This window comes from Pseudomonas sp. MDV22-iso1 (genome assembly GCF_058145095.1).
Genome location: NZ_JBYVMF010000025.1, coordinates 5,206 through 61,695 on the forward strand (window position 1 = coordinate 5,206; position 56,490 = coordinate 61,695).

The following is a 56,490-nucleotide window of genomic DNA, read 5'->3' on the forward strand; positions in this document are numbered from 1 at the left end:
GGTCAGGCGATGATGATGTTGGCTGAACGGACGCCATCGCTAGCAGGCTAGCTCCCACAGTTGTTTTGGGTTGGCTGTGATAGTTGGGAGCGCCACAAACCCTGTGGGAGCTGGCTTGCCAGCGATGGCGGTGGGTCAGGCGATGATGATGTTGGCTGAACGGACGCTATCGCTAGCAGGCTAGCTCCTACAGTTGATTTGTGTTGGCTGTGATAGTTGGGAGCGCCACAAACCCTGTGGGAGCTGGCTTGCCAGCTCCCACAGGGTTTCACTGTTTTTTGGACGGTGTTTATGGCCCCCAACCTGCGCCACTGACCGCTTCTTGCGCCAGTGGGTGCATGTCTGCCCCGTGGTGCTCTGTTTGCCAGGCCAGCAATTCCTTGCGCATGCCCGGCGTCCAGAACATTTGCAGATGATTGCGCACGCCGAGTACGGCCGCGTGCTGGTCCGGTTCGCTGGAGAAGTACTGGGCGATCTGGTTGACCATCTTGATCAGGTTGTCCGTGCTCATCGGCGTACCTCCGCTTTCGCGCCACGGGCCTGACGGCGATCCTTGAGCAGGCGGGCCTGTTCTTCGCTGAAGGCCTGGAAGCGTTTTTGCCACTCGGAAGGGTGGTACACGCGGCTGACTTCCACGGCGGTGACCTTGTATTCCGGACAGTTGGTCGCCCAGTCGGAGTTGTCGGTGGTGATGACGTTGGCCCCCGATTCCGGGAAGTGGAAGGTGGTGTACACCACACCCGGCGCGACCCGTTCAGTGACCCGCGCCCGCAACACGGTCTGCCCGGCGCGGCTGCCGATACCGACCCAGTCACCTTCATTGATGCCACGGCTTTCGGCATCGGTCGGGTGGATTTCCAGGCGGTCTTCGTCATGCCAGGCGACGTTGTCGGTGCGCCGTGTCTGGGCGCCGACGTTGTACTGGCTGAGGATGCGCCCGGTGGTCAGCAGCAACGGATAACGGCCGTTGACCTTCTCCTCGGTGGGCACATACCCGGTGAGCATGAAGCGCCCCTTGCCGCGCACGAACTGCTCGATGTGCATGGTCGGCGTGCCGTCCGGTGCCGCGGCGTTGCACGGCCATTGCAAGCTGCCGTGACGATCCAGTTCGGCGTAGCTGACGTTGGTGAAGGTCGGCGTCAGGCTGGCGATTTCATCCATGATGTCCGATGGATGTGAGTAGTTCATCGGATAGCCCAAGGCGTTGGCCAACGCCACGGTGCCTTCCCAGTCGGCCTTGCCGCCCAGCGGTTCCATGACCTTGCGCACTCGCGAAATGCGTCGCTCGGCGTTGGTGAAGGTGCCGTCCTTTTCCAGGAACGAACAGCCCGGCAGGAACACGTGGGCGAACTTGGCGGTTTCGTTGAGGAAGATGTCCTGCACCACGATGCACTCCATCGCCGACAGCGCTGCCGTCACGTGCTGTGTATTCGGATCACTCTGGGCGATGTCTTCACCCTGGCAATACAAGCCCTTGAACGTGCCGCCCAGCGCAGCCTCAAACATGTTGGGAATACGCAGGCCCGGGTCAGGTTGCAGGGTGACGTTCCACGCCTGTTCAAACTCCGCGCGTACCACCTCGTTGGAGATGTGCCGGTAACCGGGCAACTCGTGGGGGAACGAGCCCATGTCGCAGGAGCCCTGAACGTTGTTCTGCCCCCGCAGCGGGTTCACGCCCACGCCTTCACGACCGATGTTGCCGGTGGCCATGGCCAGGTTGGCAATGCCCATGACCGCAGTGCTGCCCTGGCTGTGTTCGGTAACGCCAAGGCCGTAGTAGATCGCCGCGTTGCCGGCGCTGGCAAACAGGCGGGCGGCGGCGCGGATGTCGGCAGGCGCCACGCCGCAAATCTCGCCAAGGACTTCAGGCGAGTTTTCAGCACGACTGACGAACTCGCTCCAGCGAGCAAAATCGCTGCCCTCGCAACGGGCGTCGATAAACGCCTGATCGAGCAAACCTTCAGTGACGATCACATGGGCCAGGGCGTTGAGCATGGCCACGTTAGTGCCCGGACGCAGGGCCAGGTGCAGTTCGGCACGGGCATGAACCGAGTCCACCAGATCGATACGCCGCGGGTCGATGACGATCAGCCGTGCGCCTTCACGCAGGCGGCGTTTGAGTTGCGATGCGAACACCGGGTGGGCATCGCTGGGGTTGGCGCCCATCACCAGGATCACGTCGGCCTTCATCACCGAATCGAAACTCTGAGTGCCGGCGGACTCGCCCAGGGTTTGCTTCAGGCCATAGCCGGTTGGCGAGTGGCAGACCCGCGCACAGGTGTCGACGTTGTTATTGCCGAACGCCGCGCGAACCAGTTTCTGCACCAGGTAGGTTTCTTCGTTGGTGCAGCGACTGGAGGTGATACCACCAATGGAATCGCGGCCGTATTTCTGCTGCAACCGACGGAATTCGCTGGCGGCATAGGTCACCGCTTCCTCCCAGCTGACTTCCTGCCACGGGTCGTTGATGTGCTGGCGGATCATCGGTTTGGTGATGCGATCCGGGTGGGTGGCGTAACCCCAGGCGAAGCGCCCTTTGACGCAAGAGTGGCCGTGGTTGGCCTGGCCGTTTTTATCCGGAACCATGCGCACCAGCTTGTCGCCTTTCATCTCGGCACGGAACGAGCAGCCCACGCCGCAATAGGCACAGGTGGTGATCACGCTGCGTTCGGGTTGACCCAGTTCGACCACGCTTTTTTCCATCAGGGTCGCGGTCGGGCAGGCTTGCACACAGGCGCCGCAGGACACGCATTCGGAGTCGAGGAAGTTGTCACCCCCAGCGGCGGCCACCCGGGATTCAAAACCGCGCCCGGTGATGGTCAGGGCAAAGGTGCCCTGGGTTTCTTCGCACGCGCGCACGCAGCGGTTGCAGACGATGCACTTGCTCGGGTCGAAATCGAAATAGGGGTTGGAGGTGTCCTTCACATCGTCCAGATGGTTATCACCTTCATAGCCGTAACGCACTTCCCGCAGACCGACCTGGCCGGCCACGGTTTGCAATTCGCAGTTGCCGTTGGCCGAGCAGGTCAGGCAGTCCAGCGGGTGATCGGAGATGTACAACTCCATGACGTTGCGCCGCAGGGTTGCGAGCTTCGGCGTCTGGGTGTGCACGCTCATGCCTTCGGTGACCGGCGTGGTGCAGGAGGCCGGATAGCCGCGCATCCCGTCGATTTCCACCAGGCACATGCGGCAGGAACCAAAGGCTTCCAGGCTGTCGGTGGCACAGAGTTTTGGAATGGTGGTGCCCAGCAGTGCAGCGGCGCGCATTACCGAGGTGCCTTCGGGCACGCTGATGCTGCGACCGTCGATGTTCAGGGTGATTTGCACCTGGCTGTCGCGGGCAGGCGTGCCCAGATCGATGTCGGTTTTCGGGTCGAAGAGAGTGATCATTGCTCGGCCTCCGAAGGCTGCAGACCGAAGTCGGCGGGGAAGTACTTGAGAGCGCTGGCCACCGGAAACGGGGCCATGCCGCCCAACGCACAAAGCGAACCGTATTGCATCGTGTCGCACAGGTCCTTGAGGATAATGGCCTGCGCATCTCGACCGTTCTGGTCCGGTGCGGCCAGCAGGCGGTCGATCACCTCCACGCCACGGGTCGACCCGATTCGGCAGGGCGTGCATTTGCCACAGGATTCCTCGGCGCAGAACTGCATCGCAAAACGCGCCATTTGGGACATGTCCAGCGTGTCATCCGCCACCACCACACCACCGTGCCCGAGCATCGCGCCCATGGCGGCAAACGCTTCGTAATCCAGCGGCGTATCGAACTGCGACGGCGGCACCCACGTTCCGAGCGGACCGCCCACTTGCACAGCCTTCAATGGTCGGCCACTGGCGGTACCCCCGCCGTAGCCTTCCACCAGTTCGCGCAAGGTCAGGCCAAACGCCCGTTCCACCAGACCGCCGTGACGAACATTGCCCGCCAATTGGAAAGGCATGGTGCCCAGGGAACGGCCCATGCCGTAATCACGATAAAACTGCGCGCCCTTGGCCAGAATCAGCGGCACCGAGGCCAGGGTCAGCACGTTGTGCACCAGGGTCGGTTCGCCGAACAAACCTTTCAAGGCGGGGATGGGCGGCTTGGCGCGAACGATCCCGCGCTTGCCTTCGAGGGAGTCCAGCAGCGCGGTTTCCTCACCGCAGATGTAGGCACCGGCACCGACGCGCACTTCCATGTCGAAGGCCTGACCGCTGCCGCCGACATTCGCGCCCAGGTAGCCGGCGGAACGGGCGATGTTCAGCGCTGCACGTAACGTGGCCACGGCGTCGGGGTATTCCGAGCGCACATAGATGTAGCCATAAGTGGCGCCGACGCAAAGACCGGCAATGGCCATGCCTTCGATCAGCAGGAAAGGGTCGCCTTCCATCAGCATACGGTCGGCAAAGGTGCCGGAGTCGCCTTCGTCGGCGTTGCACACAATGTACTTTTGCGCCGCCTCGGTAGCGCGCACCGTGCGCCATTTGATCCCGGCTGGAAACGCTGCGCCGCCACGGCCACGCAGGCCTGAATCGAACACTTCAGTCGCAGTGTGCTCGCCGCCTATTTTGACGGCCCTGTGCAAACCCTCGAATCCGCCGTGGGCCCGGTAATTGTCCAGGGACAGCGGCCGAGTGATGCCGGCGCGGGCGAACAGCAGGCGTTGTTGCGTCTTCAGATACGGTAATTCTTCTACCAGCCCCAAGGCCAGTGGATGCGCGGATGGTTCGCCTTGCAGCGCGTCGAGCACGGACGGCACATCGGCAGCGGTCAGTGGGCCGAAACCGATCCGGCCTTGCGGGCTGTCCACTTCCAGCAGCGGTTCCAGCCAGTACAAGCCGCGCGAACTGGTGCGCTGCAACTCCAGCGGCAGATTGCGTTCCCGGGCCTGGGTAATCAGAGCGACGGACACCTCATCAGCGCCCACGGCACGGGCCAGCGAATCAGCAGGCAAATAAAGAGGCATCACGCGTCCTCCCGGCAAGCATCGAGCAAGGCATCCAGACGCTCGGCACTCAGTCGCGCATGCACCCGGCCATCCAGCTCCAGAGCAGGCGAACAGGCGCAGGCGCCGAGGCAATACACCGGACGCAAACTGATGCTGCCGTCGGCGCTGCTGCCGTGGTCATCGAGCTGCAGACGATCGCGCAACTGCGCCGCCAACTGCTCGGCGCCGCGACTCTTGCAGGACTCGGCGCGGCACAGACGCAGGATATGCCGCGCTGGAGGTGCAGTACGGAAGTCATGGTAGAAGCTGATCACGCCACGAATCTCGGCCTGACTCTGGTTCAGGGCGTGGGCAATCTCGGGGACGGCGGCGTCGGGGATGTAGCCGATGCGTTCCTGAATATCATGAAGAATGGGCAACAGCGCACCCGGGGAGCCCTTATGGCGCTCCAGCAGACTGTTGACCACTGGCAGGTGCAGCATCTCATCAGGCATTCAGCAATCCTCACGGTCACGGACGAACCAGAAGGTCGTCGGTCGTCCGAAAGTGTCGGCTGCGGCATTCACACCACGTCACGGTATCGTGGATTTTCAGGCCGTTGGCCAGGGCACCCTGAACGGGCATCTTGTTGTGCCCGGTACGGTCTTCGCCGTACCTCTACTGGGCATAAAGAGCAGCTTGCCACGCGGCTATTGATCGAACGGCACCAAAGCGACGTGTTCGGTTCTGCCTACGACTCTCCATTGAGTCTAGATGACTGCCGCAACAGGCGTTTACTCACCGGCCTGATTCCCTCAGGGCCGGTCGATGGTGCATGTATAGCAAGCATTGTGGGTAGGAAACAGCGTCAGATCCGTGGGTATTTCGAGGAGCAGATGCATTGAGCCACTCCACAAAACCCCCGTGAGAGCCAGCCTGCTGGCGATAGCGCCAGCCCAGCCCTGCTGCAAACTTATCCAGATGAGTCCACCTTCCCAAACGCCAGAAACACAAAAGCCCGGCGAACCGGGCTTTTTCGAGCCGAGCGCTGCTTAGTTAGCCGTTTTCAGCTTGATCACATCGCCGGAGACGGTGGTGGTGTAGCCGTTCAGGACCCAGGCCCAGAACCACTTTTCCTGCACTTGAGTATTGATCAGTGCATCGCCACCCTTGGCCTGGATTGCAGCATCCTGCGCGCGAACAAAACGGGAGTTCTGACGAATCGGGATCAGACCGAACAGCATCAGGCCTGTAGCGCTGGCCTCACTGTGGCCAACCACGGTGTACTGATTGCTTTCGTAATGCGGGGACTTCATAGCGGTGCCGGTGCAGCCCGCAAGAACCAAACCACATACTGCAGAAGCGATGATTTTACCGAAGGACTTCAAGGTGTTACTCCATGGAAAAGCGCCCGGATCCAATTACCGGGGAGCGGCACTGTACCGGAAGAGCTCGCGCTTTAGGCATTTTCGACACCTATGCCCCCTCTTGTTAGCGCTGACGTCTATTGATCGTGATGACCCAAGGCGAAACATCAGGGGTTTGTTTTCAAAGCGTCGGCATGCGCCAGTAACCAGTGCTGGAAACTGCGAACGGCAGGCAGCGGGTTGCGGTGGTGCGGTTGCATCAGGTACAGGCGGCCACGGCTGCGCATGCTGTGGGGTAATGCCATCTGCAGGCGGCCCGACGCCAGCTCGCCTTCAAGCAGGCTTTTCCAGCCCAGGGAAACCCCTTGGCCCATGACCGCCGACTGCATCAGCAATTGGTAGCTGTTGGTGCGCAAGGCGTGCCTCGGGCTGTGGTAGCTGGCGCCGGCATCGGAGAACCAGTCGGCCCAGGTCAGCCAGTCGTGGTAATGGTCTTCCACGATCAGCAGGGTGTGGCCTTCGAGCAGATGCGTCGCGTCCCGAATCTCGCCGCGGCGCTGCAGATAACCGGGGCTGCAGACGGCGATCACCTCCTCGGTTTCAAACACCGGTGACAGCTCCAGACCATGGGGCGCGGGCAATTCATCGAGGTGATAGAACAAGCCCAGGTCGTATTCGCTGACGTCCAGATGGCTCGGACTTTCGCTGCACAGAATGCGGATGTCCAGGTCCGGGTGCTGGCTCTGGAAGTGCGGCAACAGCGCTGCCAGCCAGATCGAACTGATGGTCGGCGTGCTGGCCAGGGTGAGTTGCCGATCCGCGCCACGGCGGCGCAGTTCGGCGGATTCGCGGTCCAGCTCGCGCAACAGCCGCTGGATGGTGCGGAAGTAACGCTCACCGGCCGGCGTCAGGCTGATGCCCAGCGTCAGACGGTGGAACAGCGGGCGCGCCAGGTCTTCTTCCAGACGCTTGATCTGTCGGCTGACCGCGCTTTGGGTCAGGTTCAACTCGTGGGCCGCCTGGGTAAAACTCAAATGACGGGCGGCGGCCTCAAAGGTCTGCAGACAGTTGAGCGGTGGGAGATCGACGTTTCGGCGCGACATGAAGTATCCACTGGCAAGAGGTAACCCCAGCGAACTGGGGTCGACCGGTAATCAGATTCCGGAACATCCTGCCATTCCCGGACTCACAGTGCGACTCGGGCGACGCGTTTGCTCCATTGGCGGTGATGCACCTGCTTGCCGTTCTCCCGGGCCACCTGCTCGGCGTCCACGTAGAACCATTGATCATCCGCGCGCAAATGCAGGCTGCTGTCGACCTCGACTGACCACTGCTCGCGCCCGACGCGGTACTGCCATTGAATATCGGCACGCGTCGACAACGGGTCCCACGGCAAGGTGCGGTATTCCTCGGTGCAACGCTGATCGACCCACAAGCCATGGTCGAGAAAGCGCACCGCACCCAGGTCGTCTTCGATGCGTACGCACACTTCACCGCTGCTGACATCTTCGATCAAGGTACGCTTGGGCGCGGCGGCGCGCAGGACTTCCAGGGCCACCGGTGGCGCACTTTGCGGCGCTTCGAACGGGCATTCCACTGCCTCGCCGGTGAACACCGGGAGTTGCACGCTTTGCAGGCCGGGCAACAACGTCAGGGTGGTCAGTTCGCGGCTCGGCCACAGCAGCGGGAAACTGGCGGTACTGAGCGCCAGGCGCAAACGATAACCGGTCGGCAGTCGGACACCCACCTGATCCAGGCTCAACGTGACGTCCATTGGCTCGCCCGGCACAGGCGGCGTCAGCTGGGCGAAGTCGTCGCGCAGGTTGAGGTTCAGCACGCCATAGGTGAGCTGGCTGACCTGACCATCCGGTGCGACGGCGTTGAGTCGGGCGACCAGTTGCCCACAGGCGGTGTCGCTGCTCAGGCGCAACTTCAGGCGCACATCCCCCAGCAACGCCAGCGGCTCGGTCAGCGGTTGGGAGTCGAAGCACAGGGACTGCGCATCGTCGCGGCGCTGGTCGGTTGGGCCATCGGGGCCGAACCAGATCGCGCAGTATTCGCCCTGATGCAGGCCGGTGGTCAGCGGTGAACAGATGCTGCGTGAAGCGCTCAACGACTGTTGGCCCTGGCTCAAACCTTGTTCGTCGAGGCTGAAGTCCGTCCATTGAACCTGCGGGTCCGGCCAGCCGGTGGTCTGGACCCAGATGCCCGGGCGCTCGGCGTAGCTGCCCTTAGGAGGCAGTACATCTTGCAGATAGAAGGTGCACGTGGCCTCGTCCATCACGCCATTGTCGATACCCTTGAGCCAGTGATCCCACCAGCGCTTGGCTTCCTGCAGGAAACCGATGGCCGGGTTGGGCACCGCAAAGTGCGGGTACTTGTGAATCCACGGCCCGATCATGGCTTTTTTCGGGCACTGGAGATTTTCCATCAGGCGCGGTACGGCATTCTTGTACGCATCGCCCCAACCGCCCACGGCGTAGACCGCCGCCTTGATCGCCGAATAATCCTCACACACCGAACCATGGCGCCAGTAGTCGTCGCGCGTCTGGTGTTGCAGCCAGGTCTCGGCCAGCAACGGCATGGCGTCCAGACGCTCCTGCCACAGGCCTTTCCAGCTATCGCCCACCAGCAATGGATCGGGCACCGCTGCGCTGAAGTTGAGCATGGTCGCCGCCCAGCCGAAGTTCTCCATCAGCAAGTTGCCGCCCTTGTAATGGATGTCATCGGCATAACGGTCATCGGTGGAGCACAACGTGATGATCGCCTTCAAGGCTTCAGGTTGACGCGCCGCCACCTGCAAGCCGTTGAAGCCGCCCCACGAGATGCCCATCATGCCGACGTTGCCGTCGCACCAGGATTGCTGGCACAGCCACTCGATCACTTCCAGCGCGTCATTCTGTTCCTGGAGCAAGTACTCGTCGGCCATCAAGCCTTGGGACTCGCCGTTGCCGCGCATGTCCACACGAATGCACACGTACCCCTGACCGGCCATCCACGGGTGGGTCAGCGCATCACGTACGGCCGTGCCGTCACGCTTGCGATAAGGCAGGTACTCGAGGATCGCCGGGAACGCCTGCTCACCCGCCGTTTCGGGCAGCCAGATGCGCGCCGCCAGTTGAGTGCCATCGCGCAACGGGATCAGGCAATGCTCGATTTCACGAACCGTGTGGGCAAACTCGGTGATGATGTCCATCGGAGACTCCAAAGCAATATTCAAATGTTGATCGCGAGCCAATGCCTCCCCCAAACATCGGGGAGGCAGGCGCTTGCTGAAACGGGAAGGGGTCAGGCCAGAGGCGGTTTTATCGCGAGAGCTCCGGTGTTGGGGTGGCGCCGACGGGCATCTCCCGGGCTCGGGTGGCCTGGTTGACTGGAACGGTTTTCACGTCCAGCAGCGCCGGATTCCTCAGCCAGTAAATCAGCGAGGTACTGGCCAGCAGCACCAGAATCATTCCCGGCAGCCCGCCCAGGTTGGACAGCATCTTCACCCCGTCGATGCCGACGAAGGCCACCATCACCCACGACACCGTCCCGATGATCACGCCCCACACCACTTTGAGCATCGGGTTACCGTCCAGATCCGAATCCGCGGTGACGCCCTTGCTGCACAGGTTGGAGATCACGTCGGTGCTGGAGTCCGCTGCCGTGACGAAAGAAATGAACGCAATGAACAACAGGAAGGCGACCATCAGGCCACTGGCCGGCAACTGCTGGAACATCTGGTACAGCACGTGCTCGACGCCTTGCTCGTTGAGCACACGGTTCAAGCTGCCATCGCCCAGCGCGTCGAAGTACAGGCTGCAACCGGAGAAAATACAGATCCACAGCGCGGTGAACAGCGCCGGGTAGAGCATGTTGATATGGATGAACTCGCGGACGGTATAGCCACGACCGATCTTGCCGAGAAACAAGGCACTGACCGGGGCCCAGGCGAACCAGACCGACCAGTAGAAAATCGTCCAGCTTTGCGGCCAGCTGTCACCACTGGCGGCGCCGGTGAAGAGGCTGCGGCTGAAGAAAGTGTCCAGGTAAACGCCCAGGGACTCGACGCCCAGGCTGATCATGAACAGCGTCGGGCCGCACAGCAGCACGAACAACCCCAGCGCCAGCATGATCCAGGTATTGAATGACGACAGCATCACGATGCCACGCTGCAAACCGCTGGCAGCCGAGGCGACGAAAGTGATGACGATCACGCCAATGATGATCGCCAAGCGCAGCGGCGTGGTGTCTCCGCCGATGTACTGACTCAGACCGCCGGCCAGGGTCAACGCGCCGGTGCCCAGAGAGGACGCCATACCCGCAACCAGTGCAAACATCGCCAGGGTGTCGATCAGCCCCGCATAGCGTTTGACCCGTGCGGCACCCAGCAACGGTTGCAGCATCGAGCCAATGGAAAAGTTGGCGCGCAGGTTGTAGAACACCAGCGCAAACACCAGCGAAGGCACCAGATAAATCGCGTAAGGGGTGATGGTCCAGTGCAGGAACATCGTCGACATCGCGAATGTCTTCGCCGCCGCCGAACCCGCCTCGATCGCCATGCTGGAAGGTGGGGAATACAGGTGATACAGCGGCTCGGCCGTGGTCCAGAACAGCACACCGACGGCAAGCGTGGTGCACAACGCGACCATGAACCAGCGCCACTTGCTGAGCAACGGCTGGGCCTGCTCACCGCCGATGCGCACCTTGCCCAACGGCGAGAAGTACACGATTGCCGTGAGGACCACCATCGCGAAAGAGCCCGCGCTGAACAGCCAGGAGAAATTCCTGAGGATCATCGTGTTGAGCTGTTTGCTCACCGCGAGGAACGCATTCAGGTCGACGTAACTTGCAATCACCGCTGCCAGCAAGATCAGAAACGTTGGCCAAAAAACCAACGGCCGCAATGGATACTTCATATCGTGCGATTCCCCAGACTGATTATTCTTATCGCCTTTAAAGGCATTTTTTAGGTGCGAACCGGGCAGGGTGTTGCTGCGGGTGGTTCGCTTTGCGTCTTCGCTGGGGCTTAGATAACCGTTTATTCGATAGCGGGTGCAATCGATGAATGGGTATGGGGGTATTCCCGGAAGTCATGGGGTAGCGGGGTCAGGTCATGGGGGATGGCGTGCGGTTCAAATGTCATATCGCTCGGACAGGGAGATCAAGCGTTGCGAGTTTTGGATGCTGCTACATCCATGTTATCCACAGGCGAAAAAAAGGCCCTGCAATGCAAGGCCTTCTAAATTTTGGCGGGCAATTCGAACCCCCAGTGCTTCAGAAAAACGGGATCAAGGTAAAGGGGCGCGAGTAGTTATCAGCTTCAAACCGAAAGCCAAATCACCCAAAGCCGAACAGTAAAAAATACCCGAAAAATCGAGGCCGACCCCGAATGCCAGCCCCACACACACAACCCCTGTAGGAGCCAGCCTGCTGGCGATAGCGCCCACCCAAACAACAAAAATCCCAAAGCTGAACCAAAAACCCACTCACATCAAACAGCCCAACAATGCCCGCCAGCCCACCAAAATCCTGTGGTAGCCAGCCTGCTGGCAATAGCGCCAACCCAAACTACAAAAATACCAAAGCTGAACCTAAAACCCACTCACATCAAATAGCCAAACACTACCCGCCAACCCACCACAATCCCTGTGGGAGCCAGCCTGCTGGCGATAGCGCCAGCCCAAACAACAAAAATCCCAAAGCTGAACCTAAAACCCACTCACATCAAACAGCCAAACAATGCCCGCCAGCCCACCACAATCCCTGTGGGAGCCGGGCTTGCCCGCGATAGCGCCAGCCCAGCCAACATCAATGCTGAACCAGCTACCACCATCACAAGCAATCCACACCAAACAGGCCTCAGCGCAACCAAATGTCAGCCGTCACCCTCAGTCCGCTTAGAGGCCGGCCCGCAAGCCTGATCCCGCTCCAGCACCTTCCGCACATCATCAACCACCGCCATACCCATCGCCGTCAGGTAATGCGCAGCGCACGCGTGGTAGTTCGTGTCGCTTGGGTACGCCGCATCCTTGGTGAGTGCTTTCGCGAGGAAGAGGAAATCGGAAGCCATGATTAATGCATCGCCGAGGGGGACGTTGCAGGTGACGTGGAACAGGGCTTGATCGCCGCAGTAGATGGCGGGGGTCAGGCCGATGGTAGTTAGCGTTGGTTGGTCGGTCATTGGGCATCTCCGGGGATGGAGAGGCAATGGGGGAGGGCGGTATGCGATTGGTAACTGCGTAAAGGGGGAAGCCAAATTTCGTACGGTTTGATTCTGCGCATTGTGAAGCTCCTTAATTTGAAGAGCTGCCGCATTCGTTACCAAGCGAATGGGTGGCAGCTGTGCGCAGGTTGGTAAACCGGGAAATCAAGGAAACCGGCACGTCCGAAGACGTCCCACGCACAGCCGCCATAACGCAGATCGCAGGCGAAAAAAAAGCGCCTGCGGACGCATAGCACTGTTGCGCAGTGATTTTCCTCGGGTTACCAAGCCCGGTCGCTGAATTGGCAGCGACGGTGAGAGGGTATCGCCCAGATACTTTTCCTGCAACCTTCGAAGGCGTCGAACCCAAGCCAACCGAGAAGAAAAATGCGTCGTACAGCTTTTCCGGAATGGTCAACCACGACGATCAAAGTTGGTTATCGGCCAAGAGCGGAATGTCGCAATTGGTCGAAAAGCAGTCCCTCCGCCCATTTTCGTGTCATTCGTCTTCCGAACTACAACACCAAGGACGGTGCTGGGCGGAGAGATGGCCCATCTCAGCGACATCGGCGGGCATCGAAATAGAAAGCTTCCATCGTGAAGCGGTCAAGGTTACTAGCGTTGGCGCTTCGGCAATCTTGGGGTTATTCAGTCCTAGAGCTGAGCCTTCGTTAAGCTGGACAACTATGCACCTTCGCGCTTCTAATCGATGATGGCATTTTAATTTTAGAACACTGACCAAACCAGGGAGGATAGAAAGTTGCCGACAAAAACCGCCGAAGATTTTCTCGCCGCGCTAGCGGACGAGCTTGCAATCAGTGAATCACGATACGAGCAGGCGCGCCGTAGCTATGCGTCACTTGGTGAATGGCTCCACCGCTCGGAATCCACCGTCGTCAAGTACGATCCGCAGGTTTACGTGCAGGGGTCCTTTCGGCTGGGTACTGCAATTCGTCCTTTGAATGATAAGGAGGAGTACGACGTCGATTCTGTTTGTTTGCTTCGCAATCTTGGTACGACGGATCTTACTCAGAGCAAACTGAAAGCGTTAGTCGGCGATGAGATAGAGGCCTATCGTAATGCTCAGAGCATGATTAAGCCCATGCGCGAAGGGCGCCGTTGCTGGGTCCTGGACTATGCGGATGGTGCTCAGTTCCATATGGATATCGTTCCCTCTGTCCCCAGCGCAGCCCGTCAGCGCTTGTTGCTTGAAACTCGCGGATTGGACTTGAAATGGTCTGAGACAGCAATGGTTATCACCGACATCGAGTCGCCTGTTTATAACGTGATCTCGGAAGACTGGCAGCGTTCGAACCCTAAAGGATATGCCGAGTGGTTCAGACAACGGATGGGAGAACTATTCGAACGGCGTAGGCGGGCGCTGGCTGAATCTATCAAAGCTAGCGTGGAGGATATTCCGGACTATAGAGTTCGGACGCCTCTCCAGTCTGCCATTATGATTTTGAAGCGTCACCGTGACGGTATGTTTGAAGGACGGTATGAGGAGCGTCCCATTTCGATCATCATCACCACGCTTGCCGCTCATGCTTACGACAATGAAGAACAGATTGCAGACGCTCTATATTCGATCCTTTCGCGAATGGACCAGTTCATCGAGCATGATGGGCAGCATTGCATCATTCGCAACCCTTCCGACCCTCTCGAAAATTTTGCAGATAAGTGGCCTGAGCATCCTGAACGGGAAGCAGCGTTCTTTGAATGGTTGCGGCAGGCCCGTCAGGACTTCGAAACACTTGCGGGCCAGGTCGAGAAGCGTCGCTTGATCGAAAGCATCCAGCCTCGGATGGGAGCAGTGGCTGACAGGGCTGCCATGCGTCTCGAACCACCTCCCGGAACCATGCTACGTCCCGCCACAGCCGCGGCCGGAGTCGGTGCTGCCGCAGCTAGTGCTCCGGTTTTTCCGAACACTCGACGGGAGCCAACTTTGCCTAGGGGGTTCGCTTGATTTGGTGGGCGGAGGAACCCGGTCGTGCACAGTCCGAGCGTGCTGCTGTCTCGGACTTGGCAGATCAGAACTCCTGGATCAGGACCGTAACGTGGCGGCTAGCGCCTGACTTGCGGATTGCTGCTGACTTCGATTTGCAAGTGGGTGAGCGGATTATTCCGCTGACACTTATTTATCCTGAATTTTTTCCAGATACAGCACCTTCGGTTGTTCCGCGGGATGGGATTCGGTTGTCGGGGCATCAATACGGTGCAGCCGGTGAGCTCTGTTTGCAGTACCGTCCCGACAATTGGACGCCAGAAATCACGGGCTCCATGATGATTGATAGTGCTTATCGCTTGCTGTCATCTGAACAGATAACTGGTGAACCCGCACTATCAGAGCACCGAACCCTTCCGGCTCAGCGAGCGAGAAATGCAGTGTTTCGCTTCCTTTACTCGCGGAACGTATGGGCCGGCTTGTTAATGGTCGAAGAGGGGAATGCGGTAGACGCTGAAGTTCAGGAGCACTCTTATTCCGGCGTTTATGCGGCGCAGCTTGCACGTATCGGTTCTGCGGACGTTACTATCTGGAGCGAGCCTAAGAGGCGCGGTTACGGGGCTAGCTCGTTAGCGGGTAAGGTGGTCCGTTTGCCTGAGGGCGGGGCTGTCGGATGTCGGACGCTTGATGATGTGATTGTGATCCTAGAGCGCCATGGCTTCCAATCTTTGGTCGCCGAGCTACTGCAAGCGTCTGGACTCATGATGGTAATTATCTTCGACGGCGCTACCATTTTGGTCTCAATGGTCTTCGGCGACGTTGGATCCCGGAAGCTTATCAACTACGACCAAGTCTTTGCCGAGCTTGATGGCGTGCGCCTCGATCCTGAGTACTTTCGGCTCAAAGCTTCGAAAGTCGCAGTAGTCGGCTGCGGTTCCGTAGGATCTAAAGTAGCTATGCACCTTGCCCGATCAGGAGTTGAACGGTTTGTACTCGTAGATGGGGATGTGCTTGCTTCGGGCAACCTGGTTCGAAACGAGCTCGACTGGCGGGCGGTTGGAATGCATAAGTCCCAAGCCCTGTCAGCCCGGCTTCGGGAAGTCAGTACTGATTGCGAAGTTCTTAGTCGCACTACAGTCTTGGGTGGGCAGGAAAGTGGTGAGGCAACTTCTGCGACGATGGAGTGCATCGCAGACTGTGATTTGATTATTGATGCCAGTGCCGATCCGGGGGTCTTTAATCTATGCGCGTCCATTGCACGTAGAGCAAAGAAACAAATGTGCTGGGCGCAAGTATTCGGTGGCGGCGTTGGTGGCATTGTCGTTCGCCTACGCCCAGGGATAGATCCAACTCCTCTCGTTGCTCGACAACGGATAGAGGCCTGGTACGCGGAGCAGGGGGTCGAGTGGCCTGAAGACGGCGCTTCACTGCCTTACTCGGTGGTTGACGGCGCAGGGGAGCCTTTGATTGCTGATGACGCAGATGTTTCCGTTGTTGCAGCACATTTGTCTCGTTACGCCATTGATCTTCTTGCCCGCCCCAACTCGACGATTTTCCCTTATTCCGCCTACCTGATCGGAATGGCGGAGAGGTGGATATTCACCGCGCCCTTCGACGTACGACCAATTGACCTCGGTGCAAGCGATGGGTGGGACCCAGTAAAGCAGGCAGGTGATTCCGAGGCTCTTAAGCAATTGCTAGCAGACCTGCTGCCGGGAGCAGGCGATGCAAGTTGAGATAGCGAAACACGTCAAGGACAAGTTGCGAAGAGCGCTCAGGGCCGCTGGTAGCCGGGAAATTGGTGGTGTACTGATGGGAGAACAGATCGCACCAGGTCATTTTCGGGTCGTCGATTTGTCAATTGATAGTCAGACTGGTGGAAGGGCTCATTTTGTACGTGGTTCAGAGGCCCATGCCGCAGCTTTGTGCGCTTTCTTTCGCGAAACGGGACATCAATATGATCGATATAACTACTTGGGAGAGTGGCACTCCCATCCTCGGTTTTTGGTGACGCCGAGTACTCAGGACGTTGCCTCAATGATCGATTTGGTTAAGGGGGAACGGGGAATCGAGTTCGCTATATTATTGATCGTCAGATTGCACTGGTGGCACAGAGTCTCCTGCTCCTGCACCCTGTTTTGCCGAAACGCCAACCCTTCACAAGTCAATATATTGGAGTAGTACCATAGATGAACTACTTTGTGCGGTCATTTATTGACTGGATCTTCAGGCGACGATCAGCGGGTGTAACACTGATTAAGTTTGGGGTGCCACTCTTTGCTGTTGTACTTGTAGGACTTACGGTTGGTGTAACGATACCTACAGCCCAAGGGCCCTTTATTTTCAGATGGGACTCGGCTGGCAACGCTGATGCACTAAGTTGGGGTGTTTTCGTTATAGCGATCTTGATCGTCTTGTTGGGGGCATTCTTGATCATTCGCGACATCCGTCAGGAGAGTTGCAAGAAAGTCATCGTTATTGAGGCGAGAGGTTTGCGAGATTGGCAGGGGCAGCCATTGACATCAGCAGTTCCCTCATCAATACCGGGACGGCGCGAACAGGTGATAGTCGATCTAAGGCAAGGGATAGTAGATGGTCAAATCGTCAGCCCTGATGCGGCAGTACGTCGCCTTGCTAGTCTGCCCGATGACATCGCTCGACGTTGTGATGGGTTGGACAGGTCGGATATCTCTTTCGTACTCGGTGGGCTCGCACCTGTACCATTTCTTTTTCTACTCGGTGTGATTGTCGACGACGAATCTCGATCGTTCATCATGGACTGGGATCGGACACAGCATGCGTGGCGCGCGCTTACTGATGAAGATGATGGGAATGGTTTCATTGTTACAGGGCTAGATGTCGCCAACTCGGCTACGAAGCGAGTGGCACTTTGCGTGTCCGCTTCATACGATGTCCTTGAGGCTGATGTATGTATTGTTGAAGCTGGCGTTCCAATCATCAAAATGGAGTTAAAGGGGCGAAACATCAGTTCGCACTGGTCCGAGACGAAGCAGCAGCAGCTCGCGCAGCAGTTTCTAGATGTCGTGATGTCTCTGGCTCGACAAGGTGTCACCGAAATCTCTCTATTTCTGGCGGCACCTGCGAGTCTCACCCTGCGTTTGGGTACGCTCTACGATAAACGTAATCTTCCTCGTATTGAGGTTAACCAGTATGAGCAGAGCGATCCCAAACGATTCCCTTGGGCTATTCGGATGCCGGTGGGGGGCTTGTCCCATGCTGAGTTGACGCAACGATAAGTTATAGGAGCGCCCAGCGATACTAACAGCGCAAGCGTGCGGTGGTGACTTGCGGGTTTTGGCTAGCTCCCGAGTCGTAACTGACGGGATCGGCCAAAACCAGCAGGTCAGATTCGTCTGGTAAATAAAGGGCGATCTTCTCCGGCGGATGTTGAATGTGAGACGAGGTTTGGACTGTCACCCATGAGCATCATTTCGTGGGCTAAGGCGATTAGGATTGGGGGTAAGGTGAAAACGGTTAGCATTTCTGAGTATAGTGATTCTTGGGTCGAACATTTTTCAAAAGAGTCGAAGTTAATTGAGTCGGCTGTGAGTTCCACAAAAATTTATATTGATCATGTTGGTTCAACGTCTGTTAAAGGCCTGTCCAGCAAGCCTATAGTGGACATGCTCATATCGATCAGTGACTGGTCCATAGTCGATGGTCTTGTGAAAGAGCTGGAGGCGGTAGGGTATTATGTAAGTGAAAGATTCGATGATGTTCCAAGATGTTTTCTTAAGAAATATACTTTTGATGGCTCAGGCTCTTATCATGTTCATATTTGTAAACCGCATAGTCGCTGGGCAAGGGATATGCTCCTTTTTAGGAATGAGTTAACTTCAGATAAAGCACTAGCTAATGCATATGCTAGTTTAAAAAAGCAGCTGGCAAGCATTTATCATGATGACGTTAAGTCTTATGGGGCTGGGAAAAAGGATTTTATCGAGGGTAGGCTGCGAGAAGTTGATGGCGAATTTAGAGTCAATCGCCTGCTAAGCCATCAGCGCGCTGAATCTAATAGGGCTGAAAACTTACAGATGAGCATGATGCTTATTCAGCTTTGCGTAGCCGTAGTTGCTGGGATTTCGGTATATTCGAATAACAATATAAATCTATATCTTTATGCTGTTGCAGGTTTTTGTTTGATGTTCGTGTGGCTATTTTTAGGCCAGAAACAATTGTCGCATAGATCCGCTGGGGACCAAGCGCGGCGAGCTGTGCTCTTAATGAGTGGTCTGGAATTGGAGCCGTCGGCTGGGCAACAGCTCAGAATAAGTGATGGATTCAGAGTACCTATCTCCACTCACAATGTTCGGCGTGAAGAAGATCATTTTGCGACTCGAGAAGCTCCAGGTAATAAGCGTTTGGCCGAGATGATTGAAGAATCATCTTATTGGACTCGTGATCTCCACCATTTAAGCTTCAAAGCAATGGCTGCTTTGCTTTTTCTATTTGTAGTTGCGGTCTCAGTCATAAGCGGTGCTGCTGTAGCCTCATTTGAATCAGATAACCTGATATCCCTGTATAGAGTTATGATAGCGATTATGATTTTTGGCATTTCATCTGATGCGTTAGGTTTGCTGCTTGCATACAGAAGCTCTGCTTCTGCGATTGATGAAATATTTAAGCGGGTTGAGGCGGTCGCTGGAAGAGGGTATCGACAGTCTGATGTTTTGCTTTTGATGTCAGATTACAATGCAGCTATTGAAAGAGCTCCTATAACCTTGCCGGGAGTCTATAAGTTTGGTCGGGCTGGTCTAAATCGACGATGGCAGGCCTATATCGAGGCAAAGTTGGTCGGAGGAGAGGAAGAGTCGTCTAAATGATTTTTGTCACTTGATGGCATACGGTCATTTAAACTGTGAGTCGGACAACTGTGTCCTCACGCTGGCTTATTGTCTTGTTCGAAGGTATAAGAATAGACTTAATAGTCGTTTGGCAAATCAAAGGAATCCCATGCCCCTAGAAAAAGAAACGAGGACTCTAATTCATGACTATTGCGTCAGAGATCTACCTGGAGACATTTCATGGCACGTAGGCAGTTTTTCATTCATTCGCGACAGTGAATTACAGCTTCGTTTAGGTCGGGCTTTTTATGCCGCACGCTACACTTATAAACTAATGGAAGCTACGTTTGTTCAAGGTGACGAACAACATCCATTTATAAAGTTTCAAATTATGCAATATGCATCAATATACGAGGCGGTTATAACAAATCTACTGTGGGGTACATTCAAGTGTCACAGTGAAGTTATTCAGCTTCAAACCCATAAGGCATACAAGCCTGTACAAGCTTTAGGGAGCCTTACAAAGGTAAAGTACGGCGAAGAGGAGGTGTTCACTTGCGTATATCGAGATGCCAAGACCCCGAAAAACTCAATTCCATTCAAAGATAAAGTCGATTGCGCTATTCGCATAGGTTTTGTCCAAGCTGCCTACGCAGAAGATATAAAGCGGACATACGAACTGCGCAATCTTGCTCATATAGAAACTGAAGCAAGTAAGCAGTTAGACGTAGAAATTGCCCAATCAAAAACAGCATATTGGCGGCTCGGTCCGTTTTTAGAGCATGTAACCACTTTTCTGAGCACCTACCATGCCTAACAAGTGGCCCAAACCGCTCGCTTGACTTAAAGAAGGGGGGGGCGAAAGGCCGCACCTTAATCAAACGTTTTGCGCTAAAGGAAACTTCTTACAACTCAAGGAAAAGCTTGAGTATCTCCAGCACCGACTCGTAGGAATTGATTTACTCGCAAGACCATCCTCCAGACCTAACAGTGGATTTACTCCGGCCGCGGACCTCCATCACAAGCAGCAACCGGCCGGAAGCAGACTTGTCTAGGCCTGGAAGATAGTAAAAAGCTGAGAATAGGGCGTGGAGAAGGGGAAAATTTTATGAATGGAATAGCCGTGGAAACCAGCGGCCAATGTGGCAAATGGGCGCTCTCGCTTTTGCTGCAGGCTTTCGCTCATTTAATATCTTTCAGATAACCCTTTAGCGCGGTGAGCGGGGCATAAAGCTGCTCCATTGTGCTCACAGCACTGAAATCCTCCGCCAACCTATGCAGTTCGCGCCCCATTACTGTATCTACCCCGCCGAGCGCGGTCAGCGCCAAGCTTGCGCATTCAGCTACTTTCCCTTGAATCCCCTGAACATCCCCTCGCCGGACCAGCAACCCAAAAACCTCCCGCTCATATTCACTCATCAGCAAATCATCCCGCAGAATCGGACTCGAATCCTCCGTCTCATATGCAAGCTTCATGCAGAACAAAGCAACAGTTTCCAGCAGCAGTTCCATGGGGGAATCCTTGTGAATGGGTCCATCACGGCGGGCGGCGGGAAAGAGCAGCAGGATCAAAAGATCGCAGCCTTCGGCAGCTCCTACACGAGACGGTGGGGTGTCAGCCACTTTATCGCAGGCGAAAAAAAAGGCCTTGCAAAGCAAGACCTTTCTTAATTTTGGTGCCCCGAGGGAGACTCGAACTCCCACTTCTTGCGAAAACGGATTTTGAATCCGCCGCGTCTACCAATTCCGCCATCAGGGCTCAATGGCGGCGAAGTATAGAGATGAGATTACCGTTGGTCAATCATGTACATAGAGAATTTTCACTATTTCGGCTAGACTTCCGGCCCCTGCTAGACGAACCCCATCATGCGCGTTGCTGACTTTACTTTCGAACTCCCTGATTCGCTGATTGCTCGCCACCCTTTGGCCGAGCGTCGCAACAGTCGCCTGTTGACCCTTGATGGGGTCAGCGGCGCCCTGGCACACCGTCAATTCACTGATTTGCTCGAGCATTTGCGCCCGGGCGATTTGATGGTGTTCAACAATACCCGGGTGATTCCGGCACGGCTGTTTGGCCAGAAAGCGTCCGGCGGCAAGCTGGAAATTCTGGTGGAGCGGGTGCTCGACAGTCATCGCGTGCTGGCCCATGTGCGCTCCAGCAAGTCGCCAAAGCCGGGGTCGAAGATCCTGATTGATGGCGGTGGCGAAGCCGAGATGCTGGCACGTCACGATGCGTTGTTCGAGCTGGGCTTCACTGAGGAGGTGTTGCCGCTGCTCGATCGCGTCGGGCACATGCCGCTGCCTCCTTATATAGACCGCCCGGATGAAGGCTCGGACCGCGAGCGTTATCAGACGGTTTACGCCGAGCGCCTGGGCGCGGTGGCGGCGCCGACGGCGGGGCTGCATTTCGATCAGCCGCTGATGGAGGCGATTGCCGCCAAGGGCGTCGAGACGGCGTTCGTGACCTTGCACGTGGGTGCGGGCACGTTCCAGCCGGTGCGCGTCGAGAAGCTTGAAGATCACCACATGCACACTGAATGGCTGGAAGTCGGCCAGGATGTGGTGGATGCGGTGGCTGCGTGCCGTGCTCGCGGTGGTCGCGTGGTGGCGGTGGGGACCACCAGCGTGCGTTCCCTGGAGAGTGCCGCGCGCGATGGCGTGCTCAAACCGTTCAGTGGCGACACCGATATTTTTATTTACCCTGGCCGACCGTTTCATGTGGTCGATGCCTTGGTCACCAACTTCCATTTGCCTGAATCCACGCTGTTGATGCTGGTTTCGGCATTCGCCGGTTATCCCGAAGCCATGGCTGCCTATAAAGCAGCGGTGGAGCATGGTTACCGCTTTTTCAGCTACGGTGATGCGATGTTTATCACCCGTAATCCTGCGCCGACTGCCCCTAAAGAATCGGGCCCTGAGGAAACTGTATGAGTCGTATGTCGTTTGAATTGCTGGCCACCGACGGCAAGGCGCGTCGCGGTCGTTTGACCTTCCCGCGCGGTACCGTCGAGACCCCGGCTTTCATGCCGGTGGGCACGTACGGCACCGTCAAGGGCATGCTGCCGCGGGATATCACCGCCACGGGCGCGGAAATCATTCTGGGCAACACGTTCCACTTGTGGCTGCGTCCTGGCACTGAAGTGATCAAGAAGCACGGCGACCTGCATGATTTCATGCAGTGGAAAGGCCCGATCCTGACCGACTCCGGTGGTTTCCAGGTGTTCAGCCTGGGCGCGATGCGCAAGATCAAGGAGGAGGGCGTGACCTTCGCCTCTCCGGTGGATGGCGCCAAGGTGTTCATGGGCCCGGAAGAGTCGATGCAGGTTCAGCGCGACCTGGGTTCGGACATCGTGATGATTTTCGACGAGTGCACGCCTTACCCGGCTGACGAAGACGTGGCTCGCGTTTCCATGGAGCTGTCGTTGCGCTGGGCTCAGCGCTCGAAAAATGCGCACGGCGACAATACGGCGGCGCTGTTCGGTATCGTTCAGGGCGGCATGCACCAGGACCTGCGCATGCGTTCCCTGGAAGGCTTGGACAAGATCGGCTTCGACGGCCTGGCCATCGGCGGTCTGTCGGTGGGCGAGCCCAAGCATGAAATGATCAAGGTGCTGGATTACCTGCCGGGCCTGATGCCGGCTGACAAACCTCGTTACCTTATGGGCGTTGGCAAACCTGAAGATCTCGTGGAGGGTGTGCGCCGCGGTGTGGACATGTTCGATTGCGTGATGCCAACCCGTAATGCCCGCAATGGGCATCTGTTCATTGATACAGGCGTGCTGAAGATCCGGAATGCGTTCCATCGCCATGATGATTCGCCACTGGATCCGACCTGCGATTGCTATACCTGCCAGAACTTCTCCCGCGCTTATCTGCATCACCTGGACAAGTGCGGCGAAATGCTGGGGAGCATGCTCAATACCATCCATAACTTGCGTCATTATCAAGTGCTTATGGCTGGTTTGCGCGAGGCTATTCAACAGGGTACATTGGCCGCCTTTGTCGATGCCTTCTACGCCAAACGCGGGCTTCCTGTTCCGCCTTTGGACTGAGTTTTCTGACCCCAAGATTCAACATTTGCAACTGGAGTGCTAAATGAGCTTTTTTATCTCTAATGCCATGGCTGACGCTGCTGCACCGGCAGCTGCCGGCCCTATGGGCGGCGGCTTTGAGTGGATTTTCCTGGTCGGCTTCCTGGTCATCTTCTACCTGATGATCTGGCGTCCACAGGCCAAGCGCGCCAAAGAGCAGAAGAACCTGCTGAGCAGCCTGCAGAAAGGCGACGAAGTTGTGACCACCGGTGGTATCGCCGGCAAGATCACTAAAGTGGCTGACGATTTCGTGGTTCTGGAAGTTTCCGACACCGTCGAAATGAAGTTCCAGAAAGGCGCCATTGCCGCCACGCTGCCAAAAGGCACGCTGAAAGCGATCTAAGTTTCAACTTCTACTCAATCGACGGGGCGCGCAAGGCGCCCCGCGTCATAAGCGGGCGGCGTGATGCTGAACAAATACCCTCTGTGGAAATACATTCTGATCCTGGCGGTGCTGGCGGTCGGTCTGATTTATTCCGCTCCCAATCTATATCCTGATGACCCGGCCATTCAGGTCAGCGGTGCAAGCACTGCGCTGCAGGTCAATCAGGCTGATCTGGACCGTGTGAGCGTTGCGCTCAAGGAATCCGGGATCAACGTCAAGGCTGCCACGCTGGCTGCCAATGGCAAGGGTGGTCTGATTCGTCTGACCAAGGCTGAAGACCAGCTGCCTGCCAAAGACGTCGTGCGCAAGGCGTTGGGTGATGACTATGTCGTTGCACTGAACCTGGCACAAACCACTCCACAATGGCTGCGCAGCCTGGGCGCGCACCCGATGAAGCTGGGTCTGGACTTGTCCGGTGGTGTGCACTTCCTGCTCGAAGTGGACATGGACAAAGCCCTCGACGCACGCCTGAAAGTCTACGAAGGCGACGTCAAGAGCCTCCTGCGTAAAGAGAAGCTGCGCTATCGCAGCCTGCCGCAACTCAACGGCGCCATTCAGCTGGGTTTCAGTGATGAAGCTTCCCGCGAACAGGCCCGTGCGCTGATCCGCAAGAACTTCAACGATTTCGACATTGTTCCGGCCGACCTCAATGGTCAGGCGGTACTGCGTCTGGCGATGACCCCGGCCAAGCTGGCGGAAATCCGCGAATACTCCATCAAGCAGAACTTGACCACGGTACGTAACCGCGTCAACGAGCTGGGTGTTGCCGAACCGATCGTTCAGCGTCAGGGCGCCAACCGCATCGTGGTTGAGCTGCCAGGCGTGCAGGACACCGCAGAAGCCAAACGTATCCTCGGCAAGACGGCCAACCTTGAGTTCCGTCTGGCTGCAGAGCCGGGTGCTTCGAAAGCGACCTCCGAAAGCTTCGAGTTCCGTGAAGGCAATCGTCCGCCGGCACAGATCGAGCGTGGCCTGATCATCACCGGTGACCAGGTGACGGACGCCAAGGCTGGCTTCGGCGAGCAGGGCACACCAGAAGTGAACATCCGTCTGGATGGTCATGGTGGCGAACTGATGAGCCGCGCGACGCGCAGCAACGTCGGTCGCAGCATGGCGGTGATCTTCATCGAGCAGCGCCCAGTCACCACTTACGTCAAGCAAGTGGTTAACGGCGTCGAGAAAGACGTACCGGTCCAGACGTTTAAAGAAGAGAAGAAGATCATCAGCCTGGCGACCATTCAGTCGCCACTGGGTGCTCAATTCCGCATCACTGGCCTGAACGGTCAGGGCGAGTCGTCCGAACTGGCGCTGCTGTTGCGTGCCGGTGGTCTGGCTGCACCGATGTACTTCGCTGAAGAGCGCACCATTGGCCCGAGCCTGGGTGCCGACAACATCACCAAAGGTATCGATGCATCGCTGTGGGGCATGCTGTTTGTCTCGCTGTTCATCATCGCCATCTACCGCTTCTTCGGCATCATCGCCACCGTCGCACTGTCGGTGAACATGGTGCTGCTGCTGGCCTTGATGTCGCTGCTGGGTGCAACGCTGACCCTGCCGGGTATCGCCGGTATCGTGTTGACCATGGGTATGGCGGTCGACGCCAACGTACTGATCTTCTCGCGGATACGTGAAGAGATCGCGGCGGGCATGACGGTACAGCGGGCAATCAACGAAGGCTTCGGCCGGGCGTTTACTGCGATTCTCGACGCCAACCTGACCACATTGCTGGTCGGCGGGATTCTCTTTGCAATGGGCACCGGCCCGGTCAAAGGTTTCGCAGTGACCATGTCCCTCGGGATCTTTACCTCGATGTTCACGGCCATCATGGTGACCCGCGCGATGGTCAACCTGATCTTCGGCGGTCGTGACTTCAAGAAGTTGTGGATTTAAGGGGCTGCCATGTTACGTACAATCAACTTCATGGGCGTTCGCAACTTCGCGTTCGGCGTCACATTGTTTCTTACCGTACTGGCGTTGTTCAGTGTTGCCACCAAGGGCATGAACTGGGGTCTGGACTTCACCGGCGGTACGCTCATCGAGCTGACCTACGAGCGTCCGGCCGATGTCACCAAGGTGCGTGAACAGCTGGTCACCTCGGGCTATCACGAGGCAATCGTGCAGAGCTTTGGTGCGACCACTGATCTGCTGGTGCGTATGCCAGGTGAGGACCCTCAGCTGGGTCACCAGGTGGCAGAAGCGCTGCTGAAGGTCGGCGGTGACAACCCGGCGACGGTCAAGCGCGTTGAGTTCGTCGGTCCACAGGTCGGTGAAGAGCTGCGCGACCAGGGCGGCCTCGGCATGCTGATGGCGCTGGGTGGCATCCTGATCTACCTGGCTTTCCGCTTTCAGTGGAAGTTCGCGGTCGGCGCTATCGTTTCGCTGATCCACGACGTGATCGTGACCATCGGTATCCTGTCGTTCTTCCAGATCACCTTCGACCTGACGGTGCTGGCGGCGGTACTGGCGATCATCGGTTACTCGCTCAACGACACCATTGTGGTATTCGACCGGGTTCGAGAGAACTTCCGTGTACTGCGCAAGGCCAGCCTGATCGAGAACATCAACATCTCGACCACGCAAACCTTGCTGCGAACCATGGCGACGTCGATCTCCACCTTGCTGGCGATCGCTGCACTGCTGTTCTTCGGTGGTGACAACCTGTTCGGCTTCTCCATTGCCCTGTTTATCGGTGTACTGGCGGGTACCTACTCGTCGATCTACATCGCGAACGTGGTGCTGATCTGGCTGAACCTGAGCAGCGAGGATCTGATTCCTCCTGCGGCAACCGAGAAGGAAGTCGACGACCGTCCATAACGGTAATCGCTTCCAGTGGTCTGCCAAAAAAGGCGCGAGTTGAACTCGCGCCTTTTTTTATGCTCCAAGGCTGGGAGAAGCGCGGGCATTGTCCCGCATGTGATGGTCAGGAGGTTCATGTGAACAAGTCGTTGCTGGTTGGTGCGGTATTGGGTGCTGTCGGTGTAACTGCCGGGGGTGCTGTTGCCACCTACAGCCTGGTTAAAAGCGGCCCTGAGTATGCGCAAGTGCTAGCCGTTGAACCGGTCAAGACACAAATCAAGACGCCACGTGAAGTGTGCAAGGATGTCGCTGTAACCCGGCAAGCGCCGGTGAAAGATCAACATCAGATCGCCGGTACCGTAGTCGGTGCATTGGCTGGTGGTCTGCTAGGTAACCAGATCGGCGGCGGCACGGGCAAGAAGATTGCTACGGTTGCAGGCGCGGTCGGCGGTGGTTACGCCGGTAACAAGGTTCAGGAGGGTATGCAGAATCGCGATACCTACACCACGACCCAGACTCGCTGTAATACAGTGAATGACATCAGCGACAAAGTGGTCGGCTATGACGTTCGTTATTCGCTGGATGGCAAGGAAGGCAAAGTGCGGATGGACCGTGATCCGGGCAACCAGATTCCTGTCGACAAGGAAGGTAAGCTGGTTTTGTCGCAGAATGAGCCTGGTCAGTAAATAGCTGATATTCAGATTCAAAAAGAAGCACCCTGCGGGGTGCTTTTTTTGTGCTCACGACTTATAGATCACCCTGTAGGAGCGAGCTTGCTCGCGAAAAACCTGAGGGCGTCGCGATCATTCAGAAAGTCCGTGCAATCGTTGACGACCATCGCGAGCGAGCTCGCTCCTACAGTGGGTTGTGGTGTTTTTCAGGTCGAATTCCAGGCATAAAAAAGCACCCCGTAGGGTGCTTTTCGGTCGCTGGAACTTAGCGTTTCAGCGAGGCTGGCAGGTGCGGCTGGATCGCCGTCAGTACTGCCTTGAAGCATTTGGTGTTGCCGGCAACGATGTGGCCTTTTTCAAGGAAGTCGTGACCGCCGGTGAAGTCGCTCACCAAGCCGCCTGCTTCCTGAATCAGCAGGGCGCCTGCAGCCATGTCCCACTCGGACAGGCCCGACTCCCAGAATGCGTCGAAACGACCGGCCGCTACGTAAGCCAGGTCCAGGCTCGCCGAGCCGGCGCGGCGGATGCCGGCGGTCTGGCCAACGAGGGCGCGGAACATGCCCAGGTAGTTGTCGAGGTTGTCCATCTGGTCGTCACGGAACGGGAAGCCGGTACCCAGCAGGGCGCCGTCGAGGCTGGTGCGACCGCTAACGCGCAGACGACGACCGTTCAACTGGGCGCCACGGCCACGGCTGGCGGTGAATTCTTCCTGGCGAACCGGGTCCAGAACAACGGCGTGTTCCAGGCGACCACGATATTTGCAGGCGATGCTGACTGCAAAGTGAGGGATGCCGCGCAGGAAGTTGGTGGTGCCGTCCAGCGGATCGATGATCCACAGGTATTCTTCGCCTTCGATACCGCTACCGGCGTGCATACCGGTTTCTTCACCCCTGATCGAGTGATTCGGGTAGGCCTTGCGCAGTGCGTCGATGATTTTCTGTTCGGCGGCGCGATCCACCTCGGATACGTAATCCTTGGCGTCTTTTTCGTCGACCTTGATGGTATCCAGGCGCTCGATGGAGCGGAAGATCAATTCACTGGCGCTGCGGGCGGCGCGCAGCGCGATATTCAGCATGGGCTGCATGGATGTGTCACCTAAGGTTGTTAAAGAAAGCCGGGCATTCTATCAGAAACTTTCTTCAGGTGAAGGACGACGTTCGCTTTCGTAGCTTAACGGTAGGTCTCGCTGTAAGATTCGGCTCCCCTTTATTGTGTTCGAGAGCGCCTCCCTTGCTGCAAAACATTCGTGTCGTCCTGGTCAATACCAGCCATCCCGGGAATATCGGCGGGGCTGCGCGTGCCATGAAGAACATGGGCCTGACGCGGCTGGTGCTGGTCGAACCGCGGTTATTCCCGCACCACGAGGCTGATGCCCGGGCCTCTGGCGCCGGTGACATCCTTGAAAACGCGCAAGTCGTCGCCACCCTGGAAGATGCCTTGGTCGGCTGCAATCTGGTACTGGGTACCAGTGCTCGCGACCGGCGTATCCCCTGGCCGTTGCTCGATCCCCGTGAATGCGGTGTGAAAGTGGTCGAGGAAGCCGGGCAGGGCGCTGAAATTGCCTTGGTGTTCGGTCGTGAAGATTCCGGCCTGACCAATGAAGAGCTGCAGCGATGTCATTATCACGTGCACATCCCATCAGACCCTGAGTTCAGTTCGCTGAACCTCGGGGCAGCGGTGCAGGTGTTGAGCTATGAAGTGCGCATGTCCTGGCTCGCGGCCCAAGGCCAGCCGAGCAAGGTCGAGAAGGAAGAAGTGGCCTCCGTCAAAAGCGCTGAGCTGGCGACCATGGATGAGCTGGAGCGATTCTATGAGCACCTGGAGCAGACCCTGGTGGCCATCGAATTCCTTGATCCGGAAAAACCGCGGCACTTGATGGCGCGCCTGCGCCGGTTGTACGGACGAAGCTCGGTCAGCCGGGCGGAGATGAATATATTGCGTGGCATCCTCACGGAAACCCAGAAAGCGGCCCGTGGTGAGCTTCTAAAGCGGAAGGATTAATGATGTTCGAGCGTTTGCGTGAAGATATCCAGAGTGTTTTCCATCGTGATCCGGCGGCGCGTAACGCATTTGAAGTCCTGACCTGCTATCCCGGCATGCACGCCATCTGGATCCACCGCCTGTCATCGGCGCTGTGGGGGATGGGCTGGAAGTGGTTGGCGCGCCTGGTATCGAACTTCGGTCGCTGGTTGACCGGGATCGAGATCCATCCGGGGGCGAAGGTCGGGCGTCGCTTCTTTATTGACCATGGCATGGGCATTGTCATCGGTGAAACGGCCGAGATCGGCAACGATGTCACGCTTTATCAAGGCGTAACCCTGGGGGGCACCAGCTGGAACAAGGGCAAGCGGCACCCGACACTGGAAGATGGTGTTGTGGTCGGGGCAGGCGCCAAGGTGCTCGGGCCTTTCACTGTCGGTGCGGGTGCCAAGGTGGGCTCGAACGCGGTGGTGACCAAGGCTGTGCCGCCCGGAGCGACGGTTGTCGGCATTCCGGGGCGGATCATCGTCAAGTCCGATGAAGAGCAGGATGCCAAGCGCAAGGCCATGGCCGAGAAGATCGGTTTTGATGCCTATGGCGTTGGCGAAGACATGCCGGATCCGGTGGCGCGGGCCATCAATCAGTTGCTTGATCACTTGCAGGCGGTTGATGGCCGTCTGGAGGGGATGTGCGGGGCGTTGAAGGATCTGGGCAGTAATTACTGTGCCAAGGATCTGCCTGAGCTGCGTGAAGAAGACTTTGCGTGTGTGAAGGACAAGGATCAGCAGGCAGGCTGACACCTGTGTAGGAGCTGCCGCAGGCTGCGATCTTTTGATCTTGAATAGCAAAATCAAAAGATCGCAGCCTGCGGCAGCTCCTACACAGGTCGTATTCAGGAAGCTGCGGTGCGCCAGCCGGTGTGCCATTAGGCTGCAGACCCTGCTATGATGCGCGCGCTCTTTTGCGGGTAATCCTGACTAAAGTACTAGGTCTTATAGTTGACTTAAATACTCGGGAATTGCATACTCGCCCCATTCCGAACTCCGTGGTAATTGTCCATGAGACTGACTACAAAAGGCCGATACGCCGTGACCGCCATGCTCGACCTGGCGTTGCACGCGCAGCACGGGCCGGTGTCCCTGGCCGATATCTCCGAGCGCCAAGGCATCTCCCTGTCCTACCTTGAACAGCTTTTCGCCAAGTTGCGTCGCAGCAATCTGGTCTCCAGCGTTCGTGGTCCTGGCGGGGGCTACCAACTGTCCCGCGACATGCAGGGCATCCAGGTCGCCCAGGTGATCGATGCAGTAAACGAATCGGTCGATGCCACCAAATGCCAGGGCCAGGGTGATTGCCATCAAGGCGACACCTGTCTGACCCACCACTTGTGGTGCGATCTGAGCTTGCAGATTCACGAATTTCTGAGCGGTATCAGCTTGGCTGATCTTGTCACTCGCCGTGAGGTACAAGAAGTAGCCCAGCGTCAGGACCAGCGCCGTTGCAACAGCAAGGCGCCACGCCTGGACAAGATTGAAGCGTCCGCCGTCGAATGACAGCCAAAGAGCTAGCGGCACGCCAGCCAGCCTGATTTAGGAGATAGTCCATGAAATTGCCGATTTACCTTGATTACTCTGCAACTACCCCGGTTGATCCGCGTGTTGCGCAAAAAATGAGTGAATGCCTGCTGGTCGACGGAAACTTCGGTAACCCGGCGTCCCGTTCCCACGTGTTTGGCTGGAAAGCTGAAGAGTCCGTCGAAAACGCTCGTCGTCAGGTCGCTGACCTGGTCAACGCCGATCCGCGTGAAATCGTCTGGACCTCCGGTGCCACCGAATCCGACAACCTGGCAATCAAGGGTGCGGCGCATTTCTACGCCACCAAAGGCAAGCACCTGATCACCACCAAGATTGAGCACAAGGCTGTCCTCGACACCATGCGCCAACTGGAGCGTGAAGGTTTCGAAGTCACCTACATTGAGCCTCGCGATGATGGCCTGGTGACGCCTGAGATGGTTGAAGCGGCCCTGCGTGACGACACCATCCTGGTTTCGATCATGCACGTGAACAACGAAATCGGCACCGTCAACGACATCGCCGCTATCGGCGAGCTGACTCGCTCGAAAGGCATCCTGTTTCACGTCGACGCTGCTCAGTCCACCGGCAAGGTCGATATCGACCTGTCGAAGCTGAAAGTCGACATGATGTCGTTCTCTGCCCACAAAACTTATGGCCCTAAGGGCATCGGCGCGCTGTACGTGAGCCGCAAGCCGCGTGTTCGCATCGAAGCGACCATGCACGGTGGCGGTCATGAGCGCGGCATGCGTTCCGGCACGCTGGCGACCCACCAGATCGTTGGCATGGGTGAAGCCTTCCGTGTAGCCAAAGAAGACATGGCTGCGGAAAACATTCGTATCAAGGCCTTGAGTGACCGCTTCTTCAAACAGGTCGAAGGCCTGGAAGAGCTGTACATCAACGGCAGCATGACCGCCCGCGTACCGCACAACCTGAACCTGAGCTTCAACTACGTTGAAGGCGAGTCGCTGATCATGGCGCTCAAGGATCTGGCGGTTTCGTCCGGTTCGGCCTGCACCTCGGCTTCCCTTGAGCCTTCGTACGTACTGCGCGCCCTGGGCCGCAACGACGAACTGGCGCACAGCTCGATTCGCTTCACCTTCGGCCGTTTCACCACCGAAGAAGAAATCGATTACGCCGCGCAGAAAGTCTGCGAGGCCGTCACCAAGCTGCGCACTTTGTCGCCGCTGTGGGACATGTACAAAGACGGTGTCGACATTTCGAAAATCGAGTGGGCGGCACACTGATTTCAAGTCGCCGCAAACCAGCCCTGCGCATCTTTGGATGGCAGGGTTCAAGAGCGACTCTCTGATGAGTGAGGATTAAGAATCATGGCTTACAGCGAAAAGGTCATCGACCACTACGAGAACCCGCGCAACGTCGGCAAGATGGACGCGGAAGACCCAGACGTCGGCACCGGCATGGTCGGCGCACCGGCATGCGGTGACGTGATGCGTCTGCAGATCAAGGTCAACGAGCAAGGCATCATCGAAGACGCCAAGTTCAAGACCTACGGCTGCGGTTCCGCAATCGCTTCCAGCTCCCTGGCGACCGAGTGGATGAAAGGCAAGACTCTGGATGAAGCAGAGACCATCAAGAACACTCAGCTGGCTGAAGAACTGGCCCTGCCGCCAGTAAAAATTCACTGCTCCGTACTCGCCGAAGACGCTATCAAAGCGGCTGTTCGCGACTACAAGCAGAAGAAAGGCTTGATCTAAGCATTGGGCGACGAGTAAGGAGTCAACGATGGCTATCAGCATGACAGAAGCGGCTGCTCGGCACGTGCGACGCTCCCTTGACGGGCGCGGCAAAGGTGAGGGGATTCGTCTGGGTGTTCGCACCACGGGCTGTTCCGGCCTTGCCTACGTGCTGGAGTTTGTCGACGAGGTGGTTGCAGAGGATCAGGTGTTCGAAAGTCACGGCGAGAAAGTGATCATCGACCCTAAGAGCCTGTCCTACCTGGACGGCACCGAACTCGATTTCGTCAAGGAAGGGTTGAACGAAGGCTTCAAGTTCAACAATCCCAACGTACGCGGTGAATGTGGCTGCGGCGAAAGCTTCAACATCTGAGGCTGCTCGTGGGTACTCCTTGTCATTTCGCTTTATTTGAACTGCAGCCGAGTTTCCGTCTGGATCTCGAGCAGTTGGCTACGCGCTACCGAGAGTTGGCGCGCGGCGTTCATCCGGACCGCTTCGCAGACGCTTCCGAGCGCGAGCAGCGGCTGGCGCTAGAGCAATCCGCGAGCCTCAACGAGGCCTACCAGACGCTCAAAAGTCCCCCAAAGCGCGCGCGATACCTGCTCGCCATGGGTGGTCGCGAGTTGCCGCTGGAGGTCACGGTGCATGATCCGGATTTTCTTCTGCAGCAAATGGAGCTGCGTGAAGAGCTCGAAGACCTGCAAGACAGTGCCGACGTGGCAGGTGTTGCAGTGTTCAAGCGTCGCCTGAAGTCCGCCCAGGATGAGCTGAACGACAGCTTCGCAGCCTGTTGGGATGATGCAGCGCAACGTGAGCAGGCCGAACGCCTGATGCGGCGCATGCAGTTCCTCGACAAGCTCACCTACGAAGTGCGCCAGTTAGAAGAGCGCCTCGACGATTAACCCAGTGCCGCTCCGGTCGCACGCCTGATATACAGATAAGTCCTGATAACGATGGCCCTACTGCAGATCGCCGAACCCGGCCAAAGTCCTCAACCGCACCAGCGTCGTCTGGCTGTGGGGATCGACTTGGGCACTACCAATTCGCTGGTCGCTGCGTTGCGCAGTGGTCTTTCCGAGCCTCTGGCTGACGCTGACGGGCAGGTCATTCTGCCGTCTGCCGTGCGCTACCACGCCGATCGCATCGAGGTCGGCGAGTCAGCCAAGCTGGCTGCCGCCTCTGATCCCTTGAACACTGTGCTGTCGGTCAAGCGCCTGATGGGGCGTGGTCTGTCCGACGTCAAGCAGCTGGGCGATCAACTGCCGTACCGCTTTGTCGGCGGCGAATCGCACATGCCGTTCATCGACACCATTCAGGGCCCGAAAAGCCCGGTCGAGGTCTCTGCCGACATTCTCAAGGTGCTGCGTCAGCGCGCTGAAGAGGCGTTGGGTGGGGAGCTGGTTGGCGCGGTGATCACTGTTCCGGCCTATTTCGATGATGCCCAGCGTCAAGCCACCAAGGATGCGGCCAAACTGGCCGGTCTGAACGTGCTGCGCTTGCTCAACGAGCCTACGGCGGCGGCGGTGGCTTACGGTCTGGATCAGCATGCTGAAGGCCTGGTCGCGATTTACGACCTGGGCGGCGGTACCTTCGATATTTCGATTTTGCGCCTGACAGGCGGCGTGTTTGAGGTTCTGGCAACCGGTGGCGACAGTGCTCTCGGTGGCGATGACTTCGATCACGCAATTGCTGGCTGGATCATCGAGAGTGCCGGCTTGTCGGCCGATCTGGATCCGGGCGCGCAACGCAACCTGCTGCAAACCGCTTGTGCGGCAAAAGAAGCGCTGACCAATGCGGCGTCTGTTGAAGTCGCTTACGGCGAGTGGAAAGCCGAGCTGACCCGTGAGGCGTTCAATGCGCTGATCGAGCCAATGGTTGCCCGCAGCCTGAAAGCCTGTCGTCGTGCGGTACGTGATTCGGGTGTCGAACTCGAGGAAGTGCACGCCGTGGTCATGGTGGGTGGATCGACTCGCGTTCCTCGTGTTCGTGAAGCGGTAGCCGAAGCCTTTGGTCGCGAGCCGCTGACTGAAATCGATCCGGATCAAGTGGTGGCCATCGGTGCCGCGATCCAGGCCGATACGCTGGCGGGCAACAAGCGCGATGGCGGCGAACTGCTGTTGCTTGATGTGATTCCATTGTCCTTGGGGCTGGAGACCATGGGTGGCCTGATGGAGAAGGTGATTCCGCGGAACACCACCATCCCCGTCGCCCGCGCCCAGGACTTCACGACGTACAAAGATGGCCAGTCGGCCATGGCAATCCACGTATTGCAGGGCGAGCGCGAGCTCATCAGCGATTGCCGCTCCCTCGCACGCTTCGAATTGCGCGGTATTCCGGCGATGGTGGCTGGTGCGGCGAAGATTCGCGTGACCTTCCAGGTCGATGCCGACGGTCTGCTCAGCGTTTCCGCTCGTGAGCTGGGTTCGGGCGTAGAAGCCAGCATCCAGGTCAAGCCGTCCTATGGCCTGACTGATGGCGAAATCGCGAAGATGCTCAAGGATTCATTCCAGCACGCCAACGACGACAAGGTCGCCCGTGTCCTGCGTGAGCAGCAAGTCGATGCCCAGCGCCTGATCGAGGCGGTGCAGGCTGCGCTTGATGTCGATGGCGAGCGTCTGCTGGATGCCGAAGAGCGCATGGTCATCGAGCTGCAGATGCAGGAGCTGACTGAATTGATGAAAGGGTCTGATGGTTATGCCATCGAGCAACAGACCAAGCGTCTGTCGCAAGTGACCGATGCTTTTGCTGCCCGCCGTATGGATTTGACGGTGAAAGCCGCTCTGTCGGGGCGCAACCTGAATGAAATCGAGGATATCTGATGCCGCAGGTCATTTTTCTGCCACACGAGAAGTTTTGCCCGGATGGCATGGTTGTGGAGGCTGAGCCGGGGACTTCCATTCTCGAGTTGGCCCACGAACACCATATCGAGATGGAAAGCGCGTGTGGCGGCGTCTGCGCTTGCACCACCTGTCACTGCATCATTCGTGAAGGCTTTGACTCGCTGGCAGAAGCGGACGAACTGGAAGAAGATTTTCTTGATCGGGCCTGGGGTCTGGAAGCGCAATCGCGTCTAGGCTGTCAGGCGATCGTCGGGACTGAAGACCTGACCGTTGAAATTCCGAAATACTCGCTCAACCATGCTGCCGAAGCGCCGCACTGATTCAAGGAAGCTGACATGAGTCTGAAATGGGTTGATGTGCAGGAAATCGCTATCCAGCTTGCAGAAAGCAAGCCGGATGTTGATCCAAGATCGCTTAACTTCGTCGATCTGCGCAAATGGGTGATGGAATTGCCCGAGTTCGATGATGCGCCGGATCGCAGCGGCGAAAAAGTTCTGGAGGCCATTCAGGCCTACTGGATCGAAGAGCTCGACTGAGCCCACGCTGCAGGTTAGGCAATACCAAAGAACCCGCGTATAATTCGCGGGTTTAATTTTTCACAAATTACCGTTTCTGGAGTTACACCATGGCTGTTCAACGTACTTTCTCCATCATCAAGCCTGACGCTGTTGCAAAAAACGTTATCGGCGAGATCACCACTCGTTTTGAAAAAGCTGGCCTGCGCGTTGTAGCTTCGAAACTGAAGCAACTGTCCAAAGCAGAAGCTGAAGGCTTCTACGCTGAGCACAGCGCTCGTGGTTTCTTCGGCGACCTGGTTGCTTTCATGATCTCCGGTCCGGTTGTCGTTCAGGTTCTGGAAGGCGAAAACGCTATCGCTCTGAACCGTGAGCTGATGGGCGCTACCAACCCTAAAGAAGCTGCTGCCGGCACCATCCGCGCTGACTTCGCTGACTCCATCGATGCCAACGCTGTACACGGTTCGGACTCCGAAGCCGCTGCTGCTCGCGAAATCTCGTACTTCTTCGCAGCTACTGAAGTAACCACTCGCTAAGCATTGGCTTAAGAGTGAAGGTGAATCCATGACTACATCGACTGTTAAAACCAACCTGCTGGGTCTGACTCAGCTGGAAATGGAAAAATTCTTCGACTCAATCGGGGAGAAGCGTTTCCGTGCCGGTCAGGTAATGAAATGGATTCACCACCTTGGCGTCGATGATTTCGACGCCATGACGAACGTCAGCAAGGCCCTGCGCGACAAGCTCAAGGTCATTGCCGAAGTTCGTGGTCCCGAAGTCGTCAGCGAGGACATTTCCACCGACGGCACCCGTAAGTGGGTGGTGCGCGTGGCGTCCGGCAGCTGCGTCGAGACCGTCTACATTCCCCAGGGCAAACGCGGCACTCTGTGCGTTTCGTCCCAGGCAGGCTGTGCCCTGGATTGCAGTTTCTGCTCCACCGGCAAGCAAGGATTCAACAGCAACCTCACCGCCGCCGAAGTAATTGGGCAGGTGTGGATTGCCAATAAATCGTTTGGCAGCATCCCGGCGACCGCCGACCGTGCCATCACCAACGTGGTGATGATGGGCATGGGCGAGCCGCTGCTGAACTTCGACAACGTCGTGGCCGCCATGCATCTGATGATGGATGACCTCGGCTACGGGATTTCCAAGCGCCGCGTGACCCTGTCCACTTCGGGCGTGGTGCCGATGATCGATGAGCTGTCCAAGCACATCGACGTCTCCCTGGCGTTGTCCCTGCACGCACCCAATGACGCATTGCGTAATCAATTGGTGCCGATCAACAAGAAGTATCCGCTTAAGATGCTCCTCGAGTCGTGCCAGCGCTACATGTCGTCCCTGGGCGAAAAGCGCGTGCTGACCATCGAGTACACCTTGCTCAAGGACATCAATGACAAGGTCGAGCATGCGGTCGAGATGATCGAGTTGCTTAAGAACATCCCGTGCAAGATCAACCTGATTCCGTTTAACCCGTTCCCGCATTCCGGTTACGAGCGTCCGAGCAACAATGCGATTCGCCGTTTCCAGGATCAGCTTCATCATGCAGGCTTCAATGTCACTGTACGCACCACCCGTGGTGAAGACATCGACGCGGCCTGTGGACAATTGGTAGGGCAGGTGCTGGATCGCACCCGTCGCAGCGAACGTTATATCGCCGTGCGCGAGTTGAGCGCCGAAAACGATATCGCAACAAACGCCGCGAAATAATTAAGAGAGGATCTCTATGTCCCTGCGCTTTGCGCTGCTTGTGCTGTTGGCCAGCCTGTGTGCTGGTTGTGTCCTGTCGGGCGATTTCAATCCGATGAAGACCAGCAAGGGCCGTGATGAAGCGCGTGCTGCTTACGTGCAGCTGGGGCTGGGGTACTTGCAGCAAGGTATGACCGAGCGTGCCAAGGTCCCGCTGAAGAAGGCGCTGGACCTGGACAGCTCGGACCCTGACGCCAACGCGGCGCTGGGGCTGGTGTTCCAGGCCGAGATGGAGCCGGAGTTGGCCGACGAGCACTTTCGCAAGGCGCTGTCTTCCCGCCCCAAGGATGCTCGAATCCTGAACAATTACGGCAGTTTTCTTTTCGAAGAGAAACGCTACAAAGAGGCTTACGAACGTTTCGAACAAGCCGCTGCCGACACCCTGTATCCCGAACGCTCACGGGTGTTTGAAAACCTGGGAATGACCGCTTCGAAGCTGGGTGAACGTGATCTGGCTCAGCAGCAACTGGAAAAAGCCCTGAGATTGAATCGTCAGCAGCCACGCGCATTGCTGGAAATGGCTGAGTTGTCGTTCGAAGACAGGCATTATGTGCCCTCGCGTGACTACTACGACCGTTTTAGCCTGCTCGCCGAACAAAATGCACGTAGTCTATTGCTCGGCGTTCGGCTGGCAAAAGTGTTTGAAGATCGCGACAAGGCTGCCAGTTATGGCCTGCAACTAAAACGACTCTATCCCGGTACGCCGGAATATCAGCAATACCTGTCGGAGCAATGATGAAAGCGGCGCATCCCGAAGTTGTAGCAGCGAATCGCGTTAATCCCGGTGAGACTTTGCGCCAGGCCCGCGAAAGCAAAGGCTGGTCGCTGGCCGAAGTGGCCCTCAAGCTCAACCTCACCGTCAGCTCCCTGAGCAATCTTGAAGCCGGTGCTTTCGATAAGCTGCCTGGGCATACGTTCGCTCGCGGCTACATCCGTGCATACGCCAAATTGCTGGGCATGGATCAAACCGTCCTAGTTCAGCAGTTCGACCAATCCACCGGTACCGACTCCCAGGGCAGTAATGTCCACAGCCTGGGACGCATCGAAGAGCCGGTTCGGGTTTCCCACACTATCTTGCGAATTGTCAGCCTGCTGTTGCTGGTTGCCGTAATCGGTGGTGGTTTTGTCTGGTGGCAGGATCAAACTTCACAGCGCGCCAAGGACCTGACCACGTTGAGCCCGGAGCACGTTGAAGTCGAAGGCGCCGACGGCACCACCCAGATTCATCCGCTGGATGAGCCTGAAGATCAGGCCATCGTGGAAAATCAGACCGAAGCCGGGGCCCCTTTGGTGTTGCCGCAGACCAGTACATCGGCTGAGCCTGAAGTGGCTGCGTCGGCGACAACACCGACTGCACCTGCTCAAAATTCCGCGCCTGTTCCTGCGACGCCTGCCACTCCAGCGACCGCGGCCCCGGCCGTTCCCGCTGTGCCTGCTCCAGTCGCGACTGCGCCCGTTGCGCCGACTGTTCCTGCCCCGGCAGCAGCGGCGCCGACCGCCGGACAAGGCCAGGTTTCGCTGCAGTTCACTGCAGACTGCTGGACACAAGTGACCGATGGCACCGGCAAGGTGCTGTTAAGCGGTCTCAAGCGTAAAGGCGAAAACGTTTCCGTTACCGGCAAACCACCCTTTGCCGTGCGTCTGGGCTTTGCCCGTGGCGCACAGGTCAGCTACAACGGGCAGGTGGTTGATGTCGCTCCGTTCACCAGTGGCGAGACTGCTCGCCTGAAGTTGGGTCAATAAGTCATGCACGGCGAATCTCCAATCAAACGTCGCGAATCTCGCAAGATCTGGGTCGGTAACGTGCCTGTTGGCGGCGATGCGCCTATCGCTGTGCAGAGCATGACCAACAGCGATACCAATGACGTGGCCGCCACCGTGGCCCAGATCAATCGCCTGGAAGCCGCTGGCGTCGATATCGTACGGATTTCCGTGCCGGATATGGACGCCGCCGAAGCCTTTGGCAAGATCAAGAAACTGGTCAAGGTTCCGCTGGTTGCCGACATCCACTTCGACTACAAGATCGCATTGCGAGTGGCCGAGCTGGGCGTTGATTGTCTGCGGATCAATCCGGGTAATATCGGTCGCGAAGACCGCGTGCGCGCAGTCGTCGATGCCGCCCGTGATCGCGGGATTCCGATTCGAATCGGCGTGAATGCCGGCTCCCTGGAAAAAGACCTGCAAAAGAAATATGGCGAGCCGACACCCGCTGCACTCGTCGAATCCGCCTTGCGCCACGTAGAGCACCTTGAGCGCCTTAATTTCCAGGACTTCAAGGTCAGCGTGAAAGCCTCCGACGTGTTCATGGCCGTCGCGGCCTACCGTTTGCTGGCCAAGGAAATCGTCCAGCCACTGCACCTGGGCATCACCGAAGCCGGTGGTTTGCGTTCAGGCACGGTGAAATCCGCCGTGGGCCTCGGTATGCTGCTCGCCGAAGGGATTGGCGATACTATCCGCATCTCGCTGGCGGCCGACCCGGTCGAGGAAGTGAAGGTCGGCTACGACATTCTCAAGTCCTTGCACCTGCGTTCCCGTGGCATCAACTTCATCGCCTGCCCGAGCTGCTCGCGGCAGAACTTCGATGTGGTCAAAACCATGAACGAGCTGGAAGGGCGCCTCGAAGATCTGCTGGTGCCGCTGGATGTTGCAGTGATCGGTTGCGTGGTAAACGGACCGGGCGAAGCCAAGGAAGCCCATATCGGCTTGACCGGCGGCACGCCAAACCTGATCTACATCGACGGCAAGCCGGCGCAGAAACTGACGAATGACAATCTGGTGGATGAGCTTGAACGCTTGATCCGCCAGAAAGCGGCCGAGAAGGTCGAAGCTGACGCTGCTGTAATCGCTCGCGGCTAAGCCCTAATTAAGAGTCGAACGGCTGAAGAGCCGAACGAATAAGGATTTATAGTGAGCAAGTCTCTGCAAGCCATTCGTGGCATGAACGATATCCTGCCCGAGCAGACTCCCCTGTGGCGTCACTTCGAGGGCACCGTCTCGCGCCTGCTGGATAACTACGGTTACAAGCAGATCCGCATGCCGATCGTCGAGTTCACCGAGCTGTTCAAGCGCTCCATCGGTGAAGTGACCGACATCGTCGAAAAAGAGATGTACACCTTCGACGACCGCAATGGCGACTCCCTGACCCTGCGCCCTGAAGGCACAGCGGCCTGCGTGCGTGCGGTGCTCGAGCACGGCATCACCGGCGGTGGCCAGGTGCAGAAACTCTGGTACATCGGTCCGATGTTCCGCCACGAACGTCCACAGAAAGGCCGTTATCGTCAGTTCCACCAGATTGGTTGCGAAGTCTTCAACCTGGATGGTCCGGACATCGATGCCGAACTGATCGTGCTGACCTGGCGCCTGTGGGGCGAGCTGGGTATCCGTGATGCGGTCAAGCTTGAGCTCAACAGCCTGGGCACCGCCGAGTCTCGTGGTCGTTATCGCGAAGCCCTGGTCGAGTTCCTGTCGGCTCGTCTGGACAAGCTGGACGAAGACAGCCAGCGTCGCCTGAAAACCAACCCTCTGCGGGTTCTGGACACCAAAAACGCTGATACACAAGCGGTTCTGGTCGACGCGCCGAAAATGGCCGATTACCTGGACGAAGAGTCCCGCGTGCACTTCGAGGGCCTCAAGGCTCGCCTGGACACTGCCGGCATTCCTTATGTCATCAACCCGAAGCTGGTTCGCGGGCTGGATTACTACAGCAAGACCGTTTTCGAATGGGTCACCGACAAGTTGGGCGCTCAGGGCACCGTTTGTGCCGGTGGTCGCTACGACGGTCTGGTGGAACAGATGGGCGGCAAGCCAACGCCGGGTGTCGGTTTCGCCATGGGCATCGAGCGCCTGGTGTTGCTGCTGGAAACCCTGGAACAGATCCCGGAAGAGATCTCCCGCCAGGTTGACGTTTACCTCTGTGCCTTCGGGGAAGCCGCCGAGCTTGCCGGGTTGGCCTTGAGTGAACGTGTTCGTGATCAATTACCCAACCTGCGCTTGCAAGTAAATGCCGGCGCCGGCAGCTTCAAAAGCCAGTTCAAGAAGGCCGACAAGAGCGGTGCATTGTATGCGCTGATCCTCGGTGACGACGAAATGGCCCAGCAAGTGGTAGGTTTCAAACCCCTGCGTGGCCAGGGCGAACAACAAAGCATTGCCTGGGATGCGCTTGCTGCACACCTGGCCACCTGCATCGTGCAGGGTTGAAGCTGTCAAACAGCCGATTTAGCGATTAAGGAGTATTGGGGTGTCGAATAGCGAAGACGAACAGCTGGCGGATTTGAAGGACTGGTGGACACGCAACGGCAAGCCCCTGGTCACTGGCGGCCTGTTGGCGCTGGTCATCGTGTTCGGCTGGCAGGCCTTTCAAAAGTATCAGAGCAATCAGTCGCAAGGCGCCTCGATTCTCTATCAGCAATTGCTTGAAACCACGCTGACGCCTGATGGCAAGCCTGATGCGGCACGTGTTTCGGACCTGGCCGGCAAGCTCAACAGCGAGTACGGCGGCAGCGCCTATGCGCAGTACGGCAGTCTGTTTGTGGCGAAAGTAGCAGTCGACAGCGGCAAGCTGGATGACGCAGCCAGCGAGCTGAAAGCCATTGCCGACAAGCCGGCGAACCCGGCGTTGGGCGAAATTGCCCGTCAGCGCCTGGCTCAGGTACTGGCCGCGCAGAACAAGGCCGATGAAGCCCTGAAACTGCTCGAAGGCGATGCTGATACTGCATTCCTGGCCACTCGCGAAGAACTCAAGGGCGACCTGCTGGTGCAGCTGGGTCGTACCGACGAAGCAAACGCGGCGTACCAAAAAGCCAAGGCGGCACTGTCGGACGAAGCGGCGGTCGGTGGCTTACAAATCAAGCTGGACGACCTGGCCAAAGGGGATGCGTGACGTGATTCGTTGGAAACATGCAGCATTGCTGGCTCTGGCCATTTTGGCCGCGGGTTGCAGCAGCAACAGCAAAAAGGAATTGCCACCGGCTGAGTTGACCGACTTCAAAGAAGAAGTGGTTCTGCAAAAGCAGTGGAGTCGTTCGATCGGTGACGGTCAGGGCGAGACGTACAACATGCTGGTTCCGGCGATCGAAGGCGATACCATCTATGCCGCCGACGTCACCGGTGTGGTGATGTCGATGGATCGCAGCAACGGCGACGTCAAATGGGAGAAAGATCTCGACGTGCCTGTGTCCGGCGCCGTTGGCGTGGGTTACGGTCTGGTCATGATCGGTACGCTCAAGGGTGAAATCGTTGCCCTCGACGCCAGCAGCGGTGAAGAGAAATGGCGCGCTCGCGTGTCCAGTGAAGTCCTCGCTCCGCCGGCCAACAACGGCGACGTGGTTGTGGTTCAAACCCAGGATGATCGTCTGATCGGTCTGGATGCCTCCACCGGCAACCAGCGCTGGTTGTATGACAGCACTCCGGCAGTCCTGACGCTGCGCGGCACCAGTGCTCCTATCGTCACCAACCGCTTTGCGGTGGCTGGCCTGTCGACCGGTAAAGTGGTTGCTCTCGATATTTCCAACGGCGTGCCGGTATGGGAACAACGGGTAGCGATTCCGCAAGGCCGTTCGGAGTTGGAGCGTGTCGTCGATATCGACGGCGGCTTGCTGCTGTCCGGCGGTACGCTTTACGTCGCCAGCTACCAGGGTCGCGTCGCGGCACTGGACCTGGAAAGTGGTCGTCAGCTCTGGCAGCGTGATGCTTCCAGCTATGCCGGCGTCGCTCAGGGTTTCGGCAGCGTCTACGTGAGCCTGTCTTCGGGCACCGTTGAAGGCGTCGATGAGCGTTCCACCACCGCTTTGTGGAGCAACGATTCGCTGGCGCGCCGTCAGCTGTCGGCTCCTGAAGTGTTCTCCAGCTATGTTGCAGTCGGTGATATGGAAGGCTACCTGCACCTGCTGAGTCAGGTTGACGGTCGTTTCGTCGGCCGCGAGCGCATCGACAGCGACGGCCTGCGTGCCCGTCCGCTGGTGGTGGGTGACACGATTTATCTGTATGGCAACAGCGGCAAACTGGAAGCCCTGACCATCAAGTAATGTTTGACTATGCTTGGGGTTTAACCCCCAGGCTGCTTCACTTGTAGGAGCGAGCTTGCTCGCGATGGACGTCAACGATTCCGTTTGCTTTCTGAATAAACGCGGTGTTTTGCGTTTTTCGCGAGCAAGCTCGCTCCTACAGTGATTGCCCCGAGCACCAGCCGCTGCCTCGCAGCGGCTTTTGTATTTTCTGAAATAACGAAGTGGAGAGCCGCATGGTTCCCGTAATCGCCCTGGTGGGCCGACCGAACGTCGGCAAGTCCACCTTGTTCAACCGCCTGACCAGGACTCGTGACGCCATCGTTGGCGACTTGTCCGGTCTGACCCGTGATCGCCAATACGGTGAGGCCAAGTGGCAAGGGCGTTCCTACATTCTGGTCGACACCGGTGGTATCTCCGGTGACGAGCATGGTATGGACGAAAAAATGGCCGAGCAGTCCCTGCTGGCCATCGAAGAAGCCGATGTCGTGCTGTTCCTGGTAGATGCCAAGGCTGGTTTCACCGCCGCCGACCAGATGATCGCCGAGCATTTGCGCAAACGTAACAAGCGCTCTTATGTGGTTGCCAACAAAGTCGACAACATCGACCCGGAAATGGCCCGCGCTGAATTCGCCCCGTTGGGTATGGGCCACGCGATTCCGATCGCCGGTGCTCATGGCCGTGGCATCACCCAGATGCTGGAAATCGCACTGAGCGAATTCCCGAAAGACGAAGAAGAGCCGGAAGACGGCGAAGAAGAGATCGTTGCCGAAGGTGAGGAAGCCAAGCGCATTCCTGGCCCAAGCGAAAAAGACGGTATCAAGATCGCGATCATCGGCCGCCCGAACGTAGGCAAGTCGACACTGGTCAACCGCATGCTGGGTGAAGACCGGGTAATCGTCTATGACGAACCCGGCACCACTCGCGACAGTATCTACATCCCGTTCGAGCGTAACGACGAGAAGTACACGCTGATCGACACCGCCGGTGTGCGCAAACGCGGCAAGATCCACGAAGAAGTTGAAAAATTCTCCGTGGTCAAAACCTTGCAAGCGATCAAAGACGCCAACGTGGTGATCTTCGTGATGGACGCCCGCGAAGGTGTGGTCGATCACGATCTCAACCTGCTGGGCTTCGCCATCGAGGCGGGTCGTGCGCTGGTTATCGCGATCAACAAGTGGGACGGCATGACGCCGGGCGAGCGCGATTTCGTCAAGGTTGAGCTGCAACGTCGACTGTTCTTCGTTGATTACGCCGACATCCACTTCATCTCGGCCCTGCACGGCACGGGCGTGGGCAACCTCTACGCTTCCGTACAGAACTCGTTCAAGTCTGCGGTTACCCGCTGGCCAACCAACCGTCTGACCACGATTCTGGAAGATGCGGTTGGCGAACACGCGCCACCGATGGTCAACAATCGCCGGATCAAGCTGCGTTATGCCCACTTGGGTGGCGCGAACCCGCCGATCATCGTGATTCACGGTAACCAGATCGAGAAGGTGCCGAAGTCTTACGTTCGTTACCTGGAAAACACTTACCGTCGTGTTCTGAAGCTGGTCGGTACGCCGATTCGCATCGAATTCAAAGGCGGCGAGAACCCGTACGAAGGCAACAAGAATTCGCTCACCGACCGCCAGGTCAACAAGAAGCGTCGCATGATGTCGCACCACAAAAAGGCCGACAAAAAGCGCCGCGACAAGAAATAGAAGCAGCTTTAAGTTTCAAGCTGCAAACTTCGAGTCAAAGCAAGAAAGGGTCCTGTCAGGGGCCCTTTTTTGTGCCTGAAGGTTTGAGACTAGACCGCTTGCCGCTTACAGCTTGAAACTTGCAGCTCACCTGCAAGGGGCTACCGATGATCACCAGTAAGCTGCCGAATGTCGGCATCACTATCTTCACTCAGATGTCTCAGCTCGCGGCGCAAACCGGGGCGCTCAATCTGTCCCAGGGTTTTCCGGATTTCGATGCCCCGCAGGCCCTGTGTGATGCGGTCGGCCGGCATATTGCCCAAGGCCACAATCAGTATTCTCCAATGACCGGCCTGCCCGCATTGCGCGAGCAGATTGCGACGAAGATTGCCCGCAGCTATGGCGTCAATGTGGATGCCGATCACGAAGTGACCGTCACACCCGGCGCCACCCAGGCGATCTTCTGCGCGATCCAGGCGGTGATCAATCGTGGCGACGAAGTCATCGTGTTCGACCCGTGCTACGACGCCTACGAGCCCTCGGTGGAATTGGCTGGCGGCCGTTGCGTGCACGTCCAGTTGGGCCTGGATGACTTCGCCATCGATTTCGAAAAACTCGCCCAGGCGCTGAGCCCGCGCACGAAGATGATCGTCCTCAATGCCCCGCACAATCCCAGCGGCGCGCTGATCAGTCGTGCCGAACTGGATCAGTTGGCTGATCTGATTCGTGATCGCGACATCTACCTGATCAGCGATGAAGTCTACGAGCACCTGGTGTTCGACGGCCTACCTCACGTCAGCGTGCTTAACCACCCGGAATTGTACAAGCGCGCTTTCGTCGTCAGTTCCTTCGGCAAGACCTATCACGTCACCGGCTGGAAAACCGGCTATGTGGTCGCACCACCGGCTCTGACGGCGGAGCTGCGCAAGGTTCACCAGTACGTCAGTTTCTGCGGTGTGACCCCGCTGCAATACGCGCTCGCTGACTTCATGGCCGAGCACCCTGAACACGTCGAAGAGTTACCAGCCTTTTATCAGGCCAAGCGCGATCTGTTTTGCGATTTGCTGGCACCGTCGCGTTTCACTTTCAATCGCGTAGCGGGCACGTATTTCCAGCTGGTCGATTACTCGCAGATCCGCCCGGACCTTACTGACGTCGAGATGGCACTGTGGATGACCCGCGAACATGGCGTGGCGAGCATCCCGATCTCGGTGTTCTACCAGACACCCCCCGAAGGCCAGCGCCTTGTGCGCCTGTGCTTCGCCAAACGCGAGGAGACCCTGCGTGAAGCAGCGGCAAAACTATGCGTGATCTGAGTGCTCTGCCGAATCTGAACATCGCGCTGATTCAGACCACCCTGGCCTGGCACGATCGCCAGGCCAACCTGGAGCATTTCGAGCAATTGCTGGAGCAGGCTCGCGGCGCTGACCTGATCATCCTGCCGGAGATGTTCACCACCGGTTTTTCGATGGAATCCGAGACCCTGGCCGAGGCGGAGAACGGTCCCACCAGCAAATGGTTGCGGGTTCAGGCGGCGAAGTTCGAGGCGGTGATCACCGGCAGTGTGATCGTCCAGGCGGCCGACGGCAGTCATCGTAATCGCCTGCTGTGGGCGCGACCGGACGGTGAGGTGCTGCATTACGACAAGCGCCACCTGTTCCGCATGGCCGGCGAGCACAACCACTACACCCCCGGCGAGCGCCAGGTGCAGTTCGAGCTCAAGGGCTGGCGTGTGCGTCCGCTTATTTGCTACGACCTGCGATTCCCGGTGTGGAGTCGTGACGCACAGGACACCGACCTGCTGCTCTATACGGCCAACTGGCCAGGTGCACGGCGCCAGCACTGGAACCGTTTGCTGCCGGCTCGGGCGATTGAAAACCTGTGTTACGTGGCGGCTGTGAATCGCATCGGTACGGACGGGAAAGGCTTCGCCTATACCGGCGACAGTCAGGTTCTGGATTTTCAGGGTGAGACGTTGCTCAGTGCGGGGGAGGCGGATGGGGTATTCACGGTAGTGCTGGATGCGGCGGAATTGGCGGCGTATCGCACCAGATTTCCGGCCAATCTGGATGCTGATACCTTCGAGTTCACCTGATATTTGGTGGCCCCCAAAAAGACACAGCCTTTTCGGCAGCTCCTACACCGACCGAGTACGCCCCGCGACATTTTGGCTTACTCATAACCAGTAGGAGCTGCCGAAGGCTGCGATCTTTTGATCTTCCAATACAAAAAGGCCCCAAGGTTCTCACCAAGGGGCCTTTTGCATTTCGGCAGACGCTTACGCCGCTTTCGCTTCCGGCTGGCTCAACGAGCGATTCAGTGCGCTGAACAGCGCCTTGAAGCTCGCCGTGGTGATGTTCTCGTCGATACCGACGCCGTGCACCGCACGCTCACCGTTAACACGCAGCTCGATGTAAGCCGCCGCTTTGGCATTGGTACCCGCGCCGATTGCATGTTCGTTGTAGTCCATGATTTCGACAGGGATCGGCAAACCCGCCACCAGCGCTTCCAGGGCGCCGTTACCCTTGCCACGCCAGTTCAGGTTGGTTTCGCCCTGGCCCTTGCTGGACACTTCCACTTCAACAGCGCTGTGGCCGTTTTCTTCCTGCAGGCGATGGCTCACCAACGCATACGGAGTGTTGGCTTGCAGATACTCGCTGTGAAGCAACGCGTGGATCTGCTGTGCAGTCATCTCCAGGCCCAGGCGATCGGTTTCACGCTGCACGACCTGGCTGAACTCGATCTGCATGCGACGCGGCAAGTTGATGCCATATTCCTGTTCCAACAGGTAAGCGATACCGCCTTTGCCCGACTGGCTGTTGACGCGGATCACCGCCTCGTAGCTGCGACCGATGTCGGCCGGGTCGATCGGCAAGTACGGCACTTCCCAGAGGGCGTCCGGTTTCTGCTGGGCGAAACCCTTGCGAATGGCATCCTGGTGGGAGCCGGAGAACGCGGTGTGAACCAGGTCGCCGACGTACGGATGACGAGGGTGCACCGGAAGCTGGTTGCATTCCTCAACGACTTTACGCACGCCGTCGATATCGGAGAAGTCCAGCTCAGGGTTCACGCCCTGGGTGTAGAGGTTCAATGCCACGGTCACGAGGTCGACGTTACCGGTGCGTTCACCGTTACCGAACAGGCAGCCTTCGACGCGATCAGCGCCGGCCATCAGGCCAAGTTCGGTAGCCGCAACGCCAGTACCGCGGTCGTTGTGGGTGTGCAGGCTGATGATCACGCTGTCACGACGGTTGATGTTACGACCGAACCATTCGATCTGGTCGGCGTAGATGTTTGGTGTGGCGCATTCGACGGTGGCAGGCAAGTTGAGGATCATCTTGTGCTCAGGCGTCGGGTTCCAGACTTCAATTACCGCATCGCAGACTTCCTTGGCGAAATCCAGTTCGGTGGCGCTGAAGGTTTCCGGCGAGTATTCGAAGGTCCACTGAGTGTCCGGCTGTTGGGCAGCGTATTTGACGAACAACTTGGCCGCGCTCACGGCGATTTCCTTGATTCCGTCCTTGTCCTGGTTGAAGACAATGCGGCGGAACGAAGGGGAGGTCGCGTTGTAGAGGTGAACGATGGCTTTCTTCGCCCCACGCAGTGATTCGAAGGTGCGCTCAATGAGGTCTTCACGGCCCTGGGTCAGCACCTGAATGGTGGTGTCGTCCGGGATGTGGTTGCCTTCGATCAGGGTACGCACGAAGTCGAAGTCGGTTTGCGATGCGGCCGGGAACGACGCCTCGATTTCTTTCACGCCGACCGACACCAGGGTTTTCCAGAAGCGCAGTTTCTTTACCGCATCCATCGGCTCGATCAGCGACTGGTTACCGTCGCGAAGGTCCGAGCTGCACCAGATCGGCGCGGCAGTGATGGTCTTCGACGGCCAGGTACGATCCGGAATGTCGATAGTCGGGAACGCGCGGTATTTCGAAGACGGGTCTTTGAGCATGCTCATCGGGAAATCCTTATTGTGTCGGCCGAAAAAAGGCGGCCTGCCGGTGTATCAAAAGTTCTGGGGATAGAGCGTAGGGCGAGGCACCGCGATTCAGCCCGGCAGTCGTGCACTGACGAGGCACAGACTGCGGTGCTGGCGAAGCTGAATGAGGGTGTGAGATGTTTTCATGCCTTCAACCCTAACCGCGAGGATGAGGGTTGGCAAGCAGTCGAAAAAAATTGAGAGGAATACTCTTAAAGAAGGCTTTTTTGAGATTTTATTGCTCGAAAGTGCCTCGATAGTTTCAATGATTGCTGCAGGTTTCAGCGTTGCGCAATTGAAAGTGGTTTGCTCGAGTGTTTCAAGATCGACTGGCTCCAAGGGTTACGGACGTATCTCGATCATCGTGCCATCCGGCACCAGACCCCATACCTCGCGCATGTCCATGTTGCGCATGGCAATGCAGCCGTCGGTCCAGTCCAGCGTGTGGAACAGGTTTTCCGGGTAGTCGTAGGTGTCGGGTGTGCCATGGATCATGATCATCCCGCCCGGATCGACCCCTTCGCGTCGGGAGCGGGCGGAGTCAGCAACGTTGGGATAGGAGATATGCATCGCCAGATTGAAGCGGTCGCTGACCTTGCGCCAGTCGACCCAGTAAAAACCTTCAGGCGTGCGCTTGTCGCCCTCCATCAGCTTGGCGCCTTTGGGCTGCTTGCCCAGGGAAATACGGTAGGTCCGCAGAGGCTTGCCATCGGCGATCAATTGCAATTGATGAGCGGACTTGAGCACCAACACCTTTTCGATCGGTTTGCCATCCAGGGTCACCACGGTGGAAGCCTGGGACACAGCGATGAACGACATGCAAAGCAGGGCAAGCAACCAGCGCATTGAAACGATATCCCTAAAAGGTGTCGCGACTATGTATTTATAGGTGATTTTGCAGGAGCTGCCGCAGTCGACGATCTTTTTAGCGTCGGCAGGATTCCAAAATTCAAATCAGGTAATGACCGGCTGAGCAAGCGGCGGGATCGATTCGGACCGTACGGGGTAGACCTCGGTCCGCCGGTCAGCGAAGAAGCATTCTAGAGTACGACCCACTGTGCGGAAAGCCAGGTCGGACCAAGGGATGTCGGCCTCTTCAAATAGTTGAACTTCGAGGCTTTCGATGCCTGCTGCAAAGTTCAGGTCAACCAGTTCCGCGCGAAAGAACACATGCACCTGACTGATGTGCGGCACATCGATCAACGTATAGATGCTCAAGTCGCGGACCCGGGCGCAGGCTTCTTCGGCGGTCTCGCGAATGGCCGCTTGCTCGATGGTCTCACCGTTCTCCATGAAACCGGCGGGCAGGGTCCAATAGCCGAGCCGTGGCTCGATGGCGCGGCGGCACAACAGTACTTTGGAGCCCCAGGTGGCCACGCAACCGGCGACGATATTGGGGTTCTGATAATGAATCGTATGACAGCTGTCGCAGACAAACCGCAGGCGTGCATCGCCTTCGGGAATGCGTTGGGTCACTGGGTTACCGCACTGACTGCAAAATTTCATGCTTGGGTTCCTGAATGCTGCGCCTATCTTGGCGTGCGGCGGTGTCAGTCGGCAAGTTGTCGTTTAGCGACACACGGCTGTTCGGGGCTTGGGCGGTCGGTGTGATTGGTGCATGATGCATAGGGTCTGTTGACGTTTGCTCGCGAACTGCGGTGGCGCCCAACGCGGTCGTCAGCAAACGTCAACAGACCCTACAGGCACAGATCGAGATCACTCATGCTGGATGAGCTACTGCATCGGGTAAGCAACCACACGCCGCGAACCCTGGAAACCGACAAACGCTTTCCCGAGGCCGCCGTACTGGTGCCCATCACCCGCAGTGACGAACCGGAACTGGTTCTGACCCTGCGCGCCAGCGGGCTCTCGACCCATGGCGGTGAAGTGGCCTTCCCGGGTGGTCGACGCGACCCTGAAGACCCTGACCTGATTTTTACCGCCCTGCGTGAGGCTGAAGAAGAAATCGGCCTGCCGCCAGGACTCGTCGAGGTGATCGGCCCACTCAGCCCGCTGATTTCTCTGCACGGCATCAAGGTCACCCCTTATGTTGGCGTGATTCCGGATTTCGTCGAGTACCGCGCCAACGATGCCGAGATCGCTGCGGTCTTCAGCGTGCCGCTGGAATTTTTCCGCGAAGATCCCCGCGAACATACCCATCGCATCGACTATCAAGGTCGCAGTTGGTATGTGCCCAGTTATCGTTACGGCGAATATAAAATCTGGGGGCTGACGGCGATCATGATCGTCGAGTTGATCAACTTGCTGTATGACGCGAAAATCAGCCTGCATCAGCCACCCAAGAGTTTTATCAATACCTGAGCCATCGTTCGTATGGCGAACCCCCCGGCTTTTTAAGTGCGCCTGCCTGGCCCTGAGGACAATAAGATGAAATACCGCCTGGGCGACGCCCGCGTCGAAACCCACCCACAAAGCTGGGTCGCTCCCAATGCCGTGCTGGTGGGCAAGGTCAAACTGGAAGAGGGCGCCAACGTCTGGTTCAACGCCGTGCTGCGCGGCGACAACGAGCTGATCCTGATTGGCAAGAACAGCAACGTTCAGGACGGCACCGTGATGCACACCGACATGGGCTATCCGCTGACCATCGGCACCGGCGTGACCATCGGCCACAACGCCATGCTGCACGGTTGCACGGTGGGCGATTACAGCCTGATCGGTATCAATGCGGTGATTCTCAATGGGGCGAAGATCGGCAAGAACTGCATCATTGGCGCTAATTCTTTAATCGGCGAGGGCAAGGAAATCCCTGATGGCTCGCTGGTCATGGGGTCGCCGGGCAAGGTCGTGCGCGAGTTGACCGAGCCGCAGAAGAAGATGCTGGAGGCCAGCGCTGCCCATTACGTACATAACTCCCAGCGTTACGCCCGGGATCTGGCCGAGCAGGAAGAATGAACACCCCTGAACGGCCGGTCCGATCGCCCTGCGTGAATGTATGTGCGCTGGACGATGATGATATTTGCACCGGGTGTCAGCGCACAGTGGATGAGATCACTCGCTGGAGCCGGATGGACAACGACGAACGACGCCAGGTCCTGGGGTTATGTCATGAGCGGGCCAAGTCCAGTGGTTTGCTCTGGATGATCGGCAAAACACCAAACCTGTAGCAGCTGGCGCAGCCTGCGTCCGACTGCGCCAGCAGTCGTAAATCCTGAGTTCACGATTAACCTATCAGACCGCAGTGTCTGTTTTTACGACTGCTACGCAGCCGGACGCAGGCTGCGCCAGCTGCTACAGGTTCGTTGTCGTGTCGTGTCCGTGCTCGGGTTTGGTGCTTGTGTGCGGGTGAAGTATTCTGCGCACCAAATTGACAGGTATCCCCCATCTCCATGCTTTTCCTGATCGCCTACATCAGCAGCGTCGTGCTGATCAACTACGCCTTTTCCACTGCCCCGCACCTGGACATCATCTGGTCTGCCTGGGGTGGGTTGGTGTTTGTCCTTCGGGACATGGTGCAAATCCGGTTCGGCCACGGCGCCATCGCCGCAATGCTGGCTGCGCTGGTGCTTTCCTACGTCACTTCCGACCCTTCCATCGCGCTGGCCAGTGCCACGGCTTTCGCGGTGTCGGAATGCATCGACTGGCTGGTATTCACCATTACCCGACGCCCGTTGCATGACCGCCTGTGGATAAGTTCTGCGCTGAGCATTCCCCTCGATACTTTCATCTTTTTCGGCATGATCGACGCGTTCACACCGGGCGTGATCCTCACGGCGATGGGCTCAAAGTTCGCGGGTGTGACGGCGGTGTGGCTGATCATGGCGTGGCGTCTGCGCAAACAGGCCGTCGCCAGCTGAAGCCAAAGCCTCAGGTTCATGTAAAATGCCGCGCTTTCGCCCCATGGGAAGCGCGCCAGGTGCTCGCGACCCTCGATGATCCGCTTCTTTGAGGACCTGAGATGACCCGTATCGGAACTCCATTGTCGCCAACCGCGACCCGCGTATTGCTGTGTGGCTGTGGCGAGTTGGGCAAGGAAGTGGTGATCGAGCTGCAGCGCCTGGGCGTTGAAGTGATTGCCGTGGATCGCTATGCCGACGCGCCGGCCATGCAAGTGGCGCATCGCAGCCACGTGATCAACATGCTCGACGGCGCCGCTTTGCGCGCGGTCATCGAAGCCGAGAAGCCGCACTTCATCGTGCCGGAAATCGAAGCCATCGCCACCGCCACGCTGGTTGAGCTGGAAGCTGAAGGCTTCACCGTGATCCCGACGGCGCGCGCAACGCAGCTGACCATGAACCGAGAAGGCATTCGTCGTCTGGCGGCTGAAGAGCTGGACCTGCCGACGTCGCCGTATCATTTCGCCGATACCTTCGAGGACTACAGCAAAGCCGTCGAAGACCTCGGTTTTCCGTGCGTAGTGAAACCGGTAATGAGCTCGTCGGGCAAAGGCCAGAGCCTGCTGCGCAGTGCCGATGACGTGAAAACCGCCTGGGATTACGCCCAGGAAGGCGGTCGTGCCGGTAAAGGCCGTGTAATTGTTGAAGGCTTCATCGACTTCGACTACGAAATCACCTTGCTGACCGTGCGCCACATTGGTGGCACCACGTTCTGTGCACCGGTGGGTCACCGTCAGGAGAAGGGCGATTACCAGGAATCCTGGCAGCCGCAAGCCATGAGCCCGATTGCCTTGGCTGAATCCGAGCGCGTGGCGAAAGCTGTCACCGAAGCCTTGGGTGGCCGCGGTCTGTTCGGTGTCGAGCTGTTCATCAAAGGCGATCAGGTGTGGTTCAGCGAAGTCTCACCACGTCCGCATGACACCGGTCTGGTGACCCTGATTTCCCAGGACCTGTCGCAGTTCGCACTGCATGCACGGGCGATTCTGGGCTTGCCGATTCCGCTGATTCGTCAGTTCGGCCCTTCGGCTTCCGCTGTGATACTGGTGGAAGGTCAATCGACCCAGACGGCGTTCGCCAACCTGGGCGCGGCGTTAAGCGAGCCGGACACGGCGCTGCGTCTGTTCGGTAAGCCTGAAGTGAATGGTCAGCGCCGGATGGGCGTGGCGTTGGCGCGGGATGAGTCGATTCAAGCAGCACGTGCCAAAGCGACCCGCGCTGCTCAGTCGGTTGTTGTAGAGCTGTAAAAGCATCGCGAGCACGCTTTGCTCCACAGGTCAGTGCCTTTCACATAATTGTGCATGAACACTGACCTGTGGGAGCAAGGCTTGCCCGCGATGGCGTCTTGTCAGGCGACCCGATTCAAATCGTTGTGACGGGTTTCCTTCAAGCACAACACCGCAATCAGACTCAACACCGCCGCCCCCGATACATACCCCCCGACATAACTCAAACCACCCATCGCCACCAGCTTCTGCGCGAAGAACGGTGCCGCGGAGGCGCCGACGATGCCGCCCAGGTTGTAAGCGGCTGATGCGCCGGTGTAGCGCACGTGCGTTGGAAACAATTCAGGCAGCAGCGCGCCCATTGGCGCAAACGTTACGCCCATCAGAAACAGCTCGATGCACAGAAACAGCGCCACGCCCCAGGTTGAGCCTTGAGTCAGCAACGGCTCCATCAGGAACCCCGACAGAATTGCCAGCACGCCACCGATGATCAGTACCGGTTTGCGCCCGTAACGGTCGCTGGCCCAGGCCGATAATGGCGTCGCAGCGGCCATGAACAGAACCGCAAAGCACAGCAATGCAAGGAAGGTCTCGCGGGTGTAGCCCAGTGTCGAGACGCCATAGCTCAGCGAAAACACGGTCGAGATATAGAACAGGGCATAGCACACGACCATCGAACCGGCGCCCAGCAACATGGGCGCCCAGTACTGGCTGAACAGCTCGACCACAGGCATTTTTACCCGTTCCTGGCGCGCCATTGCGCTAGCGAACACTGGGGTTTCGTGGAGCTTGAGGCGGACATACAGACCGACCATCACCAGTGCGGCACTCAGCAGAAACGGAATGCGCCAGCCCCACGAGCGGAACTGCTCATCGGTCAGCGTCATGGCCAGGGTCAGGAACAGACCATTGGCGGCGAGGAAGCCTATGGAGGGGCCAAGCTGCGGAAACATGCCAAACCAGGCGCGTTTTCCTTTGGGCGCATTTTCCGTAGCCAATAGTGCCGCACCGCCCCATTCACCTCCCAGTCCCAGGCCTTGGCCAAAGCGCAGCACGCACAGCAGGATCGGCGCCCAGGCCCCGATGCTGTCGTAGCCCGGCAGCACGCCGATCAGCGTGGTGCACACGCCCATTAGCAGCAGCGAGGCGACCAGTGTCGATTTGCGGCCAATGCGGTCGCCGAAGTGGCCAAACAGCGCGGAACCCAGCGGTCTGGCGATGAAAGCGATACCGAAAGTGAGAAACGCCGACAGCATCTGAGCCGTGCCGGAGGTTTGCGGAAAGAACACCGGGCCGATCACCAGCGCGGCGGCCGTGGCGTAAACGTAGAAATCGTAGAATTCGATGGCGGTGCCGATGAAGCTCGCCGTGGCCACACGTGTGGCGGAATTCGTCGGCTGCGCAGGCGCGGTATCTGAGTAGGTCGTGCTGGTCGTCATGCGGTTATCCCTGACAGTCATGTGCCCCAGTGGAGCGAATTTTATTATGGTTGAACACCCAGGGATGTGGGTTTAACGCAGAGTGCGGGTAGCACAAGGATGACACGAGGCTTGGGTAAGCGCCCCGATTATAGGAAGGAGCCTAACGATCAAACAAGCGCAAATCCTTGTAGCCGCTGGCGAAGCCTGCGTTCAGCTGCGCCAGCTGCTACAAGGGGCGATTGTGAGACTTAGAGAATGGCTGGCACTGAACTGGTATGCCAAATCAACACCCGAGTAACTCGATTGTCTTCCGTCTCCAGGATTTCCAGCCGATACCGTCCGATCTTCAGGCAGACCGCGCTTTCCGGAATCGTCTCCAGTGCCTCAGTGACCAGCCCGTTGAGGGTTTTCGGGCCATCGCTGGGCAGGTGCCATCCCAGGCTCTTGTTCAGCTCGCGAATTGACGCTGCGCCCTCGATCATCAGCCTGCCGTCGGCTTGAGGGTGAATATGAGGGTTGTCCAGGCTGTGCTGGCTTTCGAATTCACCAACGATTTCTTCAAGAATGTCTTCCAGCGTGACGATGCCGAGCACTTCGCCGTACTCGTCGACCACCATGCCCAGGCGCCGTTGTTGCTTGTGGAAATTCAATAGTTGCAGCTGCAGCGGCGTGCTTTCCGGAACGAAGTACGGTTCGTGGCTGGCCGCCAGTAACGCGTCGAGGGTCAACGTGCCGTCGGGCAGCAAATGGCGGATCTGCCGGGTATTAAGGACGGCTTCAACCTGATTGATGTCGCTGTGGAACACTGGCAATCGCGTGCGCTTGTTG

55 protein-coding genes and 1 tRNA gene (1 of these 56 only partly in view) are annotated in these 56,490 nt (G+C 57.9%); 38 read left to right on the forward strand and 18 right to left on the reverse strand.

Translation table 11 applies throughout. The features are described from left to right. Nucleotides 1-289 precede the first annotated feature (289 nt). The 9 genes from AC3ZVB_RS23495 to AC3ZVB_RS23535 all read right to left on the reverse strand — a co-directional run bounded on the left by AC3ZVB_RS23495 (nt 290) and on the right by AC3ZVB_RS23535 (nt 12,437). A complete protein-coding gene (locus AC3ZVB_RS23495; RefSeq protein WP_490147845.1) occupies nt 290-511 on the reverse strand; it encodes a formate dehydrogenase subunit delta in 222 nt (73 codons plus the stop codon). Further along, a complete protein-coding gene (fdhF, locus tag AC3ZVB_RS23500) occupies nt 508-3,390 on the reverse strand; it encodes a formate dehydrogenase subunit alpha (RefSeq protein WP_490147846.1) in 2,883 nt (960 codons plus the stop codon). The genes AC3ZVB_RS23495 and fdhF overlap by 4 nt, the downstream gene beginning before the upstream one ends. Then, nucleotides 3,387-4,943, reverse strand: coding sequence for a formate dehydrogenase beta subunit (locus AC3ZVB_RS23505; protein WP_490147847.1), 1,557 nt, complete (start codon nt 4,941-4,943; stop codon nt 3,387-3,389). The genes fdhF and AC3ZVB_RS23505 overlap by 4 nt, the downstream gene beginning before the upstream one ends. Then, on the reverse strand, nt 4,943-5,419 hold the full coding sequence (locus tag AC3ZVB_RS23510; RefSeq protein WP_162438229.1) for a formate dehydrogenase subunit gamma: 477 nt from the start codon (nt 5,417-5,419) through the stop codon (nt 4,943-4,945). The genes AC3ZVB_RS23505 and AC3ZVB_RS23510 overlap by 1 nt, the downstream gene beginning before the upstream one ends. A gap of 537 nt (nt 5,420-5,956) precedes the next feature. Continuing rightward, nucleotides 5,957-6,292: a hypothetical protein gene (locus AC3ZVB_RS23515; RefSeq protein ID WP_162438230.1), complete on the reverse strand. Its 336-nt coding sequence runs from the start codon at nt 6,290-6,292 to the stop codon at nt 5,957-5,959. Between the two features lie 146 nt (nt 6,293-6,438). After that, entirely contained in the window at nt 6,439-7,374 is a 936-nt protein-coding gene (locus AC3ZVB_RS23520; RefSeq protein WP_490147848.1) for a LysR substrate-binding domain-containing protein, read from the reverse strand. An 83-nt stretch (nt 7,375-7,457) separates the two neighbouring features. Further along, nucleotides 7,458-9,467 carry a CocE/NonD family hydrolase gene (locus AC3ZVB_RS23525; RefSeq protein WP_490147849.1) on the reverse strand — a complete coding sequence of 670 codons (2,010 nt, stop codon included), beginning with the start codon at nt 9,465-9,467 and terminating at the stop codon, nt 7,458-7,460. A 109-nt stretch (nt 9,468-9,576) separates the two neighbouring features. Further along, entirely contained in the window at nt 9,577-11,172 is a 1,596-nt protein-coding gene (locus AC3ZVB_RS23530; protein WP_490147850.1) for a BCCT family transporter, read from the reverse strand. Nucleotides 11,173-12,131: 959 nt separating this feature from the next. Further along, entirely contained in the window at nt 12,132-12,437 is a 306-nt protein-coding gene (locus AC3ZVB_RS23535; protein ID WP_490147851.1) for a DUF3077 domain-containing protein, read from the reverse strand. A 781-nt stretch (nt 12,438-13,218) separates the two neighbouring features. Between AC3ZVB_RS23535 and AC3ZVB_RS23540 the strand changes: the two genes are divergently transcribed. The 6 genes from AC3ZVB_RS23540 to AC3ZVB_RS23565 all read left to right on the forward strand — a co-directional run bounded on the left by AC3ZVB_RS23540 (nt 13,219) and on the right by AC3ZVB_RS23565 (nt 20,025). Next, nucleotides 13,219-14,424 (forward strand): nucleotidyltransferase domain-containing protein, encoded by a 1,206-nt coding sequence (locus AC3ZVB_RS23540; RefSeq protein WP_490147852.1) that lies wholly within the window; start codon nt 13,219-13,221, stop codon nt 14,422-14,424. Between the two features lie 110 nt (nt 14,425-14,534). Next, nucleotides 14,535-16,139, forward strand: a complete 1,605-nt coding sequence (locus tag AC3ZVB_RS23545; protein WP_490147853.1) for a ThiF family adenylyltransferase — start codon at nt 14,535-14,537, stop codon at nt 16,137-16,139. After that, nucleotides 16,129-16,584 (forward strand): Mov34/MPN/PAD-1 family protein, encoded by a 456-nt coding sequence (locus tag AC3ZVB_RS23550; RefSeq protein ID WP_490147854.1) that lies wholly within the window; start codon nt 16,129-16,131, stop codon nt 16,582-16,584. The genes AC3ZVB_RS23545 and AC3ZVB_RS23550 overlap by 11 nt, the downstream gene beginning before the upstream one ends. A gap of 8 nt (nt 16,585-16,592) precedes the next feature. Continuing rightward, nucleotides 16,593-17,660 (forward strand): SAVED domain-containing protein, encoded by a 1,068-nt coding sequence (locus AC3ZVB_RS23555; RefSeq protein WP_490147855.1) that lies wholly within the window; start codon nt 16,593-16,595, stop codon nt 17,658-17,660. A gap of 183 nt (nt 17,661-17,843) precedes the next feature. Next, nucleotides 17,844-19,247, forward strand: coding sequence for a GrpB family protein (locus tag AC3ZVB_RS23560; protein WP_490147856.1), 1,404 nt, complete (start codon nt 17,844-17,846; stop codon nt 19,245-19,247). A 130-nt stretch (nt 19,248-19,377) separates the two neighbouring features. Then, complete coding sequence (locus tag AC3ZVB_RS23565) at nt 19,378-20,025, forward strand: hypothetical protein (RefSeq protein WP_490147857.1); 648 nt, start codon at nt 19,378-19,380, stop codon at nt 20,023-20,025. A 234-nt stretch (nt 20,026-20,259) separates the two neighbouring features. On the opposite strand, the gene AC3ZVB_RS23570 is transcribed toward AC3ZVB_RS23565, so the two are convergent. From AC3ZVB_RS23570 to AC3ZVB_RS23580, 3 genes are all read right to left on the reverse strand, one after another. Further along, nucleotides 20,260-20,394, reverse strand: coding sequence for a hypothetical protein (locus tag AC3ZVB_RS23570; protein ID WP_490147858.1), 135 nt, complete (start codon nt 20,392-20,394; stop codon nt 20,260-20,262). Then, nucleotides 20,391-20,720: a hypothetical protein gene (locus AC3ZVB_RS23575; protein WP_490147859.1), complete on the reverse strand. Its 330-nt coding sequence runs from the start codon at nt 20,718-20,720 to the stop codon at nt 20,391-20,393. The genes AC3ZVB_RS23570 and AC3ZVB_RS23575 overlap by 4 nt, the downstream gene beginning before the upstream one ends. A 162-nt stretch (nt 20,721-20,882) precedes the next feature. After that, nucleotides 20,883-20,967: transfer RNA gene (locus tag AC3ZVB_RS23580), tRNA-Leu, on the reverse strand. Between the two features lie 107 nt (nt 20,968-21,074). Between AC3ZVB_RS23580 and queA the strand changes: the two genes are divergently transcribed. From queA to AC3ZVB_RS23610, 6 genes are all read left to right on the forward strand, one after another. Then, on the forward strand, nt 21,075-22,139 hold the full coding sequence (queA, locus tag AC3ZVB_RS23585; protein WP_194691279.1) for a tRNA preQ1(34) S-adenosylmethionine ribosyltransferase-isomerase QueA: 1,065 nt from the start codon (nt 21,075-21,077) through the stop codon (nt 22,137-22,139). A 5-nt stretch (nt 22,140-22,144) separates the two neighbouring features. Then, entirely contained in the window at nt 22,145-23,260 is a 1,116-nt protein-coding gene (tgt, locus tag AC3ZVB_RS23590) for a tRNA guanosine(34) transglycosylase Tgt (protein WP_161807656.1), read from the forward strand. 43 nt (nt 23,261-23,303) lie between these two features. Continuing rightward, the gene (gene yajC / locus AC3ZVB_RS23595) at nt 23,304-23,642 is read left to right on the forward strand and encodes a preprotein translocase subunit YajC (RefSeq protein WP_007916913.1); all 339 of its coding nucleotides are present in this window, start codon (nt 23,304-23,306) and stop codon (nt 23,640-23,642) included. Nucleotides 23,643-23,705: 63 nt separating this feature from the next. After that, nucleotides 23,706-25,574, forward strand: coding sequence for a protein translocase subunit SecD (secD, locus tag AC3ZVB_RS23600; protein ID WP_490147860.1), 1,869 nt, complete (start codon nt 23,706-23,708; stop codon nt 25,572-25,574). Between the two features lie 9 nt (nt 25,575-25,583). Then, on the forward strand, nt 25,584-26,498 hold the full coding sequence (gene secF, locus AC3ZVB_RS23605) for a protein translocase subunit SecF (RefSeq protein WP_162438242.1): 915 nt from the start codon (nt 25,584-25,586) through the stop codon (nt 26,496-26,498). Between the two features lie 119 nt (nt 26,499-26,617). After that, nucleotides 26,618-27,166, forward strand: a complete 549-nt coding sequence (locus AC3ZVB_RS23610; protein ID WP_162438243.1) for a glycine zipper 2TM domain-containing protein — start codon at nt 26,618-26,620, stop codon at nt 27,164-27,166. Nucleotides 27,167-27,416: 250 nt separating this feature from the next. On the opposite strand, the gene suhB is transcribed toward AC3ZVB_RS23610, so the two are convergent. Continuing rightward, a complete protein-coding gene (gene suhB, locus AC3ZVB_RS23615) occupies nt 27,417-28,235 on the reverse strand; it encodes a type III secretion system regulator SuhB (protein WP_162438244.1) in 819 nt (272 codons plus the stop codon). A gap of 146 nt (nt 28,236-28,381) precedes the next feature. Between suhB and trmJ the strand changes: the two genes are divergently transcribed. From trmJ to AC3ZVB_RS23720, 21 genes are all read left to right on the forward strand, one after another. Continuing rightward, complete coding sequence (trmJ, locus tag AC3ZVB_RS23620; protein WP_162438245.1) at nt 28,382-29,152, forward strand: tRNA (cytosine(32)/uridine(32)-2'-O)-methyltransferase TrmJ; 771 nt, start codon at nt 28,382-28,384, stop codon at nt 29,150-29,152. A 2-nt stretch (nt 29,153-29,154) separates the two neighbouring features. Next, a complete protein-coding gene (gene cysE, locus AC3ZVB_RS23625) occupies nt 29,155-29,928 on the forward strand; it encodes a serine O-acetyltransferase (protein ID WP_490147861.1) in 774 nt (257 codons plus the stop codon). Nucleotides 29,929-30,189: 261 nt separating this feature from the next. Continuing rightward, on the forward strand, nt 30,190-30,681 hold the full coding sequence (gene iscR / locus AC3ZVB_RS23630) for a Fe-S cluster assembly transcriptional regulator IscR (RefSeq protein ID WP_007903581.1): 492 nt from the start codon (nt 30,190-30,192) through the stop codon (nt 30,679-30,681). Nucleotides 30,682-30,731: 50 nt separating this feature from the next. Next, nucleotides 30,732-31,946 (forward strand): IscS subfamily cysteine desulfurase, encoded by a 1,215-nt coding sequence (locus AC3ZVB_RS23635; protein ID WP_162438247.1) that lies wholly within the window; start codon nt 30,732-30,734, stop codon nt 31,944-31,946. 84 nt (nt 31,947-32,030) lie between these two features. Then, on the forward strand, nt 32,031-32,417 hold the full coding sequence (gene iscU / locus AC3ZVB_RS23640) for a Fe-S cluster assembly scaffold IscU (protein WP_003443374.1): 387 nt from the start codon (nt 32,031-32,033) through the stop codon (nt 32,415-32,417). Nucleotides 32,418-32,445: 28 nt separating this feature from the next. Next, nucleotides 32,446-32,769: an iron-sulfur cluster assembly protein IscA gene (gene iscA / locus AC3ZVB_RS23645; RefSeq protein WP_028620147.1), complete on the forward strand. Its 324-nt coding sequence runs from the start codon at nt 32,446-32,448 to the stop codon at nt 32,767-32,769. 8 nt (nt 32,770-32,777) lie between these two features. Further along, a complete protein-coding gene (gene hscB / locus AC3ZVB_RS23650) occupies nt 32,778-33,299 on the forward strand; it encodes a co-chaperone HscB (protein ID WP_162438290.1) in 522 nt (173 codons plus the stop codon). Between the two features lie 51 nt (nt 33,300-33,350). Then, nucleotides 33,351-35,216, forward strand: coding sequence for a Fe-S protein assembly chaperone HscA (gene hscA / locus AC3ZVB_RS23655; protein WP_162438248.1), 1,866 nt, complete (start codon nt 33,351-33,353; stop codon nt 35,214-35,216). Beyond that, a complete protein-coding gene (gene fdx / locus AC3ZVB_RS23660; RefSeq protein ID WP_194691275.1) occupies nt 35,216-35,557 on the forward strand; it encodes an ISC system 2Fe-2S type ferredoxin in 342 nt (113 codons plus the stop codon). The genes hscA and fdx overlap by 1 nt, the downstream gene beginning before the upstream one ends. A gap of 15 nt (nt 35,558-35,572) precedes the next feature. Beyond that, nucleotides 35,573-35,773, forward strand: a complete 201-nt coding sequence (gene iscX, locus AC3ZVB_RS23665) for a Fe-S cluster assembly protein IscX (protein WP_194691274.1) — start codon at nt 35,573-35,575, stop codon at nt 35,771-35,773. Nucleotides 35,774-35,862: 89 nt separating this feature from the next. After that, nucleotides 35,863-36,288 (forward strand): nucleoside-diphosphate kinase, encoded by a 426-nt coding sequence (gene ndk, locus AC3ZVB_RS23670; RefSeq protein ID WP_007916882.1) that lies wholly within the window; start codon nt 35,863-35,865, stop codon nt 36,286-36,288. Between the two features lie 28 nt (nt 36,289-36,316). Then, entirely contained in the window at nt 36,317-37,459 is a 1,143-nt protein-coding gene (rlmN, locus tag AC3ZVB_RS23675; protein ID WP_162438250.1) for a dual-specificity RNA methyltransferase RlmN, read from the forward strand. Nucleotides 37,460-37,475: 16 nt separating this feature from the next. After that, a complete protein-coding gene (gene pilW, locus AC3ZVB_RS23680; protein ID WP_162438251.1) occupies nt 37,476-38,234 on the forward strand; it encodes a type IV pilus biogenesis/stability protein PilW in 759 nt (252 codons plus the stop codon). Then, nucleotides 38,234-39,241: a RodZ domain-containing protein gene (locus tag AC3ZVB_RS23685; protein ID WP_490147862.1), complete on the forward strand. Its 1,008-nt coding sequence runs from the start codon at nt 38,234-38,236 to the stop codon at nt 39,239-39,241. Before pilW ends, AC3ZVB_RS23685 begins: the two co-directional genes overlap by 1 nt. Before the next feature lie 3 nt (nt 39,242-39,244). Next, on the forward strand, nt 39,245-40,354 hold the full coding sequence (ispG, locus tag AC3ZVB_RS23690; protein WP_162438253.1) for a flavodoxin-dependent (E)-4-hydroxy-3-methylbut-2-enyl-diphosphate synthase: 1,110 nt from the start codon (nt 39,245-39,247) through the stop codon (nt 40,352-40,354). 51 nt (nt 40,355-40,405) lie between these two features. Beyond that, nucleotides 40,406-41,695 carry a histidine--tRNA ligase gene (gene hisS / locus AC3ZVB_RS23695; protein WP_162438254.1) on the forward strand — a complete coding sequence of 430 codons (1,290 nt, stop codon included), beginning with the start codon at nt 40,406-40,408 and terminating at the stop codon, nt 41,693-41,695. Nucleotides 41,696-41,735: 40 nt separating this feature from the next. Continuing rightward, nucleotides 41,736-42,377, forward strand: coding sequence for a tetratricopeptide repeat protein (locus AC3ZVB_RS23700; protein ID WP_490147863.1), 642 nt, complete (start codon nt 41,736-41,738; stop codon nt 42,375-42,377). Beyond that, entirely contained in the window at nt 42,370-43,521 is a 1,152-nt protein-coding gene (bamB, locus tag AC3ZVB_RS23705) for an outer membrane protein assembly factor BamB (protein ID WP_162438256.1), read from the forward strand. Before AC3ZVB_RS23700 ends, bamB begins: the two co-directional genes overlap by 8 nt. A gap of 215 nt (nt 43,522-43,736) precedes the next feature. Continuing rightward, nucleotides 43,737-45,206, forward strand: coding sequence for a ribosome biogenesis GTPase Der (gene der, locus AC3ZVB_RS23710; protein WP_194691271.1), 1,470 nt, complete (start codon nt 43,737-43,739; stop codon nt 45,204-45,206). A 146-nt stretch (nt 45,207-45,352) separates the two neighbouring features. Further along, nucleotides 45,353-46,501, forward strand: coding sequence for a pyridoxal phosphate-dependent aminotransferase (locus AC3ZVB_RS23715; RefSeq protein ID WP_490147864.1), 1,149 nt, complete (start codon nt 45,353-45,355; stop codon nt 46,499-46,501). Continuing rightward, a complete protein-coding gene (locus AC3ZVB_RS23720; RefSeq protein ID WP_490147865.1) occupies nt 46,489-47,280 on the forward strand; it encodes an amidohydrolase in 792 nt (263 codons plus the stop codon). The genes AC3ZVB_RS23715 and AC3ZVB_RS23720 overlap by 13 nt, the downstream gene beginning before the upstream one ends. 183 nt (nt 47,281-47,463) lie before the next feature. Here AC3ZVB_RS23720 and leuA read toward each other — a convergent pair whose 3' ends face one another. The 3 genes from leuA to AC3ZVB_RS23735 all read right to left on the reverse strand — a co-directional run bounded on the left by leuA (nt 47,464) and on the right by AC3ZVB_RS23735 (nt 50,670). Further along, the gene (leuA, locus tag AC3ZVB_RS23725; protein WP_162438260.1) at nt 47,464-49,143 is read right to left on the reverse strand and encodes a 2-isopropylmalate synthase; all 1,680 of its coding nucleotides are present in this window, start codon (nt 49,141-49,143) and stop codon (nt 47,464-47,466) included. A 363-nt stretch (nt 49,144-49,506) separates the two neighbouring features. Continuing rightward, nucleotides 49,507-50,010 carry a L,D-transpeptidase family protein gene (locus AC3ZVB_RS23730; protein ID WP_162438261.1) on the reverse strand — a complete coding sequence of 168 codons (504 nt, stop codon included), beginning with the start codon at nt 50,008-50,010 and terminating at the stop codon, nt 49,507-49,509. A 108-nt stretch (nt 50,011-50,118) separates the two neighbouring features. Continuing rightward, nucleotides 50,119-50,670 (reverse strand): NUDIX hydrolase, encoded by a 552-nt coding sequence (locus AC3ZVB_RS23735; RefSeq protein WP_162438262.1) that lies wholly within the window; start codon nt 50,668-50,670, stop codon nt 50,119-50,121. 216 nt (nt 50,671-50,886) lie between these two features. Here AC3ZVB_RS23735 and AC3ZVB_RS23740 point away from each other — a divergent pair, with 216 nt between their 5' ends. The 5 genes from AC3ZVB_RS23740 (at nt 50,887) to purT (ending at nt 54,262) form a co-directional block, all read left to right on the forward strand. Then, nucleotides 50,887-51,486: a CoA pyrophosphatase gene (locus AC3ZVB_RS23740; protein ID WP_194691268.1), complete on the forward strand. Its 600-nt coding sequence runs from the start codon at nt 50,887-50,889 to the stop codon at nt 51,484-51,486. Between the two features lie 66 nt (nt 51,487-51,552). Continuing rightward, the gene (locus AC3ZVB_RS23745) at nt 51,553-52,077 is read left to right on the forward strand and encodes a gamma carbonic anhydrase family protein (RefSeq protein ID WP_027924900.1); all 525 of its coding nucleotides are present in this window, start codon (nt 51,553-51,555) and stop codon (nt 52,075-52,077) included. Further along, entirely contained in the window at nt 52,074-52,289 is a 216-nt protein-coding gene (locus tag AC3ZVB_RS23750) for a DUF1289 domain-containing protein (RefSeq protein WP_162438265.1), read from the forward strand. The genes AC3ZVB_RS23745 and AC3ZVB_RS23750 overlap by 4 nt, the downstream gene beginning before the upstream one ends. Before the next feature lie 222 nt (nt 52,290-52,511). Beyond that, nucleotides 52,512-52,979 carry a preQ0 transporter gene (locus AC3ZVB_RS23755; RefSeq protein WP_162438266.1) on the forward strand — a complete coding sequence of 156 codons (468 nt, stop codon included), beginning with the start codon at nt 52,512-52,514 and terminating at the stop codon, nt 52,977-52,979. A 101-nt stretch (nt 52,980-53,080) separates the two neighbouring features. Further along, complete coding sequence (gene purT, locus AC3ZVB_RS23760) at nt 53,081-54,262, forward strand: formate-dependent phosphoribosylglycinamide formyltransferase (protein ID WP_490147866.1); 1,182 nt, start codon at nt 53,081-53,083, stop codon at nt 54,260-54,262. A gap of 101 nt (nt 54,263-54,363) precedes the next feature. Here purT and AC3ZVB_RS23765 read toward each other — a convergent pair whose 3' ends face one another. Continuing rightward, nucleotides 54,364-55,680 (reverse strand): MFS transporter, encoded by a 1,317-nt coding sequence (locus AC3ZVB_RS23765; RefSeq protein ID WP_490147867.1) that lies wholly within the window; start codon nt 55,678-55,680, stop codon nt 54,364-54,366. A gap of 230 nt (nt 55,681-55,910) precedes the next feature. Beyond that, nucleotides 55,911-56,490, reverse strand: partial view of a transporter associated domain-containing protein gene (locus AC3ZVB_RS23770; protein ID WP_162438269.1) — the end only. Its footprint extends 656 nt past the window's final position; the window shows 580 of its 1,236 coding nt (coding positions 657-1,236); its start codon lies off the right edge, out of view; the stop codon is at nt 55,911-55,913.

Coding starts and splice junctions, on each gene's coding strand:
- AC3ZVB_RS23495 (WP_490147845.1), bottom strand. CDS start 511: ATGAGCACGGACAACCTGATCAAGATGGTCAACCAGATCGCCCAGTAC.
- fdhF (WP_490147846.1), bottom strand. CDS start 3,390: ATGATCACTCTCTTCGACCCGAAAACCGACATCGATCTGGGCACGCCT.
- AC3ZVB_RS23505 (WP_490147847.1), bottom strand. CDS start 4,943: ATGCCTCTTTATTTGCCTGCTGATTCGCTGGCCCGTGCCGTGGGCGCT.
- AC3ZVB_RS23510 (WP_162438229.1), bottom strand. CDS start 5,419: ATGCCTGATGAGATGCTGCACCTGCCAGTGGTCAACAGTCTGCTGGAG.
- AC3ZVB_RS23520 (WP_490147848.1), bottom strand. CDS start 7,374: ATGTCGCGCCGAAACGTCGATCTCCCACCGCTCAACTGTCTGCAGACC.
- AC3ZVB_RS23525 (WP_490147849.1), bottom strand. CDS start 9,467: ATGGACATCATCACCGAGTTTGCCCACACGGTTCGTGAAATCGAGCAT.
- AC3ZVB_RS23530 (WP_490147850.1), bottom strand. CDS start 11,172: ATGAAGTATCCATTGCGGCCGTTGGTTTTTTGGCCAACGTTTCTGATC.
- AC3ZVB_RS23535 (WP_490147851.1), bottom strand. CDS start 12,437: ATGACCGACCAACCAACGCTAACTACCATCGGCCTGACCCCCGCCATC.
- AC3ZVB_RS23550 (WP_490147854.1), top strand. CDS start 16,129: ATGCAAGTTGAGATAGCGAAACACGTCAAGGACAAGTTGCGAAGAGCG.
- AC3ZVB_RS23555 (WP_490147855.1), top strand. CDS start 16,593: ATGAACTACTTTGTGCGGTCATTTATTGACTGGATCTTCAGGCGACGA.
- AC3ZVB_RS23560 (WP_490147856.1), top strand. CDS start 17,844: ATGAGCATCATTTCGTGGGCTAAGGCGATTAGGATTGGGGGTAAGGTG.
- AC3ZVB_RS23565 (WP_490147857.1), top strand. CDS start 19,378: ATGCCCCTAGAAAAAGAAACGAGGACTCTAATTCATGACTATTGCGTC.
- AC3ZVB_RS23570 (WP_490147858.1), bottom strand. CDS start 20,394: ATGAGCGAAAGCCTGCAGCAAAAGCGAGAGCGCCCATTTGCCACATTG.
- AC3ZVB_RS23575 (WP_490147859.1), bottom strand. CDS start 20,720: ATGGAACTGCTGCTGGAAACTGTTGCTTTGTTCTGCATGAAGCTTGCA.
- queA (WP_194691279.1), top strand. CDS start 21,075: ATGCGCGTTGCTGACTTTACTTTCGAACTCCCTGATTCGCTGATTGCT.
- tgt (WP_161807656.1), top strand. CDS start 22,145: ATGTCGTTTGAATTGCTGGCCACCGACGGCAAGGCGCGTCGCGGTCGT.
- yajC (WP_007916913.1), top strand. CDS start 23,304: ATGAGCTTTTTTATCTCTAATGCCATGGCTGACGCTGCTGCACCGGCA.
- secD (WP_490147860.1), top strand. CDS start 23,706: ATGCTGAACAAATACCCTCTGTGGAAATACATTCTGATCCTGGCGGTG.
- secF (WP_162438242.1), top strand. CDS start 25,584: ATGTTACGTACAATCAACTTCATGGGCGTTCGCAACTTCGCGTTCGGC.
- suhB (WP_162438244.1), bottom strand. CDS start 28,235: ATGCAGCCCATGCTGAATATCGCGCTGCGCGCCGCCCGCAGCGCCAGT.
- cysE (WP_490147861.1), top strand. CDS start 29,155: ATGTTCGAGCGTTTGCGTGAAGATATCCAGAGTGTTTTCCATCGTGAT.
- iscR (WP_007903581.1), top strand. CDS start 30,190: ATGAGACTGACTACAAAAGGCCGATACGCCGTGACCGCCATGCTCGAC.
- AC3ZVB_RS23635 (WP_162438247.1), top strand. CDS start 30,732: ATGAAATTGCCGATTTACCTTGATTACTCTGCAACTACCCCGGTTGAT.
- iscU (WP_003443374.1), top strand. CDS start 32,031: ATGGCTTACAGCGAAAAGGTCATCGACCACTACGAGAACCCGCGCAAC.
- iscA (WP_028620147.1), top strand. CDS start 32,446: ATGGCTATCAGCATGACAGAAGCGGCTGCTCGGCACGTGCGACGCTCC.
- hscA (WP_162438248.1), top strand. CDS start 33,351: ATGGCCCTACTGCAGATCGCCGAACCCGGCCAAAGTCCTCAACCGCAC.
- fdx (WP_194691275.1), top strand. CDS start 35,216: ATGCCGCAGGTCATTTTTCTGCCACACGAGAAGTTTTGCCCGGATGGC.
- iscX (WP_194691274.1), top strand. CDS start 35,573: ATGAGTCTGAAATGGGTTGATGTGCAGGAAATCGCTATCCAGCTTGCA.
- ndk (WP_007916882.1), top strand. CDS start 35,863: ATGGCTGTTCAACGTACTTTCTCCATCATCAAGCCTGACGCTGTTGCA.
- rlmN (WP_162438250.1), top strand. CDS start 36,317: ATGACTACATCGACTGTTAAAACCAACCTGCTGGGTCTGACTCAGCTG.
- pilW (WP_162438251.1), top strand. CDS start 37,476: ATGTCCCTGCGCTTTGCGCTGCTTGTGCTGTTGGCCAGCCTGTGTGCT.
- AC3ZVB_RS23685 (WP_490147862.1), top strand. CDS start 38,234: ATGAAAGCGGCGCATCCCGAAGTTGTAGCAGCGAATCGCGTTAATCCC.
- ispG (WP_162438253.1), top strand. CDS start 39,245: ATGCACGGCGAATCTCCAATCAAACGTCGCGAATCTCGCAAGATCTGG.
- bamB (WP_162438256.1), top strand. CDS start 42,370: ATGCGTGACGTGATTCGTTGGAAACATGCAGCATTGCTGGCTCTGGCC.
- der (WP_194691271.1), top strand. CDS start 43,737: ATGGTTCCCGTAATCGCCCTGGTGGGCCGACCGAACGTCGGCAAGTCC.
- AC3ZVB_RS23715 (WP_490147864.1), top strand. CDS start 45,353: ATGATCACCAGTAAGCTGCCGAATGTCGGCATCACTATCTTCACTCAG.
- AC3ZVB_RS23720 (WP_490147865.1), top strand. CDS start 46,489: ATGCGTGATCTGAGTGCTCTGCCGAATCTGAACATCGCGCTGATTCAG.
- leuA (WP_162438260.1), bottom strand. CDS start 49,143: ATGAGCATGCTCAAAGACCCGTCTTCGAAATACCGCGCGTTCCCGACT.
- AC3ZVB_RS23730 (WP_162438261.1), bottom strand. CDS start 50,010: ATGCGCTGGTTGCTTGCCCTGCTTTGCATGTCGTTCATCGCTGTGTCC.
- AC3ZVB_RS23735 (WP_162438262.1), bottom strand. CDS start 50,670: ATGAAATTTTGCAGTCAGTGCGGTAACCCAGTGACCCAACGCATTCCC.
- AC3ZVB_RS23740 (WP_194691268.1), top strand. CDS start 50,887: ATGCTGGATGAGCTACTGCATCGGGTAAGCAACCACACGCCGCGAACC.
- AC3ZVB_RS23745 (WP_027924900.1), top strand. CDS start 51,553: ATGAAATACCGCCTGGGCGACGCCCGCGTCGAAACCCACCCACAAAGC.
- AC3ZVB_RS23750 (WP_162438265.1), top strand. CDS start 52,074: ATGAACACCCCTGAACGGCCGGTCCGATCGCCCTGCGTGAATGTATGT.
- AC3ZVB_RS23755 (WP_162438266.1), top strand. CDS start 52,512: ATGCTTTTCCTGATCGCCTACATCAGCAGCGTCGTGCTGATCAACTAC.
- purT (WP_490147866.1), top strand. CDS start 53,081: ATGACCCGTATCGGAACTCCATTGTCGCCAACCGCGACCCGCGTATTG.
- AC3ZVB_RS23765 (WP_490147867.1), bottom strand. CDS start 55,680: ATGACGACCAGCACGACCTACTCAGATACCGCGCCTGCGCAGCCGACG.